38 protein-coding genes and 1 pseudogene are annotated in these 41,871 nt (G+C 44.6%); 14 read left to right on the forward strand and 25 right to left on the reverse strand.

What is annotated here, in order from left to right; all coding sequences use genetic code 11:
• The coding region (locus tag BCT34_RS04535; protein ID WP_157936596.1) for a transposase at positions 1–447 on the forward strand (447 nt) is incomplete at its 5' end.
• Positions 448–520: 73 nt separating this feature from the next.
• On the opposite strand, the gene BCT34_RS04540 is transcribed toward BCT34_RS04535, so the two are convergent.
• The 8 genes from BCT34_RS04540 to BCT34_RS04575 all read right to left on the reverse strand — a co-directional run bounded on the left by BCT34_RS04540 (position 521) and on the right by BCT34_RS04575 (position 9,878).
• A complete protein-coding gene (locus BCT34_RS04540) occupies positions 521–2,254 on the reverse strand; it encodes a sodium/solute symporter (protein WP_076657351.1) in 1,734 nt (577 codons plus the stop codon).
• Positions 2,247–3,242, reverse strand: coding sequence for an ester cyclase (locus BCT34_RS04545; protein WP_076657350.1), 996 nt, complete (start codon positions 3,240–3,242; stop codon positions 2,247–2,249). The genes BCT34_RS04540 and BCT34_RS04545 overlap by 8 nt, the downstream gene beginning before the upstream one ends.
• Positions 3,243–3,259: 17 nt before the next feature.
• Positions 3,260–4,234 (reverse strand): polyketide cyclase, encoded by a 975-nt coding sequence (locus BCT34_RS04550; RefSeq protein WP_076657349.1) that lies wholly within the window; start codon positions 4,232–4,234, stop codon positions 3,260–3,262.
• A gap of 513 nt (positions 4,235–4,747) precedes the next feature.
• Positions 4,748–6,028, reverse strand: coding sequence for a TRAP transporter large permease (locus tag BCT34_RS04555; RefSeq protein WP_102300410.1), 1,281 nt, complete (start codon positions 6,026–6,028; stop codon positions 4,748–4,750).
• On the reverse strand, positions 6,025–6,588 hold the full coding sequence (locus BCT34_RS04560; RefSeq protein ID WP_076657347.1) for a TRAP transporter small permease: 564 nt from the start codon (positions 6,586–6,588) through the stop codon (positions 6,025–6,027). Before BCT34_RS04560 ends, BCT34_RS04555 begins: the two co-directional genes overlap by 4 nt.
• Before the next feature lie 145 nt (positions 6,589–6,733).
• Positions 6,734–7,729, reverse strand: coding sequence for a TRAP transporter substrate-binding protein (locus BCT34_RS04565; RefSeq protein ID WP_076657346.1), 996 nt, complete (start codon positions 7,727–7,729; stop codon positions 6,734–6,736).
• A 294-nt stretch (positions 7,730–8,023) separates the two neighbouring features.
• Positions 8,024–8,989 (reverse strand): substrate-binding domain-containing protein, encoded by a 966-nt coding sequence (locus BCT34_RS04570; RefSeq protein ID WP_076657345.1) that lies wholly within the window; start codon positions 8,987–8,989, stop codon positions 8,024–8,026.
• A gap of 139 nt (positions 8,990–9,128) precedes the next feature.
• Complete coding sequence (locus BCT34_RS04575; RefSeq protein ID WP_076657344.1) at positions 9,129–9,878, reverse strand: aldolase/citrate lyase family protein; 750 nt, start codon at positions 9,876–9,878, stop codon at positions 9,129–9,131.
• 341 nt (positions 9,879–10,219) lie between these two features.
• Here BCT34_RS04575 and hisD point away from each other — a divergent pair, with 341 nt between their 5' ends.
• The 4 genes from hisD to BCT34_RS04595 are packed head-to-tail and all read left to right on the forward strand — an operon-like array spanning position 10,220 to position 13,986.
• The gene (gene hisD, locus BCT34_RS04580; RefSeq protein ID WP_076657343.1) at positions 10,220–11,512 is read left to right on the forward strand and encodes a histidinol dehydrogenase; all 1,293 of its coding nucleotides are present in this window, start codon (positions 10,220–10,222) and stop codon (positions 11,510–11,512) included.
• 1 nt (position 11,513) lies between these two features.
• The gene (locus tag BCT34_RS04585) at positions 11,514–12,245 is read left to right on the forward strand and encodes an SDR family oxidoreductase (RefSeq protein ID WP_076657342.1); all 732 of its coding nucleotides are present in this window, start codon (positions 11,514–11,516) and stop codon (positions 12,243–12,245) included.
• Between the two features lie 17 nt (positions 12,246–12,262).
• The gene (locus BCT34_RS04590; protein WP_076657341.1) at positions 12,263–13,267 is read left to right on the forward strand and encodes a cupin domain-containing protein; all 1,005 of its coding nucleotides are present in this window, start codon (positions 12,263–12,265) and stop codon (positions 13,265–13,267) included.
• Positions 13,267–13,986, forward strand: coding sequence for an alpha/beta hydrolase (locus BCT34_RS04595; RefSeq protein WP_083702869.1), 720 nt, complete (start codon positions 13,267–13,269; stop codon positions 13,984–13,986). The genes BCT34_RS04590 and BCT34_RS04595 overlap by 1 nt, the downstream gene beginning before the upstream one ends.
• 143 nt (positions 13,987–14,129) lie before the next feature.
• Here the strand turns inward: BCT34_RS04595 and BCT34_RS04600 are convergent.
• The 10 genes and pseudogenes from BCT34_RS04600 to BCT34_RS04645 form a co-directional block, all read right to left on the reverse strand.
• Positions 14,130–14,573: pseudogene (locus BCT34_RS04600) on the reverse strand (F0F1 ATP synthase subunit epsilon).
• Positions 14,574–14,587: 14 nt separating this feature from the next.
• On the reverse strand, positions 14,588–15,973 hold the full coding sequence (gene atpD / locus BCT34_RS04605) for a F0F1 ATP synthase subunit beta (RefSeq protein ID WP_076657339.1): 1,386 nt from the start codon (positions 15,971–15,973) through the stop codon (positions 14,588–14,590).
• Positions 15,974–16,017: 44 nt separating this feature from the next.
• Positions 16,018–16,887 (reverse strand): F0F1 ATP synthase subunit gamma, encoded by an 870-nt coding sequence (gene atpG / locus BCT34_RS04610; RefSeq protein ID WP_076657338.1) that lies wholly within the window; start codon positions 16,885–16,887, stop codon positions 16,018–16,020.
• Between the two features lie 46 nt (positions 16,888–16,933).
• Positions 16,934–18,475 carry a F0F1 ATP synthase subunit alpha gene (atpA, locus tag BCT34_RS04615; RefSeq protein WP_076657337.1) on the reverse strand — a complete coding sequence of 514 codons (1,542 nt, stop codon included), beginning with the start codon at positions 18,473–18,475 and terminating at the stop codon, positions 16,934–16,936.
• Between the two features lie 9 nt (positions 18,476–18,484).
• Positions 18,485–19,036, reverse strand: a complete 552-nt coding sequence (locus BCT34_RS04620; RefSeq protein WP_076657336.1) for a F0F1 ATP synthase subunit delta — start codon at positions 19,034–19,036, stop codon at positions 18,485–18,487.
• Positions 19,037–19,047: 11 nt separating this feature from the next.
• Positions 19,048–19,518 carry a F0F1 ATP synthase subunit B gene (locus tag BCT34_RS04625; RefSeq protein ID WP_017068483.1) on the reverse strand — a complete coding sequence of 157 codons (471 nt, stop codon included), beginning with the start codon at positions 19,516–19,518 and terminating at the stop codon, positions 19,048–19,050.
• 54 nt (positions 19,519–19,572) lie between these two features.
• A complete protein-coding gene (atpE, locus tag BCT34_RS04630) occupies positions 19,573–19,809 on the reverse strand; it encodes a F0F1 ATP synthase subunit C (protein ID WP_004730405.1) in 237 nt (78 codons plus the stop codon).
• Between the two features lie 46 nt (positions 19,810–19,855).
• Positions 19,856–20,626, reverse strand: a complete 771-nt coding sequence (gene atpB, locus BCT34_RS04635; protein ID WP_076657335.1) for a F0F1 ATP synthase subunit A — start codon at positions 20,624–20,626, stop codon at positions 19,856–19,858.
• 1 nt (position 20,627) lies between these two features.
• Entirely contained in the window at positions 20,628–21,029 is a 402-nt protein-coding gene (locus BCT34_RS04640) for a hypothetical protein (RefSeq protein ID WP_076657334.1), read from the reverse strand.
• An 801-nt stretch (positions 21,030–21,830) separates the two neighbouring features.
• Entirely contained in the window at positions 21,831–22,712 is an 882-nt protein-coding gene (locus tag BCT34_RS04645; protein ID WP_076657333.1) for a LysR family transcriptional regulator, read from the reverse strand.
• Between the two features lie 157 nt (positions 22,713–22,869).
• Here BCT34_RS04645 and BCT34_RS04650 point away from each other — a divergent pair, with 157 nt between their 5' ends.
• The 7 genes from BCT34_RS04650 to BCT34_RS04680 all read left to right on the forward strand — a co-directional run bounded on the left by BCT34_RS04650 (position 22,870) and on the right by BCT34_RS04680 (position 32,326).
• Complete coding sequence (locus BCT34_RS04650) at positions 22,870–23,268, forward strand: RidA family protein (protein ID WP_076657332.1); 399 nt, start codon at positions 22,870–22,872, stop codon at positions 23,266–23,268.
• Positions 23,269–23,457: 189 nt separating this feature from the next.
• The gene (locus BCT34_RS04655) at positions 23,458–24,918 is read left to right on the forward strand and encodes an aldehyde dehydrogenase family protein (RefSeq protein ID WP_076657331.1); all 1,461 of its coding nucleotides are present in this window, start codon (positions 23,458–23,460) and stop codon (positions 24,916–24,918) included.
• A 209-nt stretch (positions 24,919–25,127) separates the two neighbouring features.
• A complete protein-coding gene (locus BCT34_RS04660) occupies positions 25,128–26,123 on the forward strand; it encodes a membrane dipeptidase (RefSeq protein ID WP_017066849.1) in 996 nt (331 codons plus the stop codon).
• Between the two features lie 228 nt (positions 26,124–26,351).
• On the forward strand, positions 26,352–27,959 hold the full coding sequence (locus BCT34_RS04665; protein WP_076657330.1) for a BCCT family transporter: 1,608 nt from the start codon (positions 26,352–26,354) through the stop codon (positions 27,957–27,959).
• Positions 27,960–28,165: 206 nt separating this feature from the next.
• A complete protein-coding gene (locus BCT34_RS04670; protein ID WP_076657329.1) occupies positions 28,166–29,968 on the forward strand; it encodes a hypothetical protein in 1,803 nt (600 codons plus the stop codon).
• The gene (locus BCT34_RS04675; protein WP_076657328.1) at positions 29,965–30,702 is read left to right on the forward strand and encodes a DUF3726 domain-containing protein; all 738 of its coding nucleotides are present in this window, start codon (positions 29,965–29,967) and stop codon (positions 30,700–30,702) included. Before BCT34_RS04670 ends, BCT34_RS04675 begins: the two co-directional genes overlap by 4 nt.
• A 331-nt stretch (positions 30,703–31,033) precedes the next feature.
• Complete coding sequence (locus BCT34_RS04680; RefSeq protein ID WP_076657327.1) at positions 31,034–32,326, forward strand: alpha/beta fold hydrolase; 1,293 nt, start codon at positions 31,034–31,036, stop codon at positions 32,324–32,326.
• Positions 32,327–32,434: 108 nt separating this feature from the next.
• Here BCT34_RS04680 and BCT34_RS04685 read toward each other — a convergent pair whose 3' ends face one another.
• The 6 genes from BCT34_RS04685 to BCT34_RS04710 all read right to left on the reverse strand — a co-directional run bounded on the left by BCT34_RS04685 (position 32,435) and on the right by BCT34_RS04710 (position 37,959).
• Positions 32,435–32,617, reverse strand: a complete 183-nt coding sequence (locus BCT34_RS04685) for a hypothetical protein (protein ID WP_004730424.1) — start codon at positions 32,615–32,617, stop codon at positions 32,435–32,437.
• Between the two features lie 264 nt (positions 32,618–32,881).
• Positions 32,882–33,109, reverse strand: a complete 228-nt coding sequence (locus BCT34_RS04690; RefSeq protein ID WP_004730426.1) for a PAS factor family protein — start codon at positions 33,107–33,109, stop codon at positions 32,882–32,884.
• A gap of 227 nt (positions 33,110–33,336) precedes the next feature.
• Positions 33,337–35,493 carry a cytochrome c gene (locus BCT34_RS04695; protein WP_076657326.1) on the reverse strand — a complete coding sequence of 719 codons (2,157 nt, stop codon included), beginning with the start codon at positions 35,491–35,493 and terminating at the stop codon, positions 33,337–33,339.
• Positions 35,490–36,104 (reverse strand): cbb3-type cytochrome c oxidase subunit II, encoded by a 615-nt coding sequence (locus tag BCT34_RS04700; protein ID WP_076657325.1) that lies wholly within the window; start codon positions 36,102–36,104, stop codon positions 35,490–35,492. The genes BCT34_RS04695 and BCT34_RS04700 overlap by 4 nt, the downstream gene beginning before the upstream one ends.
• A complete protein-coding gene (gene ccoN / locus BCT34_RS04705) occupies positions 36,105–37,529 on the reverse strand; it encodes a cytochrome-c oxidase, cbb3-type subunit I (protein ID WP_076657324.1) in 1,425 nt (474 codons plus the stop codon).
• Positions 37,530–37,566: 37 nt separating this feature from the next.
• Positions 37,567–37,959, reverse strand: a complete 393-nt coding sequence (locus BCT34_RS04710; RefSeq protein WP_076657323.1) for a cytochrome c — start codon at positions 37,957–37,959, stop codon at positions 37,567–37,569.
• 466 nt (positions 37,960–38,425) lie between these two features.
• On the opposite strand from BCT34_RS04710, the gene BCT34_RS04715 reads away from it, so the two are divergent.
• Together BCT34_RS04715 and BCT34_RS04720 are read left to right on the forward strand one after the other, a co-directional pair.
• Positions 38,426–38,881: a hypothetical protein gene (locus BCT34_RS04715; protein ID WP_076657322.1), complete on the forward strand. Its 456-nt coding sequence runs from the start codon at positions 38,426–38,428 to the stop codon at positions 38,879–38,881.
• A 9-nt stretch (positions 38,882–38,890) separates the two neighbouring features.
• Complete coding sequence (locus tag BCT34_RS04720) at positions 38,891–39,916, forward strand: GGDEF domain-containing protein (RefSeq protein ID WP_076657321.1); 1,026 nt, start codon at positions 38,891–38,893, stop codon at positions 39,914–39,916.
• A 49-nt stretch (positions 39,917–39,965) separates the two neighbouring features.
• Here the strand turns inward: BCT34_RS04720 and BCT34_RS04725 are convergent.
• The coding region (locus BCT34_RS04725; RefSeq protein WP_076657320.1) for a bifunctional diguanylate cyclase/phosphodiesterase at positions 39,966–41,871 on the reverse strand (1,906 nt) is incomplete at its 5' end.

Here is a 41,871-nt window from a genome sequence, read left to right on the forward strand (position 1 = left end):
ACTTCACTTACAGACCCTAGCAAATACTCGCTAGAAAGCCTGCTGCGTGTTTATTGGCAACGCTGGGAGATTGAAGAGGGTTATGGTGAAATTAAACAGACTCAACTGCAGAGTCACGTCACTTTACGAAGTCGTTTTTCTGCCGGTGTGAAGCAAGAGCTTTGGGGCGTATTACTTGCCTATAACTTAGTGCGATTAGAGATGGTTAAGATAGCTTCAGAAGCCGGGGTTCGAGCGACTAGGGTCAGTTTTACCGCCGCAATTAACCTTATTGATGCGCAATTACGTTGGTTAGCTTTAAGTCCAGACGGAACTCTACCTGTAAAACTGAAAAGGATGAGAGACAGTTTGAGTCACTTCATTCTTCCAGATAAAAGGAAGGACCGAACGTTTCCACGTTCAGTCCTCTTTGTCCCAGCCAAATATCCGTTCAGGTTCAAGCAATAATGCTTATCCGAACGGCATTACACTGTGATAGTGAGCCTTTTTCGTTGTAGCTAGGTTGAGTTTGAGGAGAACCTTAGCTGACTTGTTCTACTTCATTTGACTGCTTTGAGCGCTTGAATGAATAAATCACATAACCGATGACGCATGCAGCAACAATAACAGAGCAGACTCGGATAAAGTTAATCAACATAGGTGCGTTCTCTATGAACTCGTTAATCCCCCAAAGTAGAACGAGTGAGAACACAAACATGACGAGTAATCCCCAACAAGGCGCATCGATTTTACCCGGCACAACATACCAACCATCTTCTTTGATTGGCTTGTTCAAACGCGCATACTCTGCTTGCTGCCCTTTGACTGTATAAAGGTGCATTTCTGTCTGTTTGCCAGTTAATAGCAAGCTTGCTGCATAGGCGACAATCGCATTGACGAAAACACCGATTACACAGTACCAAGGCCAAGCGATATCAGTCGCTACTGCTACATACCAGATTGCTAAGAAGCTTGCTGCGACACCAATTAATAGTCCTTTTTCTGTAATATGTTTGGAGTAGAAACCAAGCACGAACATACAGAAGTTTGCACCGACAAAATAGGAACCCGCTTTACTCAATATTTCTAAAACTGAGCCTGTGCTGGTTGCAAACATGAAGGCTGGAATGATGATACATAGCGCCCACATAACCGTGAAGAAACGCGATGCTTTGAGGTAATGTTCCTCTGATTCGTTTTTCTTGTAAAAGCGCTTATAGAAGTCAGTAACAGAGACGGTAGCCATAGAGTTAAAAGCGGAGTCTAGGCTCGACATACTTGCTGCAAGAATCGCCGCCGCGATGATTCCCATCAGCCCGGGCATACCATATTCGCTGGCATAGTGCAGGATAATGGTATTGCCATTCTCAAACTCTTTACCATCGTAGTAAGCGTTAAATAATACGCCTAACAGAATGAATACGAAGTAGATGAAGAAAGCAACGTAACCCATCATTAGCATCGCTTTTTTCGCATCACCCATATTTTTAGCCGCCATACAGCGTTGAACCATCATTTGGTTGCCGCCATACACAGTAGTGTGGAACATTGTCATTGCGATAACGCCAGCCCATACAGTGGTAACTTGGCTTAAATCTAAATTGGTTTGCAGTGCATTGGTCATGCCTTCTGACTTAAGGTTTTGCATCACTTCAGTCATTGGTTGTGGCATGCCATTCCAAACGGCTTCGATGATGATGAATGCCCCAAGAAACAGAATGACAGCTTGAATGACATCAGTCCAAATAACGGCGGCAATTCCCCCCATCACGGTATAGATCAGCGCGATAACAGTAACAATGACGATGCAGTAAGTAACGTCGATACCGGTAATGAACTCGAGGATTAATGAGGTCGCGTATAAGACCGCAGCTGAGCTTATCGCCTGTTTAATTAAGAAAATCAAAGACAGAGTGATACGCGAGGCTTTACCAAAGCGTCGTTCTTGGTATTCATAAATTGAAGTGAGACCGTTGTTGTAGAAAAACGGCATAAACACAGCAACGATAAAGAAGATCACCAAAGGGTAGTTTAGGTGGATAGCGATCACCGACAAGCCTTCTTTGTAAGACCAAGCCGGCCCGCCCAAGAAAGACATCGCACTGACATAGGTACACACAACAGAAATACCGATGGCCCACCATGGAATATTTCTATCGCCTAATGCAAATTGGCTGGCGGAAGTGACACGTCTACCAACGAGTGCCCCCATAACTAAAGTAAGGACGATATAAGTACCAAGAATTGTCCAGTTTAATGCTCCAAACTCATACATGCTCACGTCCTTTTAATTGTTCTTCCATTTGCCCAAACAGATCGAAACCAAGCTGTTTTAAGATGTGTGCGATATCGATAGCGACCCAGTTCTCCTTGAGTAGTTCGCCTTTTCGTCGCCAGATATCCATAACGCGAAGTTCAATGTGCTTGCCTGTCGGTGCTAACCCTAACCAGCCGCTGCTGCCAGTGTGTGTACCGTGCATGTGTGGCCAACCACCCGTGGATACGTAGTCATTTTTGGACAAAATATTGAGCTCAATATCGACACTTCGATCAGGGAAGGCAAATACAAATGGCCCTTGATGGTGGTCGCGGAAACCTTGGATACCACGTGTCGTACCAATACCAGCAGGTCCGTACCACATAAAGTCGTCATGCCAGTAGTTTTCTAGATCCATTGAATCAAGACGTTTACCATCAAATCGACCTAAGCAAGCCAACATATCTAGCACTAGCTTTTGGCTTTTCTCACTCTCTTGTGCTGCGATGCTACCTGTCTGTATTCCGTCTTGAGTTGCCGGGGCAGGGACTAATCCAGCGTGGCCTAAGCTCTTGCGTAACGGATTAACGCCAGCTTGGTTCATTGCGTCAATAAAATCAGGGATTAAATAAGATTCCGTAATTTGACCCTCTTGGATGCAAACCATTTCTGTGTAGCGTAAATACAGCGTTTTACCTGTTGCTGGGATACCAAATAACGGCTTTGCAAATGTGCCGACAAAATAACCCGTAGAGTTTACCCAAGTGCGGCCTTCGTATTCACCTTGCATAGTGATTGAAGGGCGTCGTTCAACATCAGGTAGCGAGTTTACTAGCGGTAATAGAAACGCTTGCTCAGTCGCATCGACACCAGAGACGTCGTTAATCGGGTGAGCGACACACCATTTAACGTCAGCATTTAGCATCTCTTGGGCTACTTGAGTCCTTTCTGATGAGTGAGCGTTAAAATAGGTTTTGTAGAAATTGTCTATCAAGCTGTTCAACATAATACTTCCTTATATAGTTAACCGATTTGGATTAAAATCTGTTTCCAGACAGCACTTTCATCAAGTAGCGTAAACTCTCTGCGTAGACCCCAAGGTCCAAATTCAGCATGGCTAATTCCCATGATGTAAACGTCTTTTCCTGTAGGCTTTCCAAACATACCGTAGCCTTCATGCTTGCCTTGTAACGACCAACGAATCGCAGCACGCGGTGACATCATTTCGTCATTGCGACCAATACGGTGGTGAATTTTGAACTCAGCGTTTGGAAATGAAGAGCGCAACGACATCCAAAACTGGTCGATTTCATTATGAGAGAGCGCAGTTTGACCACCCGTGTATTCACCGATACAAGCTCGGTCATACTCTTTTGGTATTACAGAGAACTCAGCACTCATTACACGGCGCAGTATGTCTTCATAACGCTGACCGTACTCATCGTCGTTACCTACGCCAAGGTAAGGGCCTTGTATATCGACTTGGGGAGTGAAAGGGTATGAGCATTGTTCAACGCCACCCTCTATTTCGATTTGTTGACGCGCGTACTCTTCTGACGTCATACCGAGTTGGTTTGAAATCGCAGCGATGTCTCGGATCATCCACTCGTCATTGATTTGGTTATTGATGGCATGGCAGTCAGCGATAATTCGAAACTTAAGTGTTTTATTCGTGGCTTTGCCAAACACGCCATCGTTAGTGTGCGTTGCTGTTGAAATGATTCGATGTGATGACAGCATGCCTTGTTCAGGAGTCCCTGACCAAATAACATCTTCACCCAATAAGGTGCGGTTTGGGAACTCGGCTAGTGTGCCCATGGTCGCGCTGATGACCTGTTCGTTTCCCTTTGTGATAGATAGTGGTGTACGGACGATAATGTCAGGTGAGTAATAGTTATGTAGGGTAATTAGGCCTCGATTTTCCCAAATCTCTTTAGTGATGCCTAATATGTAGTCTGGAAACTCTTGCCATTTAGAATCAAAGCCAACCATAGCCATTAATCACCTCCTGATGCGTCATAAAATTAGTTATTGGATTATTTTTGGTTACGTATCCAATATTGCCTTTTGTTATCACTGTGTCAATGAGGTGTTTTGCATATGTTTCTTTATTGTGGGTTGGATCTGTTTTTTAACATCTCTCCAAAGAGGTTCCTCTTAAAACTAATTGAGTAAAAGTCCACTATTCATCGAGTGTATATGAATGACTTGATTGTGTTTTAAGTTAGTGTGTTTTTATTTAAGTTATTGTATTTATACAGTATTAAGTTTTCATGAAGAAGTGAGTATTAAATCAGAGAATGCTTTATGACGATCTATTAAATCGAAATTATGACGAGAGGAAATTTAGAGTAATGATTCTTATACGAGGGGGTCTTGCTTGAATTGTTAATTTTTTGTATGGATTTATTTAACTATTGATGAATGCGCATGCAACAATAAGTTTGGGAATGGTTGGATTGAAAAAGCCACTCAAAGGTGAATATCAAGTGGCTTTGTTCATGAGAGCGCTTAAGACAATAACTCTGGAAGATACAGTGATATCGCTGGGATAAAGGTAATGATCATCAAAGCGACGAGCATGGCACCAATCCAGCCTAAAATCGCACGAGATAGCGACTCAATTGGCACATTACCTACTTGGCTGGCCATAAATAGGTTGGCGCCGAGTGGGGGAGTAACAAACCCGATGGCTAGGTTGACGATCATCACGATACCAAAATGAATCGGGTCCATTCCTAATGCAGTCACGATGGGCAGCAAGATTGGAGTTAAGATAACAATCGCCGCTAATGTCTCCATGAATGTACCAACAATGAGTAGCAATGCGGTGATACATAACAAGATGAGCAGTTTGTTTTCCGTAATAGAGAGAATGAACTGTGCGATTTCAGTTGGCAGACGTTCAAGCGTTAAGATTCGACCAAAGGTGACTGAAGCGCCCACAATCACAAGCACTGCACCCACCAATAGCGAAGATTCTAAAATGATCTTCACGACCTTTTTGTAATCCAGCTCTTTGTAAACAAACATGCCGAAAAACAAGCCGTACAACACGCCAATCGCTGCTGATTCTGTTGGTGTGAATACACCAGAGTAGATGCCGCCAAGAATGATGACGGGTAATAGCATTGCCCAAATCGCTTCTTTAAGTGCCGCCAGTCTCTCAGGCCATGTTGCTTTCTTGTCGTTACCTTTGTAGCCACGGATTTTAGATACGATCAAACAGTAACCGATAAGGACCAAACCAACTACAAGCCCAGGTACGATACCCGCCATAAACATTTTGGTGACGGATACTTCGGCAGTAATGGCGTACACGATCATCACAACAGACGGTGGAATGATCACGCCGATACCGCCAGAAGAGGCGATCAAGGCGCCTGCAAAGCTGCGGTCGTAGCCTTTCTTAACCATAGACGGAATCATTGTTAAGCCAATAGCCGCAACGGTTGCTGAACCTGTACCAGAGATGGAGGCAAAGAACATACATGCAACGATAGCGACAATCCCTAAGCCACCAGTGAAGTGACCAAAGAAGACCTCAGCTACATGTAAAAGGCGTTTTGATATACCGCCTTGGCTCATTAGGTTGCCAGCCAATGTGAAGAGTACAACGGCCAATAGAGGGAAAGAGTCTAGGCCTGTGACTAAGCCCTGTACTAGAAATTCGATATTTAAAAAGGGCAGGCTCAAGATGGCCAGCATGCTGGCGCCTGCGAGTGCGATACCTACGGGAACGCCAATAAGAAGCAGTAATCCGAAACTGCCAAATAACAATGCAGAGGTCATAAGCTTAACTCCAACAAGCGATTAGATGTGCGGTGTTTTGCTTTCAAGTGACGGTAACGATGCTGCGTTAGTCGAACAGGCTTTGGCGAGTAAGCAATAATTGAAATGCGCTTATTGATGCTAACGACAAGGCGAATTGCACTGAGTACGGCACAAACAAGTACAGAGGCGTATAGGCATGCAATTGGGATTTCCATTGCTGGAGCGATTTGGCCCAGTTTCAAACTTCGACCAATCACTTTGAAACCAAACCACGCTACGGTGCAGCTGAAGGCAAGGTAGATAAGATCAGAAAGGATCAAAGTGTAGTGAGTTAGATTACCAGGTAGTTTGTCGATGAATAGGCGAATGCGAATATGTCGATCATCACGAATACAGTAGCTGATGCTTAAGTACATCGCCCAAACGAAAAGGTAGCGGGCAAGTTCTTCTGCCCAAGCAATTGAAGCGTCGAATAGGCGCAATGCTATCTGTAAACAGAGTAGCGCGGTCATCAACGAGATAGAAAGTACGATCAGTGTTGGTTCGAAGTATCGGTCGAACAGGCGAAACCATTTCATACGTAACTCCAAAGAGTGTTGAAAAGGGCAGTGAATGCCAATGAATGAACAGCATCTCAGCCTTAAAGCTTGACCCTAAGGTGAAGCCTCAAAGCCTGAGTCAATAACGGGCACCCATGAAGGGCTAACAGTCGTGATAGGTGAATTAGAGTTGCTCTATTTCTGTGATCACACTGTCGAAGAGTTCTTCACCGGTTTTGCTACGCAGTTCTTGGTAAACCGCGGCATTCATTTTTTCTTTCATCTGAGCACGTACGTCAGTAGGCACTACGTTTACTGTCATGCCTTTCGCCTCAAGTTCTTTGATGACTTCTTGGTTCTGTTTCGCCGCCAGATCACGCTGGACCGCGATGGTTTCTTGGCTTACTTCATTGATTAGAGCCTGTTGATCGCTTGGTAGAGCGTCCCAGAACTCCTTGTTCATGAATAGCACGTAGTTCGTGTAAATATGGTTGGTTAGCGATAAGTACTCTTGTGCTTCATAAAAACGCTCGGCGTAAATTGAGTAAACTGCACTTTCTTGTGAATTGATTAAGCCTTGTTGTAGTGAAGTGAAGATCTCACCCCAAGAGAGTGGTGTAGGCGCTGTACCTACCGATTTCCAAGCACTGATTTGTGTTGGGTTAGACGCTGAACGAATCTTTAAGCTATTCAAGTCTTCAATATTTTCAATTGGTTGCTTGTTGTTGGTGATGCTACGGAAGCCAACTTCCATAAAGCCTAAGCCATGAAAGCCCTTTGATTCCATTGACGTTAACAGTGGTTTGCCGATCTTATCGCTGTCTAACGCTTTATGAGCTTGTTCTTCATCTTCAAAAAGGTAAAAAACATCAAGCACGTTGAACTCAGGTACGTATGGTGATAGCAATACAGAGGCACCGAATGTCATCTGTAAGTTGCCTTGTTGAACGAGCTCTGTGGTTTCACGAACATCACCCAGTTGTCTTGCTGGGTAGATCTCCACTTCAAGCTCTCGATTTGAACGAGCTTCAAGCTCTTTTTCAAAATGAAGCATTGCTTTGTGAACCGGTGATGTTTCTTGGCTATCGTGAGCAAGACGAATCACATTGCTTGCAAAGGTATTCATGCTAGATAGCGTTAAGCCGAGGGCAGTAATCGAGGTAAAGATTGCGCGTTTCATTGTTCTTCCTTGTTCATCACATGGCTTTTATGTGCATTCATTTGAGCCATGTTGTTCAGTGGGTTATTTATCCGCACTTCATATCCTAATTTTGCATACGAACCCAAAATATAAACACAGAGCTAACAAGTCAATAACAATTAGGGCGATTTGATAATGAAGTTTATGTGAATCGGTGAATTTCTAGGCGAGATCACAGAAAAAAGCCCCAATGTGAAATTAGGGCTTTTAGTCTAAAATTGGCGGAGTTAGATGGCAGGTTTACAGCAAACTTGTGAAAGAGGAGAAAGCAGCTTAAGAGATTTTAGCTGTACTCCCTCGTTCTATAATGGTGCCGGATTCGAGTAGGTATTCACCTTTAGCATCTACGTTGTCGTTTATCCGTTGCATTAAGTCTTCGACGGCACTTTTTACGATTTTATCGATAGGTTGAGCGATGGTAGTGAGGTCATAGCTTGGCCAAGCAGCCATTGGGATATCATCCACTCCCATCACAGCAAAGTCTTGAGGGATACGGCATCCGAGCTTTCTTAAGCCATCCATAACGCCCATAGCTAAGATATCATTGGCACAGAACACGGCGTCAGGCTTTGAGGTGTGTTCCATTAACTCTTTGGCAGCTTCTAACCCAGCTTCGAAACTGTATTTAGCGTTTATGTAGATAGGTGAAGCCGCTTCACGCATTTTGGCTGTTTCAGAAAAGCCAGACCAACGTTTATCACTGGTCATTGAGCCTGCGTCACCACTCACGTAAGCCAGCTGTTTGTAACCCTTATCAAGCAAGTAGTCGGCCGCTTGTGTGCCTGCTTGTTGGTTATCTAAGCCTGCACTGTTCGCATTAATGCTTTCTGTATAGCGGTTGATGAGGCTTAAGTGAACACCAAACTTTTCACACTGTGCGAACGCACGAGAGGTGAGACGGCTGGTGGCTATGATCAAGCCATCAACTTGGTATTCAATGGCTCTTGAAATCGCAAGGTCTAAGTCGTCTTTGTCGATAGGGCAAAGCACGACTTGACCGCCACGCTTTTGAATTTCCATCGCCAGAGCACGAGATTGCAAGTCGTACATTGGGTTTGATTCGCTATCAAGTGCGATCGCGACCAGTCCTGAACGATTGGAAATAAGGCTGCGAGCGATCGCATTTGGCGTATAGCCAAGCTTAGTTGCTGCATCCATCACCATTTTTCGTTTCTTCTCACTGATACTTGCAGTAGGGCTAAATGCCCGAGAAACGGTTGATTGAGATACGCCGAGCATTTTGGCGACATCAATAGAAGTAACTTTCGCTTTTATGGTGAATCTCCTTATAACGCGATAAATCCAAGCGCAATGACACATTTAATGAGTCTGGTTTGATAATTACAATACGTGTAACCGTTGAAATCACAAACAAAAATTATGAATTCATGACGGCTTGCTCATTTCGAAAGCCATCAATGATCATTTTGTGTTCAGAACCGACGCAAAAGAAGCTAACGCCGAGCTCTTTCCAGTGACGCGCTGCTTGGGCATTGGCAACGAACATACCGACAGGTTTTTTGGCTTTCTGTGCTGCTTCAATGACTTTGATACTTGCTTCGCGCACACACTCTTCATTTACATTTGATGCACCGTAAGATACCGCCAAATCAACTTGACCGATAAAGAGTGCATCGATGCCTTCAACCTTCGCTATCGACTCTGCATTTACCACACCCTCTGGATCTTCAATCTGAGCAATCACAACCGTGTTGTTCTGGCTGTCTTTTAGGTGGTTGGCCATCGGTTTGGTTGCGTATTTTGCCGCGCGGCTTGAGCCTGCATAGCCTCGACCACCTTCACCATAATGAGACATCTTCACTAACTTTTCTGCTTGCTCAGCACTGCATACGTGTGGGATCTGGATTCCTGTCGCTCCGCAATCTAACGCATTCAAAATGGTCGATGGCTGGCTATCTTGAACTCGAACTATGCAAGGGAGCTGATTAGCGCGCGCCGCAAGAGTACAGCTATCCAGTGTCGATCGATCAAAAGGGGCGTGTTCCGCATCTAGCACAACGAAAGGGAGTTCTGCCAACGCAAGCACTTCAATGATGTGCGGATGAGGGGTTTTGACAAAGGTTCCAAGCAGTTCGGTGTTGCTTAGTGTGTTCTTAAAGTTATTCATTAGTTTTTATTCTCCATTACTTTTCGCTTGATTTTGCAAAGGTATGCAAAACTTAACATGTGTCGTTGTAAAAAAAGAGTAAAAACAATGTGATCAATGCAACATAAATTAACTGAATTTTAATCCAGCTGGCATCGTGACTAACCGCTTTTGAATGGTTTTATTATTTAAAACAATAGCTTGAGTTTAATTTTCTAAGCTGAGGAATGAATTTGCCAAGTGTTAAAAAAATGTTTATGTTTGTTTTGCATTCGTATCCAAAAGCATACAAAAACAAAAATAAACTCTGTTAAAACTACACATAAGCAAACACTAGGCATACGCCACAAGGAGAATTAAGCATGGCTCGCATTCTAAAACACGGCATCACTGAAGAAGCATCAGCATCAAACAACGCGCAAGTACGTCAAACGGTTGAGAACATTCTTTCTGACATCGAAAAGAAAGGTGACAGTGCAGTACGTGAGCTTTCAGAAAAATTTGATAACTGGTCTCCGGAGCAGTTTCGCTTAACAGATGATCAAATTCAGGCTTGTGTGGACGCATTGGACGAATCTACTAAGCACGACATTGAATTTGCACAAACACAGGTTCGCAACTTCGCTCAGATCCAACGTGACTCAATGCATGATGTAGAAGTAGAGACCATGCCAGGTGTTGTACTAGGCCACAAAAACGTGCCAGTAAACAGTGTTGGTTGTTACATCCCAGGTGGTAAGTACCCACTGGTTGCATCAGCGCACATGAGTGTTCTTACTGCGAAAGTGGCAGGCGTGAAGCGTGTGATTGCATGTGCACCTCCTTTTAACGGTCAACCAAATGTGGCGATTGTTGCGGCAATGGCGATGGCTGGTGCAGATGAGATTTACTGTTTTGGTGGCGTACAAGCGGTAGGTGCAATGGCTCTTGGTACTGAAACGATTGCTCCAGTCGATATGATCGTTGGCCCTGGTAACGCATTTGTTGCAGAGGCTAAACGTCAGCTGTTTGGTCGTGTTGGTATCGACTTGTTTGCTGGCCCAACAGAGACGCTTGTGATTGCGGACGAAGAGGGATGTGACCCTGAATTAGCGGCTGCAGACTTACTTGGTCAAGCTGAGCACGGATACAACTCTCCAGCAGTACTGTTAACCAATAGCGAAACTTTTGCAGAAAAGACAGTAAAAGAGATTGAGCGTCAGCTAACGATTCTTCCTACTGCTGAAGTGGCAGGTAAGGCTTGGGAAAACTACGGTCAAGTTATTGTGTGTGATAGCTACGAAGAGATGGTTGAAGTGGCAGATGATATTGCTTCTGAACACGTACAAGTAATGACAAAAGATCCTAAGTACTTCCTAGATAACATGACTAACTACGGTGCGTTGTTCTTAGGTCGTGAGACAAACGTTTCTTACGGTGATAAGTGTATCGGTACTAACCATACACTGCCAACAAACAAAGCTGCGCGTTACACCGGCGGTCTATGGGTTGGTAAATTCATTAAAACATGTACTTACCAGCGCGTAACTGAAGCGGCTTCACTAAAAGTCGGTGAGTACTGTTCACGTCTATGTGCACTAGAAGGTTTCGCTGGTCACAAAGAGCAAGCAGACATTCGTGTACGTCGCTACAAAGAAAAATCGGTAGAGGCATAACATGACAAAACTCGCCTTAGTTACAGGCGGCAGTGGCGGCATCGGTGCCGCCATATGTCACAAATTAGCGCAATCTGGCTATCGTGTTGTCTTTACCTACAACAGTAATGAGGTTGCGGCACAACAGATCTTGGACTGCTTGCAGGGTTCAGGTCATGCCATGTATCAACTGAATGTTGAAGACAGTTCTGCGATTGGCGCATTAGCGGACCAAGTTAAAGAGTCGTCGGACTCGTTAGATTTGCTAGTGAACTGTGCAGGTATGACAAAGTTTGTCGCGCACAACGATTTAGCATCATTGAATGATGAGTTGATAGACAAGATTTTCCGCGTAAACGTTCGCGCTCCATTTGCGATGGTTCGTGCGTTTGAACCTTTACTTCGCAGCGCTAAGGGTTGCGTAGTGAACATCACCTCGATTGCAGCGCAAACGGCAATGGGCAGTAACGTGGCGTATTGTGCGAGCAAGTCGGCGGTTGAAAACATGACACGTTCATTAGGGCGTGCTTTATCTCCAGATATTCGAGTGCTTGCTGTTGCCCCTGGCTTAGTGGATACCGAATTTGTAAAAGGGTTAGATGATGAATGGCGCAATGCACAAGAGCAATCGACACCGCTGAAACGATTAGCGAGTGACGAAGAGGTTGCCAACGCCGTTTATGCAGCCGCAGAGCTACTGACATTTTCAACCGGTAACACCATCGCTGTCGATGGTGGAAGACCGCTAGGTTAGGTAAGAAGGAATTTAGAATGACCCTACAAAATACAATCAATAACAATCTCGTTCGTTACATGGAGCTTATTCCAGGCACAAGTGCTTTCATTGATGCACGTACACCGGGAAGCGACCTAAAAGACAACTTCTGTATCATTGGTGCTGGTGTGGCTGAAAGCAGCCGTCAACATGTTCATATCCGTGAAACAGCAGGCTTTAACATTGGTGCAGCAGGTCAGCCTCCGGGCATCAAGAACTCTCTGCACTCTCATCATACTGCTGAGCTATTCGTGGTCTTTAAAGGTCAGTTTAGATTCTATTGGGGTAACGAAGGTGAACACGAAGCGGTATTGTCGCACGGTGATGTTATCTCTATTCCTACCAACCTGTTCCGTGGCTTTGAGGTAGTAGGGCGTGATTACGGCTTTATGTACTCTGTGTTAGGTGGCGATAACTCGGGTGGTGGTGTGGTTTGGCACCCAAGCGTGATTACAGACAGCCAAGGCTACGGTTTATATCTAAAAGCAGACGGTACATTGGTTGATACAATTGACGGTGATACAGTGCCAAATCAATCTGATCTGATGCCGCTGTTATCGGAAGAAGAGCTGAGCAAGTTCGATACCTACACGGCTGAGCAGATGATGCCTTTCGTAGCATTGAAAAAGGATTACCGAGAAATCTCTGGTGATTTTGATAAGGCTGGCGTTAAACAGTTTGCATTAACGGGTCACCCATCTGCGAGCTATGACTTCCAAGTTAAGAGTGTTGATGACGTGAGTATCATGGCGTACGAGTTAACGGAAGGTGCGAGCATTCCTGTTCACCAACGTGACGAAAAGCAGGTGTTGATTAACTTTGAAGGCGATACCTTGCTTAACCTAGTGAAAGATGGCGAACAAGCTCAACTCGTGTTGACGACTGGCGACGTATTTAGTGTACCAGCAGGTGCATCGTACAGCCTTGAGAACCTAAGAGGCACGAGCTTCACCTACGTGGTATTGGGTTCTGACCAACCACAAACACTGCAGGGCAACTAATGATGAAACCAGAAGTACCACTGCTATGGTTACCTGGTTTGTTATGTGATGAAGCGTTGTTTCAAGACGTCAATAAAGAGCTGCCCGATTGGGTGGTTCCTTTTACTTGTGACTTGGGAGCCGACACATCCATGCAAGCTTTAGCGAGTAAGGTGCTCGATAGCGCCCCGGAAAGTTTCGTGCTTGGCGGTTTATCTATGGGCGGCATTCTTGCGTTTGAAGTCTTTAGGCAAGCTCCTGAGCGAGTGAAAGGCTTGATCTTAATGGACACCAATTCTGCAGATGAAAAGCCAGAGGTGTCGGAGAAAAGAAACGCTTTAGTCGATAAAGCCAAAGCAGGGGAGTTTGAGTCAATAACGCCTGATATTTTAATGCCAGTGCTTATTCATCCGAATCAGTTAGCAAATCAAGAGCTGACTCAAAGAATCACGCAAATGGCGAACAATATTGGCCTTGAAAGGTTTGAGGCTCACGCTCAAGCATTGGCGAGTCGTCCTGATGCAAGACCACTACTGGCCGATATTCAGGTTCCAACATTGATCATTACCGGGAAAGATGACCTGCTATGTCCAATCGATAATCACCTGTTAATGGCAAAACACATCAAGCAGGTATCACTTCATGTCATCCCTGACTGTGGACACTTATCGACAATGGAGCAACCTAAGATCGTTGCGCAGCATATTCGTAGCTGGTTAGAGTCAGTAAGATTAGGTTGATATCGCGGGCGGTGAAGTAGGGGATATGAATGTTAGAAGATGCTTACTTGGAAGGGCTTATTCGACTGAAGTGACCTTAATGTAGTCTACCCACTTAAATCATATTTAAGTGGGTAGACTATTTACATATCGACGTTCAGTTCTCAGTGTCTAGTGCGAGAAGACGTCAGTTCTGATGCACGTAACTGAGCAACGGCTTTCGCCAATTCAAGCTGAGCCTGTGCAAAGTTAATGTCTATGTTGCCCTTGTTGATGTTCTCTAGGGCTGCATATTTCGCTTCTTCTGCGCGAGCGCGGTCAATGTCTTTACCATGCAAGGCCGTGTCGGCTAATAACGTAACAACATCCGGCTGAACTTCCAGCATCCCACCAGAGACATACAGTACTTGGCCTTCTGATTTAGGGTCTGTGACAAACACCGTTACGCCCGGCTTTATTTTACTGAGAAGTGGTGAGTGACCGGGGCGGATCCCCAGTTAACCGTCAGTGCCAGAAACGGCTAGGGCATATGCTGGACCTGAAAACAGCGTACCTTCTGCACTTACAATATTCAGTTGAAATGTATTGTCTGTCATTCCGATAGCCATAATCCACCTACCTCTTAAAGTGATTTTGCTTTTTCAAGCACTTCGTCGATAGAGCCACAGTACAAGAATGCTTGCTCTGGGATATCGTCATATTCACCGCTTAACAGACCTTTGAAGCCTCTTAGTGTTTCGCTTAGTGGCACAAAGACACCTTTTTGGCCGGTAAACACTTCAGCTACGTGGTAAGGCTGAGTTAAGAAACGTTCAATCTTACGAGCACGAGATACGGTCTGTTTGTCTTCAGTCGACAGCTCATCCATACCAAGAATCGCAATGATGTCTTTTAGCTCTTTGTAGCGTTGCAGCGTTGTTTGTACTGTTTGTGCAATGTCGTAGTGCTCTTGACCAACCACAAGCGGGTCTAATTGGCGAGAGGTTGAATCCAATGGATCAATCGCAGGGTAGAGGCCCAATGCCGCAATATTACGAGACAGTACAACGGTCGCATCTAAGTGAGCAAAAGTTGTCGCTGGTGATGGATCGGTCAAGTCATCCGCAGGTACGTATACTGCTTGGATAGATGTGATAGAACCTTGTCTAGTTGAAGTGATACGCTCTTGAAGCACACCCATCTCTTCAGCTAGTGTTGGTTGGTAACCTACCGCTGAAGGCATACGGCCTAACAGTGCTGATACCTCGGTCCCTGCAAGTGTGTAACGGTAAATGTTATCAATGAACAACAGTACGTCACGACCTTCATCACGGAAACGCTCAGCCATAGTAAGACCAGTTAGTGCAACACGTAGACGGTTTCCTGGTGGCTCGTTCATTTGGCCGTAAACCATGGCTACTTTGTCTAAAACGCCAGCTTCTTTCATCTCGTAGTAGAAATCGTTACCCTCACGAGTACGCTCACCTACACCGGTAAATACAGAAAGACCTGAGTGAGCTTTAGCGATGTTGTTGATAAGCTCCATCATGTTCACGGTCTTACCTACGCCAGCACCACCGAACAGACCAATTTTACCACCCTTAGCGAACGGGCAGATAAGGTCGATAACCTTAACACCTGTCTCTAAAAGCTCGGTGCTGTTTGCTTGTTCTTCATAAGAAGGTGCTTCACGGTGAATTTCGTAGTTTTCTTTCTGACCGATTTCACCACACTCATCGATAGGCTGACCAAGCACGTTCATGATACGGCCTAGTGTTTCTTCTCCCACAGGTACTGTGATTGGAGAGCCTGTGTTTTCAACCGTTAGACCGCGACGCAAGCCATCTGAAGTACCCATTGCGATACAACGAACGATATTGCTACCCAACTGTTGCTGTACTTCCAATACTAACGAGCTTGCTTCGTCGCTAGTCACTTTTAGTGCATCATAAACGCGTGGGCTGTTGCCGCCGCTGAACTCGACGTCAACCACCGCACCGATTACTTTAACTATTTTTCCAACACTCATTCTTAAATCCTCAAATTCTGTTCTTAACCCACTCTTGTCTGCCCTTAGACAGCTTGAGCACCTGAGACTATTTCACTCAGTTCTTGGGTAATGGCAGCCTGACGCGCCTTGTTGTACACCAACTGCAAATCATCAATGAGTTGGCCTGCGTTATCCGTCGCCGCTTTCATAGCGACCATTCGGGCTGCTTGCTCACAGGCAATGCTCTCTACGATGCCTTGATACACTTGTGATTCGATGTATCGATGTAACAGTTCTGAGAGTATGTCTTTGGGTGCTTGCTCATAGATGTAGTCCCAACGACGTGCTTTTTTAGGCTCACCACTTTCCTCAGTATCTGAAGGGTGGGGGAGCAACTGTAAGGTCGTTGGTGCTTGGACCATGGTGTTGACGAACTGGTTGTAAACGAGATACAAGCTATCGATTTTACCTTCGTCGTAATGCCCGAGCATCGCGTTCACCGTACCTAAGATGTCTTCTAACTTAGGGGTATCGCCAAGACCTGACGTTTGTGCAATAACGTTGCCGCCGCGTTGGAAGAACGAGATAGCCTTAGATCCCACTAAGGTTGTATCTACCTCGACTCCCTTGGTGCGCCATTGCTCCATTTCTTCTAACACTTTCTTGAACAAGTTTGAGTTCAAGCCACCACACAAGCCGCGATCGGACGAGATAATGATGTAAGCGACACGCTTAGGTTCTCGCTGTTGCAGGTAAGGGTGCTGGTATTCCAGTGAACCCGATGCAACATGAGAGATAACTTTACGCATGTTCTCGGCATAGGGCCGTGTGAGCGTCATGTTGTCTTGAACCTTGCGCATCTTACTTGCTGCAACCATTTCCATTGCACTGGTGATTTTCTGAGTGTTACTAACACTGGCTATCTTGGTGCGAATTTCTTTAGTACTTGCCATAATCTGCTCCTATTTGTTTTGATTTCCAGCTAACAAACCGGAGCGTTTACCAAGCCTTCAGCGCGACAAAGCCTTCTAAGATCTCTTTAAGAGCACCGTCGATTTTGTCGTTGTAATCGCCTGTCGCGTTAATTTTGTCAAACAATGCTGGGTTTTGACCTTTGGCGTAAGCGATCAGCTCTTCTTCAAAACGGGCAATGTTGCTCAGTTCAACACCGACCAAGTAGCCTTTCTCTGCTGCGTAAATAACCGTTGCTTGCTCTGCGACTGACATAGGAGAGTACTGTTTTTGCTTCATCAATTCGGTAACACGCTCACCATGGTCTAGCTGTTTACGCGTCATCTCATCTAGGTCAGAAGAGAACTGAGCAAATGCTGCTAGCTCGCGGTATTGAGCTAATGAGGTACGGATACCACCAGACAGCTTCTTGATGATTTTGCATTGCGCCGCACCACCCACACGAGATACCGAGATACCTGGGTCAACTGCAGGACGTAAGCCTGAGTTAAACAGTTGGGTTTGAAGGAAAACCTGACCATCGGTGATTGAGATTACGTTCGTTGGTACAAACGCCGACACGTCACCCGCTTGAGTTTCGATGATAGGAAGCGCTGTTAATGAGCCAGTTTGGCCTTTAACTTCACCGTTAGTGAACTTCTCTACATACTCTGCATTCACTCTTGCTGCACGTTCTAGAAGGCGTGAGTGAAGGTAAAATACGTCGCCAGGGAAGGCTTCACGACCCGGTGGACGTTTAAGTAGCAATGAAATTTGACGGTAAGCAACCGCTTGTTTTGATAGGTCATCATAGATGATCAGGGCATCTTCACCGCGGTCACGGAAGTATTCACCCATGGTGCAACCCGCATAAGGCGCTAGGTATTGAAGTGCTGCAGACTCTGATGCTGATGCCACAACTACGATGGTGTTTTTTAGTGCATCGTGGTCTTCGAGTTTACGAACAACGTTTGCGATAGTAGATGCTTTCTGGCCAATCGCGACATACACACATTTGATGCCAGAATCTTTCTGATTGATGATTGCATCGATAGCGAGCGCTGTTTTACCTGTTTGACGGTCACCGATGATAAGCTCACGTTGACCACGACCGATTGGCACCATGGTATCAACCGCTTTGTAGCCAGTTTGAATAGGTTGATCAACAGACTTACGTTCGATTACACCGGGTGCAATCACTTCTACAGGGTCGAGTCGGTCACAGCTTACTGGACCTTTGCCATCAATTGGCTCGCCTAGTGTGTTCACGACACGACCTAGAAGACCGTTGCCTACAGGCACTTCCAAGATACGGCCTGTGCCTTTCACTTTCATGCCTTCAGATAGGTCAGTGTAGGGGCCCATAACTACCGCGCCTACTGAGTGCGTGTCTAGGTTAAGCGCGAGAGCGTATTTACCACCTGGTAGCTCAATCATCTCGCCTTGCATCACATCAGCAAGGCCATTGATTGTGATGATGCCATCACGGACTGATACGATGGTGCCTTCGTTGCGAGCCTCGGTGCTCACATTAAATTTCGAGATGCGTTCTTTGATTAGATCGCTGATTTCATTTGAATTTAATTGCATAATTGTTACCTATCTCGCGTGAAGTTGATGAGCCAATCGGTCAATTGATGTGTTTAAAGAACCATCGATAACGGTTTCACCCGCCTTGATGACCATTCCACCCACTAACGTGTCATCAATAACCTGCTTCATTTCAACCTGACGCTCTAATTTCTTCTCAAGTGCAGCTGTTAATGACGTAACTTGATCTTGTGTCAGCATTTCTGAACTGGTGACAGTGACCGGCACTACACGTTCATGTTCGTCCTTTAGCTCGCAGAACAATTCAAACAGGTCTCTTAAAACAGAAAGGCGGCCGTTCTCGGCCAAGACGCGAATAAGATTAATGACGTGGTCATCAACGAGTCCTTGGCAAATGTGAATGATGAGATTAACCAGCTCTTCTGTTTGTTGTGCAGAAGCACCTTCTGCTGAAGATATCTGACTAGCGATCGTTTCTTCTTCCGCGACAGTCACAAGAATGGACAGCATTGATTGCCACTCTTGTAACTGGTTTTTACCTAAAGCAAATTCAAACGATGCTTTGGCGTAGGGATGAGCAATATTGGTGTAATCGGACATATTGCTGCTCCTTAGAGTTCGCTAATCATTTGGTCAACTAGCGCTCGGTTCGTTGCGGAATCTAGGTTTTTGCTAATCAATTTCTGTGCACTTTGAATCACTGCGTCTGCCATATCCGCCTGAAGTTCACGGCGGATCTTTTGACGTTCGCCTTCTAGCTCAGCTCTACCTTGTTCTAAGATGCGTGCCTTTTCTTGCTCGGCTTCTTGTTGCGCTAAGCTGATGATTTCATTGCGGCGTTTTCTGCCTTGTTCAATCAGTTCAGTCACATCTTTTCTTGCATCTTCGATGAGTTGCGCGCCATTTGATTTTGCTAGTTCTAGCTCTTTCGCAGCGTTCTCTGAGTGGCGTAAACCATCAGCGATTTCTTTTTGGCGCTCGTCTAACATCGCGGTGAGAGGGGGCCATACATATTTCATGCAGAGCCAAACAAAAATCACGAATGAGATTGCTTGTCCAAACATGCTTGCATTTAAGTTCATACCTTCCTCACTAAATCTTGATTATGTATAAATCGATCTTTTTAAAGCTGTTTGTTAAGCCACAGCGAAGATGATGTATAAACCGATACCAACACCGATCATCGGTACAGCATCCACAAGACCCATCATGATGAAGAATTGAGTACGAAGCATTGGAGTAAGATCTGGTTGACGCGCAACACCTTCAAGGTATTTACCTGCTAAGTTACCAATACCAGATGCTGCACCCGCCGCACCTAAACCGATCAGTAATGCACCCGCTACATATAAAACTGCGCTTACGATATCCATTTGTATCTCCGATAAATAATGTGTTAGTTAATTTTTTAATTATTAATTAGTGGTGTTCTTCTGTTGCCATTGCTAAATAAACAACGGTCAGTACCATAAATATAAATGCTTGTAAGAATACGATTAATATGTGGAATAAGGCCCATGGAACACTTAGTGCCCATTGCATCCACCAAGGCATTAGTGCGATAAGGATGAATATCATCTCGCCTGCATACATGTTTCCGAATAATCGTAAGCCTAGTGATATTGGCTTTGAAATTAATGTTATTAATTCAAGAACTAAGTTAACAGGATATAAAAGAGGGTTATCAAATGGCTGAGTAGTTAGCTCTTTGATAAAGCCTTTCAAACCTTTATTTTTAAACGTATAAGTTAACAGTAGAATAAACACACCAAGTGCCATCGACATAGGGATGTTTACGTCCGCTGTCGGTAGGTCCCTAAAGTGTCCTAAACCCATTACACGGGTTAACCCCGGTATTAAATCTATAGGTAATAGGTCAACTGCATTCATTAACAACACCCAAACAAAAGTGGTTAATGCCAGTGGCCCTATTAATTTATCCTCCGCTTGAAAAATCTCTTTGACTAGGTTGTTAACGAAATCAAAAATAAGCTCGATAAAGCATTGAAAACGACCTGGAACACCGCTAGTGCCGCGAGTTACCACATATCGAAACGCACCAATGAACAGTAAACCTGTAATCCAAGATATCAACATTGAGTCAATGTTGAACGCCCAGAAACCATCGCCTGTAGTTAAGAAGGTTAAATGATGCTCTATGTATTCGTGAGCGGTAGTGACTTGATCCATACTACACGTACTCCGATCTTGTAGAGGCAGTAATAAATGGTGTTAAGAAGTACCCAATCATTGTGAAAATGTACGCGTATAATATTACTGGGTTGTCCAATTTAAAAAATTGGAATGCCAGGATAAACATTAAGAACGTATAAGTTATTTTCACGACACGACTCATTTGCATTAATTCGCGTAAACTATAATTAGGATTCTTGCGCACCTTTAAGCTTGCATATATAAATCCAAACAGCGGTGGTAGCATCGCGATAACGACACCCAAAGCTGAAGACTCCATATCTACTTTATTACCTAAAAACACTTCATATAAAACTACACCGACGGCTAATACTATTTGGCAAAGAACAACTCTTTTAGCAGCAACAAGGATGTCGCTACTTATCCCGTTAAGCCTCATAATAAAACCTTATATTTAACAGTGTAAGTAAATATAAAACACAGTTTGAATATGTTTTGTTACTAGCACTTACTTGTTAATAGCAATTTGACTTGTTAATAAACCTTTACTTGTTAACAAAGAAATAATCTTTCTGGCTTTATATCTCCTGACGAAATTAAACGATAAAAACTAATTCGCTATCGTTCCGACAAAATATAAACTACGCCTAAAATTATGTGATCAAAACGACAAAAACCGACATCAATAATTCCATTTTTGAAATGAGTGTTTTTCATTTATGAAAGTAATAGTTGAATAACTTTATTCATGAAAATTTTAAATGCTTTATTTTCAGCGAAAAGGGGCGTTTTTGTGTGAAAATTTTAGACGCCAATTTGGCAAGTTACGATCTTATCAATTACGTATATTCAAACACTTAGCATCATTTATAAGTTGATTATTGAGTACAATTCTACAAGGGAATAAAGCCAGTTTTAGTCAGCGATGAAAGCCTTCGTGCATTGAGTGATTTATCTATACGGCGTTCTCTATCTGGAAGTGATTATTTTTCAAAATAGTTTGTCACGACTTCATTCTTAACGTCTTTCAAGCGATTCGAAACGGATAAATCGGCGTTTAAGATGAATATTATGGAAGAAATTCAGCTCCTCACATGGATGTAAGGAGCTGAAGATAGGGCAAAAAGGGCACTAAGCCCAAGATAGAAAGGTCATAAGTCTGGAGGGGAGAGCTGGAATTTCTTGATGTGTTGCTCTAGCAACCGCTTTTTAAGCAAATAAACTCAATCATGTCCCTCTATTAGTCTTCATAACTTAGATATTGAATACATAAGTCATGGAAAGCTTGTGCTTGTGGCGAAATCGTACGGTCAGCCAGTCTGAAAATACCGATTTGACGCTGTAAGGGCGGGTCAATCAATGGAATCCACACCAAGCGGGTTTCATTGGTTGGGAAAGCCAGTTTAGGTAGCGTGGTCACGCCTATCCCGAGCTCTAACACCGAAAACAACGAAGTAATGTTCTCGACTGAGTACAGAGCTTGTTCGCTGAGCATTCGCGCGGGTGTTGGGTCAAGTAGGGTGCAAGTCCCGTTACGAATGAAGGGCTGCTTTAACAAGGTTTGCCATTCGATTCCTTCCCGTTGAGAGGCAATAGGGTTGTCTTTGAGGCATACGACACCGATAGGATCAGAAAGCAAAGGCGTGAAGTCGATGCTCTGTTCTTCTAAATGGGAGCTGTTTCCGAGGGCAACGTCAACCTCGCCAGACAGTAATCTTGCTTCTACACCTGCCGCATTATCATCAATCAAACTCACTTCTACATTAGGGTACTGCTCACAAAAAGCCCCTAAAACACTAGGGATTAATTTTGCCGCGACCGAAGGTACGCTCGCTATTCGAACTCTTCCTTGTTGGCCCGCGGCTGCGGCACGCAGGTCGTTATCTAATGCTTTGTAAACATTTAGAAATTGAATGATCTTGGGTAAGCAAATTTCGCCAAATGGCGTCAGTGTTGATTTGTTGCCTGTTTCAAACAGTGGTTGGCCGAGTATTTTTTCTAGCTCTTTTATCGAAGTCGAAAGTGCCGCTTGCGATCGATTTGCACGGTGAGATGCCGCTCGAAATCCACCTTCTTCGACCACCAAAACAAAATGTTTTAACTGTTGTAGCTTAATGCTCATGGCACTGATCCTTCTCTAGCCCTTGCTATGCCTTACTTTCTGTAAGGTGATAGATTTTTCTTATCAAATGCACAAAATTTACCGTTAGATTTATCAGTCGTCAAGGTGCAGTATTTAACCATCTTGAAACATAGTTGTTACAAAGTTGGATGGAATCGTGAACGCAAAAACTAAAAAACACCCAGTAAAAACCGAGCTTTTCGCTTCAAAAGCACCACTAGAGTGGGCAATCGTTAATAACGGCACTCTATATACAGCGCAGATTCCAATCGATGAGACTGGTGCGGTAGTAGAGGGTGGTATCGAAGCACAAACGCGTCAGACTTTTAATAACCTTGTTCATACATTGGAGTGTGCAGGTGAATCTATGGATTCAGTGCTACAGGTTCTTATTTACGTGACAGACCGTGAATATCTAAAAACGGTGAACAGCGTATATGGAGAGTACTTCAATGCACCTTACCCAAACCGTGCTGCGGTCGTCGTTGCAGGGTTAGCAAGAGAAGAAATGCTGGTCGAGTTCGTGGTTTATGCATCGGCGTCTCAACCTGAATAATTCGATTGTGAACTAAGGCAATTTGCAGATTGAAGTTATTTGTCAGTAAAGATCTTTATTGATACAAGCGACTTGGTTCATTTTTACATACAAGATTCAAACATTATTTATTATAGAAATTAACGTTTTATTCATTAATCAGATGGTTGCCAGACTCAAACGCAGCCTAACCGTTACAAGGACAGAATGATGACTCAATTACAGAATGTTCAAGCTGAAAACGCACTCTACATTGGCGGCGAATGGCAAGCGGGTGTAAGCACCGTAGCGAACATTAACCCATCACATATTTCTGAAAACATCGGCAACTTTGCACAAGCAAGTGCTGAACAAGTTCAACAAGCAATTTCAGCAGCGAAACACGCTCAACCAGAGTGGGAAAAAACGCCAATTGAACGAAAGCAAGCGGTACTTCAAGCGATTGGTGACGAACTGATTGCACGTTGTGATGAGCTGGGTACTTTACTTTCTCGTGAAGAAGGAAAGCCTTTTGCTGAAGGTCGCGGTGAGATTTACCGTGCAGGTCAGTTCTTCCAATATTTTGCGGCTGAAGTGCTTCGCCAGATTGGCGATAACGCAGACTCAGTACGCCCAGGCGTTTCTGTTGAAGTGACTCGTGAAGCAGTAGGCGTTATCGGCATCATCTCTCCTTGGAACTTCCCGACTGCAACAGCAGCTTGGAAAATTGCTCCTGCGCTTGCTTTCGGTAACAGCGTTATCTGGAAACCTGCAAACCTAACACCAGCAAGTGCGGTGGCATTAACTGAAATTATCCACCGTCAAGGCATCCCTGCAGGTACGTTTAACCTTGTACTAGGTAGAGGTTCAACGGTAGGTGATGCACTGATCAACTCTAAAGAAGTGAACGGTGTGAGCTTTACCGGTTCTGTTGATACGGGTCGCAAAGTAGCAGCCGCTACCGCGCCAAACTTCGTTCGTTGTCAGTTGGAAATGGGCAGTAAGAACGCACTTGTGGTCGCAGACGATGCTGATATCCAAACTGCAGTCGAAGCAACCATTGCAGGTTCGTTCTCGGGTGCTGGTCAAAAATGTACCGCGTCTTCTCGCCTAGTGGTTATGGATGGCATTCACGACCAATACGTGGAAGCACTGATTAAACGTATGAGCGAGCTGAAAGTGGGTCATGCACTGGAAGAGGGCGTGTTCATGGGCCCTGTTGTTGACGGTAACCAGCTTGAAGCAAACCTAGGTTGGGTAGAGAAAGCACGTCAAAGCGGCGGTGAGCTGGCATTTGGTGGCGAACGCTTGAGCATGCAACACGAAGGCTTCTACATGTCTCCAACGCTGTTCTTGAACACGAAGAACGATTGGGAAGTGAACCAAGAAGAAGTGTTCGCACCAATGGCAAGCGTGATTCGTGTTGCTGACTTAGAAGAGGCTATCGCGACAACCAACGATACTCGCTTTGGTTTAACTGGCGGCATCATTACTCAGAGCCTACGAACCAGCGCGATGTTCAAGCAACAAGCGCAAACAGGTTGTGTGATGGTGAACCTACCAACAGCAGGCACGGATTACCACGTACCGTTTGGTGGCCGTAAAGAGTCTAGCTTCGGTCCTCGTGAGCAAGGTCAATACGCGAAAGAGTTCTACACCGTGGTGAAGACGGCTTACCAGCGTCCTTACTAATCCACTTTCTGTATAAGAATTGGATAGTTGGAGAATTAAATCCCTAGCTATCCAGCTATCGAATTGGCCTGATTCACAGAGTCAGGCCAACATTCAAACCAAAGCAGCAAACGAATTTAGACAAGTGATTTAACCCATTTTTGAAAACATGTTATTCGAGCGTGTTTTCAAAACCGAGCTAGAACACTGAGCTTTCAATAGGAGTGGTTATGTACCAGCAACGGATTGTTATAGATGGATTGCAATACTGCAATTGGAATAGAGAATATTTCCAAACACTAAAGGCGAGCGGCATTACAGCAGTTCACGCTACCGCGGTTTACCACGAGACAGCTCGTGAAACCTTATCTCGCTTTGCAGAGTGGAATTTAAGATTCGAGCAGAACGCAGACCTTATCATGCCGATTCACTCAATGGCGGATGTTGAGACTGCAAAAGCGACTGGCAAAGTCGGCATTTTCCTTGGTGCTCAAAACTGTTCTCCAATCGACGATGAGATTGGTCTTATCGAAGTGATGCGCAAGCAAGGTCTTTTGATCATGCAGCTTACTTACAACAACCAGAGCTTATTGGCGACGGGTTGTTACGAGAAGAACGACACCGGTATCACGCGCTTTGGTAAGCAAGCGATCGAAGAGATGAACCGAGTGGGGATGATCATCGATATGTCTCACAGTGCGGAGCGTTCAACGCTTGAAGCGATTGATCTGTCTTCTCGTCCTATTTGTATCAGCCACGCGAATCCAACATTTGCTCATGATGCACTACGAAACAAATCAAACGATGTGATTAAAGCGCTCACTGCACGCGGTGGCTTAATCGGATTCAGCTTATACCCATTCCACCTACCAAACGGCAGCCAATGTACCTTGGAAGACTTCTGTCAGATGGTTGCGACCACTGCTGACATGGTTGGCGTCGAACACCTCGGTATTGGTAGTGACCTATGCTTAAACCAGCCTCAAGCTGTCCTTGAATGGATGAGAAATGGTCGTTGGTCTAAAGCAATGGACTACGGCGAAGGCTCTGCAAACAACTCAGGTTGGCCAGATGCGTTGCCTTGGTTCTGTGGTAGTGCGGGTATGGAAAACATATATAACGGATTGATGCGTCATGGTTTCAGTGAGTCTGAAGCTGGGCAAGTCTTGGGAGAAAACTGGTTTAACTTCTTGAAAGATGGCCTAGAGCCGCAAAGCAAGGGTTAAGCGTTTCTCACTAGCAATAATCGAATGAGTAGCCTTCTAACAAACGTTCAATGAGCAAGTGCTGCTTTATCAATTTCACTATTCAAAAGGAACAACGGTCTATTTCGCAACGCGGTAACCCAAACATGGATTAGCCTGCCCAACACAAAAATAATAGGGCAGGTGTTAAATACACCCTTGTAGTCATCATTTTAATGACAGCTGCAAAGAAACCTCTGGAGTCAGAGTATGTCTGATTTAACCAATAGCGTGAAGTCTTCTAGCTTAAATGCGGGTCAAACACACACAGCAATTAATGCAAAAAACAACACAAACGAGTCTGAGTCTACGTCAGACAAATTGGGACTATCCAACCCAGCACTTTGGTACAGCGGCGGCTTTATCGCTCTGTTCGTGGCACTTGCTCTATTTGATGGCGAGCTGTTATCAAGCCTAGTAAATACGGGCTTTGCATGGTCTGTAAAAGTATTCGGTCCTTACTGGCAAATGCTTCTTCTTCTGACTTTTCTTATTGGTCTTGGCTTAGCGGCAGGGCGAACAGGCAAGGTTATCCTAGGTGGCATCGCTAAACCTGAAATGGATGGTTTCCGTTGGATGGCTATCATCTTCTGTACGCTACTGGCAGGTGGCGGTGTATTTTGGGCAGCAGCAGAGCCGATTGCTCACTATGTTAACCCACCACCATTGTACGGCGCACAAGAAAACGCACAGCAAGGCGCGGTGAATGCTTTATCGCAATCATTCATGCACTGGGGTTTCCTAGCATGGGCTATTGTGGGCAGCTTAACGTCTATCGTGGTTATGCACCTTCACTACGACAAAGGCTTACCTCTTAAACCTCGTATTCTGCTTTACCCTGTATTAGGCGAAAGAGCACTGAAAGGCCACACAGGTGCACTGATTGATGCATGTTGTATTGTTGCAGTAGCGGCGGGCACCATTGGCCCTATCGGGTTCTTGGGCCTACAAGTGAGCTATGCACTGAACGCACTGTTTGATATTCCAGACGGCTTTACGACGCAACTGATCATCATCTTATTCGCTATTGTTCTATACACGTTGTCGGCATTAAGTGGTCTTAACCGCGGAATGCAAATGCTAAGCCGTTACAACGTAATTTTGGCAATGGCTTTGATGGTCTACATCCTGATTTTTGGACCAACAAACTTCATCTTCAATGGCTACATCCAAGGTGTAGGCAGCATGATTGATAATTTCATCCCAATGGCGACTTACCGTGGTGACGAGGGTTGGTTGAGCTGGTGGACAGTGTTCTTCTGGGGTTGGTTCTTAGGTTACGGCCCAATGATGGCAATCTTCATCGCACGCATTTCACGCGGTCGTAGTATCCGCCAGTTGGTATCAACGATTAGCTTGATTGCTCCGTTTGTTACTTGCTTCTGGTTCACGATTGTTGGCGGCTCTGGTCTTGCGTTCGAAATTGCAGACCCAGGTAGCGTAAGTAAAGCGTTCGAAGGTTTTAACTTACCCGGCGCACTGCTAGCGGTAACTCAGCAGCTACCAATGCCAATGCTTATCTCAATTCTGTTCTTGATTTTAACGACAATTTTCATCGTCACGACCGGTGACTCAATGACTTACACCATCAGTGTGGTGATCAGTGGTGAGACAGAACCGAATGCAATTATTCGTACCTTCTGGGGTGTGATGATGGGGGTAACCGCGTTAATTCTGATTTCCCTAGGGTCTGGCGGTATTTCAGCGCTGCAATCCTTCATTGTTATCACAGCGGTACCTGTGTCCTTAATCTTGCTGCCATCACTTTGGAATGCACCTCAAATCGCAATCAAGATGGCGAAAGAGCAGGGCTTATAACAAATTAAAGAGAAACAAGGTATCAGCCTTTGAAAGAAGGCTGATACAAGGTTCCGAGAGGAACAGAAAAACCGTACTGGTGAAGATACACCGGGCGGCACGTATTTAGGTCAATCGATCTAGTCAGGACAAATAATAAGGGGTGAGCTTGCTTGCCCCAAATAACGTGAAAGCTAACCAGCACACTGTAACAACGAATGCTTCATATGATGGCAACGATCGGTTCTGAATGGCTAGCAAAATCCTATAACTATAAGGTGGTGAGCAAAATGGATGCACATCGTTCTACTTACACTGAATCAGCACTGCGTGACGCAACCGTCGTCATGGCACCGGAAAGGCTAGGTGCAATGCACCAAACACGTATCAGCTTCGTAAGAACTCTGATTCGTAAAATGGCACAACAGCAATGGAAAGTGACTAAGCATGAGTGGCAACTGAGCCCTCAAGGTTTTGGTCATGTTATCTATAAGCTAGAAACGCCAAATCATGTTTATCATTTGGTTGTTTTCTGCGATGAGATTGCAGACGACGAACGAAATGACCGTGTAATTGCTGAAAAGTGGGATGTAACGTTTGCGCTTGTTCTTGGAGATGTTGATGTCACCTTACTTGAAAGGCTTCGTGCGAATGTACCGCTACAAGAAGCCGGCCGTAATCCAAATAATGTGCTTGTGTTGGCGCGTGCAAACAAAAGCGTACGAGTGTTTGAACACATCGTGAGTCACCTAGCTAAAGGTGTTCAACCAACACCAAAAGAACTGGCTGAAGTAGGTTACATCCTGCGAACGACAGCGGTATATGGTAATGGCAAATTTGGCATTGCTGACTTCAAAATCTTAGAGAAAAATGAAGATTTTAATCAGTCGTTTAGTGCGCAAATGTGTGCGGTTTATATGCTGCGTGAGTTCAGCCTAGATTGGGTTCATTACCTAGCCGAGCAACAAGGCGGTGAACAAGCGATTACCTTGCATAGAGGGTTACAACGTTACCTTGGTGTGGGGAATGCGACAGGTCTAGGGATGGCACCATACCTTATCAACCACCCAAGTATTGTCGACCAGTGGATGACGACTCGTGAACATGCATTGGCGGAAGTGTTAGCTAATCCTACTGATGCGGCGTTGATTGAGCCACTACGTACATTAGTTAAAAAAGCGATTTGTCATTTAGAACAAGTCGTTACCATCAATGAAAACCAACAAGAGCTGAACAAAGCCGCTGTTGATGAGTTGAAACAGGCAACACAATCATTAGAAGCCTCTGTAAACCACTGCGATACATGGGCACAGTTAGTTGAACAATCTAAGCACATGAGTATGGAAGCCCAAGAAATCCTTATCTCATGCTTGATGGAATTGTACCCAGAATTAGTGGACGCCCATCAAGAGCAAATGAATTGTAGCGAAACACTGTCGCTTCCGAGTGGTAAAAAGATTCAAGACCTTTTGGTGGTATTGGAAGAAAAATACCGCTGGGCGATTACGACTGACTTTACTAAAGCAGAGAATAATTACTGGTTCTGGTATCGCTCTCAAGACAAAGAAGAGCCAAGACTCGGTGTTCGAGGTGAGGAACTAGGTGAAGAACGTGAACTGCCGTTAGATATCGGCCGTCAAGCTTACCGTTTGTACCATGCGTTACTGCAATTCGCGCCTGAGCTGTCGCTAGCTGAATTCCTTGTTAAGCAGCCACAGCATCGTGCGATTGCACGCCGTGTGTGGACGCTAGGCAACAAAGCGATGGGTGACATCCAAATGAATGTACTTCACCAAGAGTCGCTTCCGATGCATTTGTTACGTTGCAAACTCGCTATGTTTGGCGCAACTAAGTTTGATCCTCGCTCAGACCGTTGGGTTCGAGTGACTTTCTTCCAAGGGGCACCGCTGCTTGATGAAATCCATCAGGACGAGTGGGTGTTCCCACTGTTACCAAATGAAGCGGAGCTATCTGAATCTCATAAAATTTCTACGCCTATTAACGCTCAACATGGAGGTAAATCGTTATGATCGTTTCTCACAATGAACTGGTCGCGGCCGTCAACAAAGCCTTTCTAGGGATGCGTCGTACATGTGGTGAAGCCGATGTGATAGCGAACATGGTGGCAGATTTACAGATGGTTGGCTTGGATGGTGTTCGCCATTTTAACAATGCGAGTAACTTTATGGGTTTAGAAGACGATTGCCCTGTAGATATCCAAATGATTAGCGACAACACCGTTGAAGTGGACTTGCATAAGGCTAGCTTGGCGTGTCATCTCCCAGTGGTGATGGATTATGCGATTGAAAAAATGGTCGGCAAAAAAGCGCTGAAAATTGAGCTTAATAACTGCCACAACCGTTGGTTAGCCTACAGTGAACTTGTGAAACTAGCTGCGAAAGGCATCGCTTGTACCGCACGTTGGGATAATGGCTCCAATCCGAAGAGCACCTTGTATGTGCTTAATCGTGGGTGCGTAGCACCAGAGCTGTTTTTATCAGATTCGCCACTGACATCGGACGAACATATCCATAATATGACCATCGAACTTTCCGTCCAGGATTTCGATATCGAACGTTTGTCAGATGGCTACCAAACACACATTGAGTCAGAAGCGCTTTTTAAAACTCAAGAGAAAGCGTGGAACGATGGCATTGAAGTGGATGAAGCAGAGTGGGGGGCGCTGAAAGAAACCGCTACAGCCATCCTCGTAGAAAGCAGCCAACGTTCGATTCAAGGTGCAGGTGAGCTGACGACTTCATAGTGTAGCGTATCGATAGCACTTTCTATAACAGATAGAACCTACAACAGATAAAACCAAAGAGCTTAACGTATCCTCACCTCGTTAAGCTCTTTTTACTTGTTTTCCATTTTCATTTCTCCCCACCAATAGATCCCCCTTAAACCTTCGCTTTTGAAACAAGTTGTTACGCGTTGAAGACCAATTGAGCAATTAGATGAAGCACCTTCACATTCAGGTTAAACAAACGGTTTCTTTTACAAGCCAGTATGCGTATCTTGCTTACTATGAGTGCCATAGGGCGCCACTTTTATTCGTACCGATGACATTAGAATCAGATAAAAAGGAATGAAGCGTGCAAGCTAACTTTATTGATGGAACCACCCTGTATCGTCAGCACTCTTTTGAGTTGCCACTGGATTACCAAGCAAAAGATGGACAACAGATCCAAGTCTTCGCACGTGAGCTAGTTGATCTCGCTAAAGATACGCAAGAACTGCCGTGGCTTATCTACTTTCAGGGCGGCCCAGGTTTTCCTTCGCCACGAGTGAGCGGCCAATCGGGTTGGCTAAAGCGAGCATTACAAAACTACCGTGTTTTGTTGCTAGACCAACGTGGTACAGGTAACAGCACGGTTATCAGCCATGAAACCTTGGCGCACCTTTCTGCAGAGCAACAAGCTGAATACTTAACGCACTTTAGAGCGGACAACATTGTTCGTGATGCGGAAGCGATTCGTGAACAGTTTGGTATTAAGCAGTGGTCGACAATTGGCCAGAGCTTTGGTGGTTTCTGTACTCTGAGCTACTTGTCGTTGTTCCCACAGAGCCTACAGCGCTGTTATGTAACGGGTGGTATTCCGTCTATTGAACGCGAAGCTGACGACGTTTATCGTGCGACTTACAAGCGTGTAGAAGACAAGAACAGAGCGTTCTTTGCTCAGTTCCCACAAGCACAAGCGATGTGTCGTGATATCTCTGATTACCTGCTGAACAACGATGTGAGGTTGCCAAACGGTCAAGTGTTCACGGTTGAACAGTTCCAGTTGATTGGCATTAATCTTGGTGGTGGCGAAGCGAACCTGCCTATGTACTTCACACTGGAAAGTGCATTTGTTGAAGTGAACGGAAACAAGCAGCTGAGCTACAGTTTCTTAAATCAAATGCAGCAAGAGCAGGGTTACTTAACTAACCCAATTTACGCAATCTTGCATGAATCGATTTACTGTCAAGGCACAGCATCTAACTGGTCTGCACATCGAGTTCGCGAGCAGTATCCACACTTCAACTACCAATCAGGTAGTGAGTTCTGGTTTACCGGAGAAATGGTTTACCCATGGATGTTCGACCAACTAGAAACGTTGAAGCCATTGCGTGAAGCAGCCAATCTATTGGCTGAAAAGTCAGATTGGGGCTCTTTGTACAATGCAGAACAGCTGAGCAAGAATACCGTGCCAATGGCGTGTGCAGTTTACGCAGATGACATGTATGTGGAGTTGGATTACAGCCGCGAGACGCTTGCCAATATTCCAAATTCGAAAGCGTGGATCACCAACGAATATGAACACAATGGTTTGAGAGTGGATGGTGAACGTATTGTCGACAAATTAATGACGATGGTTGAAGCAATAGAAAACCTACCAAAATAAACGGTTGTTACTCGTTAGAAACAAGAAAACGCTGCATCCGTGCAGCGTTTTTTTTATGTCATCGAACTATTCGATTTAAGGAACTAGGAGGGGTAGCCCTTTAAGCCATTAAGGTTGGATGACGATGTCTTGATTTTCCGTAGTCGATAAGCTGGCGCGGTTCTGTTCGATAAGCTGAGCTGCATAAGAGGGCGTCACAGCTTGAATTTCGCCTTTTGAACGAATCGTTAATGCTTCCCACGCATGGTCACGATATTTGCCTGTTTGTGTATATTCAATTAGTACTCTCATGATTCTTCCATCCGATGTGTGGTTAACGTGCTACTAACATTAGCGCCATTACTGAGGTTGCACACCTGTTAAAAATGGAACATAAGATTAACTAAATGAGAATGCGTGTAACTTGAAAAACAGGCCCAATTGCACTTGTCGTAAATAACTGTACTTACCGTAAATGACAGCGCCTATCGGAATTAACCGTATTTATTGTAAATGGCGTCCATAAAAAAACGCTGCACAATGGCAGCGTTAAAGTAGAGATAGGTTGAAGATTGATTAGCTGTTTTCTAGGCCAACAATCTTGCGTGCAGACATTACTGCACTATCTAAATCGGTCAATCTACCAGCACTTGCTGGACCAAGAACTGATGAATACAAAGCCAACTGCTTCTCAAATGATAAATCTAATTGGTTATATAGATTTTGGCGGATTTGAGCGTGTTGCTGTGGCTTTGCGCTCGACAGGCCTTCCAACGTATCGTAGATGAGTGTAGTTGTATCCATAACTGTCCTTAGTACATCTTTAGAAAATTTTGCATATTATGCACTTGGTGTCATCTTTGTTCTGCGAGATTGATCGCATTATGTGCAGCTCTGCTTAATTGTGTAATCAGTTAGTTACAATTGTGTTGTTTGGCAAAGCGTCGAAAGGGGGTATTTGGACAAAAGAAAAGGAGACACAGTGGTCTCCCTTTGGTTTATTACAATTCACTTTTCAAGCAATTTGCCTGTTACCGGATATTGATGGTGTTGTCTCTGCGGTCATACATGTCTGGCGTGGTATGTAGGCCGCCCGCATAACCTGCTGCTTCAAGTGTTTCTCTTACCTCTCTAACATGCTCAGCCGTGACGGGTTCGTTGCGGTCGCCAAGGTTTGAACGCACAAACGTGATTAACTCAGCCAAGCGTTGATCTGACAATACATCCTCAAAACTCGCCATTGGCATGAAGTTTCTATCTTTGTCGAGGTAAGTAGGTTGCAAGCCGCGAACGGTTACCGCAATGGTGTTGAATGGGTCGCTGTGCATGATGATACCGTTATTCAACAGAGTAGGGGCGATAGGGTCGCGACCTTTACCATCGTCACCATGACACGCCCCACAGGTTTGACGATATGTGGCGTAGATTTCACTGTTATACGCTGCCTCATCAAACCCTTTAGGTTGTAACGGAACTGCGTCACTAGCAATAGTGTTGTTGACGTCTCCGCTGAGTAGGTAATAAGACATCGATTCAACATCTTCACGCGTCATCAAGCTCAAACTATTTTTCACTACATCAGCCATACCTGCAAAAGCGGTGCCTTTGTCTGAGTGACCAGTGTGTAAAAAGTCGGTGAGCGTTGCTTCATCCCAACCATCGATATAGAGCTCATTGGCTGTGATATCAGGCGCGTTCCAACCGTCGATCAAGTTACCTTGGAAAATACGTTCAGGGATCAGAGCTTGAGCAATGTTTCTTGGAGTATGACACTCCGAACAGTGACCTAATCCTGCGACCCAATACTTACCTTGTTGCCATTTCTCTACATCCGCGACTTCATTTTTAAGTTCCTTTGGCACCTGATAGTCAATAGGGTCGGTGTCCATAAAGACGATGTTCCAGCCAAGTAAACCTAATCGGATATTGGATGGGAACATCATGCTGTTGTCATCATTGCGTCGAGGAACTGCTGTGATGGATTGCATGTATTCCCACAAATCGACCATGTCTTGGTCGGTGAGGTATTGATACGAAGTGTAAGGCATAGCAGGGTACAGATAGCCGTTCTTACCTTTACCTGCAACTAACGCAGCTCGGAAGTCATCAAAATCGTAGGTTCCTATCCCTTCAGTGGTGTGTGGAGTTATGTTGGTTGAATATACGGTGCCGAAAGGAGTCACAAATGGCAGGCCGCCAGCAAAAGGTTCGCCACCCTCCGCACTATGACAAGCGACACAGTCTCCGGCATATGCTAAGTATTCTCCTCGCTCTACAGATGATGCTTTCAAACTCGCGAGCCTTTGCTGTTCTTCTTCACCTGCGTGTCGGATGTAAGCTCCAAGCGCGAGGATTTCGTTCTCGGTGAGCTGCTCGTCAAACGCTGGCATCAGGTTGTTCAAGCCGTAATTGATGGTGTGTTGAATCTCTTCAATACTGCCCCCGTGAAGCCAGATATCGTCCGAAAGATCAGGAACACCAATCGCAGGATTCGCGACAGCACCATCGGCATGACAAGACGAACAATATTTGGTGAACAAGGTTTTGCCGAGTTCGACTTTAACCTCAGGCACATCGGTATGGCGCTGGTTGAGGGACGCTAAATAGTAGGAAACCTTTGCCACCTCATCAGGGCGCATGATTTCACTCCAACCTGGCATTGCACCGTTTCGCCCTTTGGCGATCGAATGAATAACAGCTTCGTCACTGCCGCCATAAAGCCACTCTTGGTCTATTAGGTTGGGGAAGTGCTTTTGCCCTTGAGCATTATTACGGTGGCAGGCTGCGCAATGGGTTTGAAACAGGATCTTACCGCTATTAACGATCTCAGGGACAGTGGCCAAACCTTCTAACGTCGTTTCACTGGTTTGTGAGAACTGCTCATTAAGGGTGGTGGTTGGCGAACTGAGCTTATCGTCGCTTTGTTTCCAATCGACTAATCCTTCCCATTCTCCGAGCCCAGGGTAGAGCACCAAGTAACCAGCAGACAAAAGAAATGCCACCGCATAACTGACAAACAGTAATTTAGGTGGTGGGGCATCTTTCTCTTCAATACCATCGAAAGTGCCAATGGTGTGGTCGTGATCGGCTTTGTGATTGCTACGCCAGTATTTAACGACAACAGACACCATCAGAACAAAGAATATTAAGGTTAAGAGTACCGCCCATAAGTTCCAAAATGTGCTCATTGTAATACCTCCTGTGACGTATCTTTACCAAGGCTTTGTAAATAACGAATCAGAGCTTCACCTTTGGTTTTTCCTCTTATTTGTAATCGGGCGTCGCCAATTTCTTGATCGGTATAAGGCACACCTAAGGTACATAGGACTTCCATTTTGGCGCTAATATCATCGCCGGTAAGCGTTTGCTCAAACAGCCATGGGTAAGAGGGCATGATTGATGTAGGCACAACGTTGCGAGGGTTCACTAGGTGAATGACATGCCATTGGTCTGAATATTTTCGACCTAGGTTAGTGAGGTCTGGTCCTGTACGTTTGGAGCCCCACAAGTTAGGGAATTCATAGATATCGTCTGCTTCTTTATTCGGACGTCCATTACGTTTCACTTCCGGCTCTAGCGGGCGAACCATTTGGGTGTGACACACATGACAGCCCTCACTGATGTAGATGTCTCGTCCTGCTAACTCAATCGGTGTAAGCGGCATTGCTAAGCTGTTTTTCGCAATGTCGTCTCCACGGACAATGCTAGGAACTACCCAAACCAACAAAGAAAAGGAGGCAACGACAACCGTGGTCAAAATTAAAATGACGATTGAATGTGTAAAGTCTTTACTCATCATTTAAGCCCCCTCGTTAACGGTGTTTTTAGCGTCATGTACGGCGGGCATACGAACCGTTTTGTACAAGTTGAATGCCATTAAGAACAGCCCAAGTACAAACAGTGAGCCACCAAAGAAGCGCATGAATAACCATGGTGCTTTGAAGTCCATAGCCTCGACAAAACTGTAAATCAGTTCGCCATTTTCGTTTTGAGCGAGCCACATATAGCCTTCGCCAATGCCTGCGACCCAAAGTGCTATCGCGTAAATGGCGACGCCAGCATGAGCAAGCCAGAAGTGCCATTTGATCAAGCGTCGTGACCAAAGTTCGGTTTGACCCCACAAGCGTGGAATGAAGTAATAAAAAACCGCTATTCCCGACATTCCAACCCAACCGAGTGCTGCGGAATGTACGTGGCCGATGATCCATTCGGTGTTGTGTGCAACCATATTGAACCAGCGGATAGCAAGTAGAGGACCTTCGAATGTTGCCAAACAGTAGTAAAGAATCGCTGAGAAAAAGAATAAAAGAATGTAGTCGGACTTCAGCTTTTCTTTATTTTGTAGAAGGGTCATTGCGCTATTGAAGGCGCCTGCCCATGAAGGGAGCCAAAGAATCAATGACATCACGATTCCGATGTTTTGAATCCAGATAGGAACGGAAGAGTAAACTAAATGGTGCGTTCCGGCCCATGTGTAAAAGCCGACCAAACCCCAGAAGTGAATCACGGACAAACGATAGGAGTAGATAGGTCGATCCGCTGCCTTGGGTATGAAATAGTAATTCATACCAATCACACCGGCTGTCAATAAGAACCCAACGGCATTATGTCCCCACCACCATTGCACAATCGCGTCTTGAGCCCCAGCAAACACAGAGTAGGACTTCATTGCTAACACTGGCATCGCAAGGTTGTTGACGATAAAAATCATGGCAACGACGATAATGAAAGCAGCAAAGAACCAATTAGCCACGAATATATGGCTGACTTTCCGCTTGGCGAGGGTGCCAAAGAAGAGCACTGCGTAGAGCACCCAAACCAACACAATCAATAAGTCGATAGGCCATTCAAGTTCTGCATACTCTTTTGAGCTAGTGTGGCCTGCGGGTAAGGAAATGACTGCGAGTAATAGAATGAACTGCCAGCCCCAAAATACCATCCATGAAAGGCTTTTATTGAACAGATCACAATGGCCTGTTCGTTGGGCAATGTACAACGAGGTCCCCATCAAAATATTGACGACGAAGCCGTAAATCACCCCAGATGTATGCAGCGGACGTAGTCGACCAAACTGGAAGTATTGAGAATCAAAGTTTAATACCGGCCAATATAATTGCGCGGCGAGAATCACGCCGATGATCATACCTACAATCGCCCACACCAAGGACGCGACGATGAAGTACTTCACAACCTTTATGCTGTATTGCGTTGCCACTTGTTCCATAACAAGGCTCCTTGCCTAGAGATTTTGAACTGCTAACTTAATTTGAATCACTGACTTTGTTTGAATCGCCGAGCGAGTTTGAATCATTGCCAAGCATTGAGTAGAAATAGGATATGTCACGTATGTCTTGGTCTGAGAGCGTGTCGGCTTGTTGCTGCATGAGAATCGCTAAGCCACTGGTTCGTTCCCGTGTCTGATAATCTTTCAACGAAGAGATCAGGTATCCCACTTTTTGACCGCGCAGATTTGGGTAGGGATCTTGTGTCGAGATACCATCAGCGCCATGACAGGTCATGCACACCTTGGCTTTTTGTTTGCCTAACTCGAATTGTTCTTGATTAACTTCTGCTGAAACAGGAAACATGACCAGCGTCATTACTAGGGTAGAAAGTGTCGCCATGGGGTTAAATTTTTTTATATTCAAACTCATTCTCGATTCCCTTGATTATGAATTGAGTAAGCGTTCTAACAGTAATAAGCGTTATCTGCTGGTAAAATAGAAACGACCGGTACCAAACAAAAGAGCTAATAAAGTTGCTTACGTTCGGTTAAAGGTTATGCAGCAACAGGCATTCTCGCTACTTACTTACTCATATTTATTGTTAATTTTGCTATTTGATACGTATTCATAAGGGTTATTGGATTACTTCTAGCGCTCAAAAAGCGCGTTTTCACCACGAGACGGCCTAGAGATATAGTTCTGGTTAGCCGAAGGATTGAAGGATAGTGACGCAAGAAGAAATAAAAGAAGGATTAATAAAAGGGTTTGATGACATGGATTCAGTGCAGAAGCTACGGAACAAAGCGATACAGTTGAATACCAGAGGCCTTTGTACGAGTTAAATGGTCATTTTAGACTAGACTCAATTTAGTGACCTTTTTAAATGGAGTTTAGGATGAGAACTGTATTCCTGTTTGTGCTCTGGCTTTGCTCGTTTTCGATTTTCGCAGCCGCTGAGTTAACCGTATTCGATCACTCTGGACAGAAGTATGGATTAAGTCGAGATCACCTCCTGTCACTACCTCAAAAAGAAATCACCACCACCTTGCCTTGGGTCGAGGGGCTGACCGTTTATAGTGGCGTAACCTTACAAACGGTGCTTGAAAATATGGACTTACCGATATCATCTCAAGTCACTTTCGTGGCATTAAACGACTATAAAATAGCCGTGCCTAAAGAAGATTTTGATAACTATGAGCCCATCATTGCGATCAAAAAGAATGGTGAGTTTATGTCTGTCAGAGAAAAAGGCCCTTATTGGTTAATTTACCCACTCTCTGCTAACCCTGAGACCAACATCCCTGATTTCCATGCCAAGATGATTTGGCAGATTCGTGATATTCACCTCTAGAGGCCAATTATGAAGAAGCTGATGTCTATGGCTGCAATTAAAGTCGTTGTATTGTCTTTAGCTGTGGTTGTTCTATCCGTCAATATCTACAGTGTTACTCGAATTAATGACATCAACAAGAGCTTTTCCAGCCGCCAAAATGAGGCCACTTGGTTTGTTTTTCAGCTCGTTAAAGAGTATGCAAACTTCTTGATGGTCAGCCACGCAAAAACAATTGATTATGATGAACTGTGGCTCGCTTATGACATTACTTGGAGCCGCTTTGATATTTTGATTAACAGTACCGAGTCGTCCAATTTCATCCGCTCCGCAAACTTTAAACCTTACTTCACCGCAGAGTTTGAAAAGTTTAAGTCGTTAGAATCGTCAATCAAATTAGTCAGTCAGGGTCAATTACCGAAAGAATCGCTTCAGAAGAAAGTCGACATTTGTTACACCACCTTGGTCGAGTTTATTAACGAAAAGTTTCGATTACAAAGCCCTGTAATTGAGGAAAATACATCCATTGTGGGTAAGTTTGTCGTTGTTCACCAAGTCAGCAGTGCCTTTCTTGTCTTGATTTTGTTGATGACAGGCATCATTTTTTATCTCGATTTTTCCATCAAACGAAAACTTCATTCTACCGATTTCATTACAGGGTTTCGAAATCGAGTATCGTTAATGAAATTTGTTAAGAACAGCTACCCAACAAACAGTAACTTCGACCTCTACTTTGTGCGTATTAGAAATCTCAGTGAGATAAACCAAAAGTACGGTCTAGAGTATGGTGATTTGGTCGTGAGTTCTGCCGCTAAGTCGCTGACTGCAAAGGTTCCAGAAAGTACTATCTCGTTTCGTAGTAGCGGAAGTCAGTTCCTGTTCTTTATTCCTGAACACTTGTACACGAGTGACGAGATTCAGGAAAAGTTCAATGACGTACTCAAGGATTATATTTCAGCGGGGAACCTAGAATTGATGATTGACGCGGTCGTTAGACATAAAAAGAACATCAGCTCTAAAGATATGATGGAGCTGTTAACGACCATGCAGAGCTAATTCCTCTATAAGCAACAAGTTAGCGCAATAGGCTCTATTTACTTCGCTCTTAAGCTCTCGATCGGGTGATTGATTTTGGACTTAAAATCGCCTGAGGGTCGTGGCTTCGAACAAACTCGACGAATTCCAGATAAGTGAGTGGTTGGCTAAAGAAGTAGCCTTGTATGAGGTCACAGTTAGCTTGTCTCAGGTAATGATACTGTTCTATAGACTCAACACCTTCTCCTACGACTAACGTGTCACAAGAGTGGCCTAAGTTAACCATAGATTCGACCATCTTTCGGTCAGCTTTGTCGTCGACTATGTGATCGATAAAACTCTTATCAATTTTTAGTTCGTCCACAGGGTAGTGGAGAAGTTGGTTAAACGCCGTGTAGCCCGTACCAAAGTCATCGAGAGATACCTTTAAACCTAAGCTTCTTAGGCTTTCGATAGTCTGCACCGTAAGCTTGGTGCTTTTTACGTAACTGGTTTCGGTTATTTCTATAATAATGTTGCCGGGTGGTACTTGATAACGTTCGAGTACTTTACGGATGTTGTCCGCAAAATTACGGTTGTAGAGCTCCATTGCCGAGATATTAATCGACAGGGTGCCCGTGTATTGGTGAAGTTCTGAAAGCTCTTTATAGCTTTTGATGGCGTTGCCTATGACCCACATGTCGAGCCTTGCGATGAGATTACTTTTCTCCGCCACTGGGATAAATTCTTCCGGTCCCGCATCGATATCGAATAAGGCAGGGCAACGAATTAAGCACTCTGCGCCACCTATCTGAAGTGTCTTCGCATTGAAAATAGGCATAAAGCGGAGTTCAAAGTTGTCACTTTCGCAGCACTCTAACAACCTTTTCTCCACAATGTCATGACGTTCCAAGGTATGTAATAACTCCTCACCGTAAACAATGCGACTTTTGCCATTGCTATGGGATTTTGCGTTAGCCAACATTTCATCGATACATCGGTGCCAAATATCTTCGAACTTTGGAGTGTCGAGTGGCAAAACACCTGTAGCGAGCGATAAACGGAACCCGTAGTAGTCAAGGAATGTGGTTCCCGTTAGCGTATTGTTGATGTTCTCAATTTCTTCATTGATCAGTTGATGCTTATCCGTTTCTAAAATCGTAATAAACTGGTTTCCTCCCAGTCTTGCTAAAGAATAATCACTGCAACTAAAGCCCAAAGATGATTGCTGGTTTTGTAGTGTTTCCTTCAAGGCTTTAGCTAAGCTTATCAGTACATTATCGCCAACTTTTGCACCGTAAAGATCGTTGATTTTGCGGAAGTCGATGATGTCCCAACAAACCACATAACAGTGTGGATTCATTGAGCTCTTTATGCGTACATCAAGATGTCGGATGAATGAACGTCGGTTGGCTAACTTGGTGAGTTGATCGAATTCAGCTTCAAATTTCAATTCCGTTAGTGAGTCGATGTAAGCGTTTTTCAATCCATCAATTTCACTTTGTCCCGATGAACGTTTGAAGTATCTAAGCTTGAGTCCACCTATGGATATTTCATGCAATAAATCTTTTAGTGGGCGAACAAGTTGGTAGCGCACCACTAAATGGACGATGAACATGACAGTGAACAGAGTTCCAAAGCTGACGAGAAAGGTTTGTTTGGCGATGATGGCTTTCTCGTAATTGAACTTTTGTTCCCGAATATTGACTTGAGCAATCAGGTGCCGACTGGTCAACTGGACATTGATACTCTCTTGAGTTTGTTCAATTGACTTAATAACGAATTGGGTATTTTCAATGTTGGCAACGTCTGACGAGGGTTCAATTAAAAACTGAATATTGTCATCATCATTGTATTTGATCAGTAAGCTAGAGAGCTGTATCAGAGGCCCGTCAGCAATCAAGATATAGCGGTTTAAACTGTTACTGGCACGCTTGTCTTGGGGCAGGAGGTAAGGATCAATCGCTGAGACATATGCATTGTAGTGGTCAAGTAAA

It is taken from the genome of Vibrio sp. 10N.261.45.E2 (assembly GCF_002875705.1).
Taxonomy (GTDB): domain Bacteria; phylum Pseudomonadota; class Gammaproteobacteria; order Enterobacterales; family Vibrionaceae; genus Vibrio.

Coding starts and splice junctions, on each gene's coding strand:
- BCT34_RS04620 (WP_076657336.1), bottom strand. CDS start 19,036: ATGTCCGATTACACCAATATTGCTCATCCCTACGCCAAAGCATCGTTT.
- BCT34_RS04675 (WP_076657328.1), top strand. CDS start 29,965: ATGATCGTTTCTCACAATGAACTGGTCGCGGCCGTCAACAAAGCCTTT.
- BCT34_RS04695 (WP_076657326.1), bottom strand. CDS start 35,493: ATGAGCACATTTTGGAACTTATGGGCGGTACTCTTAACCTTAATATTC.
- BCT34_RS04590 (WP_076657341.1), top strand. CDS start 12,263: ATGACCCTACAAAATACAATCAATAACAATCTCGTTCGTTACATGGAG.
- atpB (WP_076657335.1), bottom strand. CDS start 20,626: ATGGATCAAGTCACTACCGCTCACGAATACATAGAGCATCATTTAACC.
- BCT34_RS04710 (WP_076657323.1), bottom strand. CDS start 37,959: ATGAGTTTGAATATAAAAAAATTTAACCCCATGGCGACACTTTCTACC.
- atpG (WP_076657338.1), bottom strand. CDS start 16,887: ATGGCAAGTACTAAAGAAATTCGCACCAAGATAGCCAGTGTTAGTAAC.
- BCT34_RS04595 (WP_083702869.1), top strand. CDS start 13,267: ATGATGAAACCAGAAGTACCACTGCTATGGTTACCTGGTTTGTTATGT.
- BCT34_RS04540 (WP_076657351.1), bottom strand. CDS start 2,254: ATGTATGAGTTTGGAGCATTAAACTGGACAATTCTTGGTACTTATATC.
- BCT34_RS04655 (WP_076657331.1), top strand. CDS start 23,458: ATGACTCAATTACAGAATGTTCAAGCTGAAAACGCACTCTACATTGGC.
- BCT34_RS04640 (WP_076657334.1), bottom strand. CDS start 21,029: ATGAGGCTTAACGGGATAAGTAGCGACATCCTTGTTGCTGCTAAAAGA.
- BCT34_RS04700 (WP_076657325.1), bottom strand. CDS start 36,104: ATGATGAGTAAAGACTTTACACATTCAATCGTCATTTTAATTTTGACC.
- BCT34_RS04685 (WP_004730424.1), bottom strand. CDS start 32,617: ATGAGAGTACTAATTGAATATACACAAACAGGCAAATATCGTGACCAT.
- BCT34_RS04565 (WP_076657346.1), bottom strand. CDS start 7,729: ATGAAACGCGCAATCTTTACCTCGATTACTGCCCTCGGCTTAACGCTA.
- BCT34_RS04670 (WP_076657329.1), top strand. CDS start 28,166: ATGATGGCAACGATCGGTTCTGAATGGCTAGCAAAATCCTATAACTAT.
- BCT34_RS04570 (WP_076657345.1), bottom strand. CDS start 8,989: ATGCTCGGCGTATCTCAATCAACCGTTTCTCGGGCATTTAGCCCTACT.
- BCT34_RS04585 (WP_076657342.1), top strand. CDS start 11,514: ATGACAAAACTCGCCTTAGTTACAGGCGGCAGTGGCGGCATCGGTGCC.
- atpD (WP_076657339.1), bottom strand. CDS start 15,973: ATGAGTGTTGGAAAAATAGTTAAAGTAATCGGTGCGGTGGTTGACGTC.
- atpA (WP_076657337.1), bottom strand. CDS start 18,475: ATGCAATTAAATTCAAATGAAATCAGCGATCTAATCAAAGAACGCATC.
- BCT34_RS04555 (WP_102300410.1), bottom strand. CDS start 6,028: ATGACCTCTGCATTGTTATTTGGCAGTTTCGGATTACTGCTTCTTATT.
- ccoN (WP_076657324.1), bottom strand. CDS start 37,529: ATGGAACAAGTGGCAACGCAATACAGCATAAAGGTTGTGAAGTACTTC.
- BCT34_RS04560 (WP_076657347.1), bottom strand. CDS start 6,588: ATGAAATGGTTTCGCCTGTTCGACCGATACTTCGAACCAACACTGATC.
- BCT34_RS04575 (WP_076657344.1), bottom strand. CDS start 9,878: ATGAATAACTTTAAGAACACACTAAGCAACACCGAACTGCTTGGAACC.
- BCT34_RS04625 (WP_017068483.1), bottom strand. CDS start 19,518: ATGAACTTAAATGCAAGCATGTTTGGACAAGCAATCTCATTCGTGATT.
- BCT34_RS04720 (WP_076657321.1), top strand. CDS start 38,891: ATGAAGAAGCTGATGTCTATGGCTGCAATTAAAGTCGTTGTATTGTCT.
- hisD (WP_076657343.1), top strand. CDS start 10,220: ATGGCTCGCATTCTAAAACACGGCATCACTGAAGAAGCATCAGCATCA.
- BCT34_RS04645 (WP_076657333.1), bottom strand. CDS start 22,712: ATGAGCATTAAGCTACAACAGTTAAAACATTTTGTTTTGGTGGTCGAA.
- BCT34_RS04550 (WP_076657349.1), bottom strand. CDS start 4,234: ATGGCTATGGTTGGCTTTGATTCTAAATGGCAAGAGTTTCCAGACTAC.
- BCT34_RS04660 (WP_017066849.1), top strand. CDS start 25,128: ATGTACCAGCAACGGATTGTTATAGATGGATTGCAATACTGCAATTGG.
- BCT34_RS04715 (WP_076657322.1), top strand. CDS start 38,426: ATGAGAACTGTATTCCTGTTTGTGCTCTGGCTTTGCTCGTTTTCGATT.
- BCT34_RS04545 (WP_076657350.1), bottom strand. CDS start 3,242: ATGTTGAACAGCTTGATAGACAATTTCTACAAAACCTATTTTAACGCT.
- atpE (WP_004730405.1), bottom strand. CDS start 19,809: ATGGATATCGTAAGCGCAGTTTTATATGTAGCGGGTGCATTACTGATC.
- BCT34_RS04690 (WP_004730426.1), bottom strand. CDS start 33,109: ATGGATACAACTACACTCATCTACGATACGTTGGAAGGCCTGTCGAGC.
- BCT34_RS04665 (WP_076657330.1), top strand. CDS start 26,352: ATGTCTGATTTAACCAATAGCGTGAAGTCTTCTAGCTTAAATGCGGGT.